The organism is gamma proteobacterium SS-5 (assembly GCA_009497875.2).
GTDB classification, from domain to species: domain Bacteria; phylum Pseudomonadota; class Gammaproteobacteria; order Chromatiales; family Chromatiaceae; genus Magnetovirga; species Magnetovirga frankeli.
On sequence record CP032508.2, the window covers coordinates 1,842,469 to 1,900,139 of the forward strand.

49 protein-coding genes (1 of these 49 running past the window's edge) are annotated in these 57,671 nt (G+C 63.1%); 36 read left to right on the plus strand and 13 right to left on the minus strand.

Features of this window, described 5'->3' with window-relative positions; all coding sequences use genetic code 11:
- The 3 genes from D5125_13750 to D5125_13760 all read right to left on the minus strand — a co-directional run.
- Window positions 1–181 carry the beginning of a YhcG family protein gene (locus D5125_13750; GenBank protein ID QFY90459.1) on the minus strand. 551 nt of this gene lie to the left of the window's left edge, so the window shows 181 of its 732 coding nt (coding positions 1–181); the start codon lies at window positions 179–181; the stop codon falls past the left edge of the window.
- A 225-nt stretch (window positions 182–406) separates the two neighbouring features.
- Entirely contained in the window at window positions 407–2,191 is a 1,785-nt protein-coding gene (locus D5125_13755) for a cation acetate symporter (GenBank protein QFY90460.1), read from the minus strand.
- An 11-nt stretch (window positions 2,192–2,202) separates the two neighbouring features.
- Window positions 2,203–2,460, minus strand: a complete 258-nt coding sequence (locus D5125_13760; GenBank protein ID QFY90461.1) for a DUF4212 domain-containing protein — start codon at window positions 2,458–2,460, stop codon at window positions 2,203–2,205.
- 386 nt (window positions 2,461–2,846) lie between these two features.
- Here D5125_13760 and D5125_13765 point away from each other — a divergent pair, with 386 nt between their 5' ends.
- Together D5125_13765 and D5125_13770 are read left to right on the plus strand one after the other, a co-directional pair.
- The gene (locus D5125_13765) at window positions 2,847–3,230 is read left to right on the plus strand and encodes a hypothetical protein (protein QFY90462.1); all 384 of its coding nucleotides are present in this window, start codon (window positions 2,847–2,849) and stop codon (window positions 3,228–3,230) included.
- 15 nt (window positions 3,231–3,245) lie between these two features.
- Window positions 3,246–4,895, plus strand: coding sequence for an NAD-binding protein (locus tag D5125_13770; GenBank protein QFY90463.1), 1,650 nt, complete (start codon window positions 3,246–3,248; stop codon window positions 4,893–4,895).
- Window positions 4,896–4,944: 49 nt separating this feature from the next.
- Here the strand turns inward: D5125_13770 and D5125_13775 are convergent, their stop codons facing one another.
- The gene (locus D5125_13775) at window positions 4,945–8,052 is read right to left on the minus strand and encodes an efflux RND transporter permease subunit (GenBank protein ID QFY90464.1); all 3,108 of its coding nucleotides are present in this window, start codon (window positions 8,050–8,052) and stop codon (window positions 4,945–4,947) included.
- Complete coding sequence (locus D5125_13780; protein ID QFY90465.1) at window positions 8,049–9,419, minus strand: efflux transporter periplasmic adaptor subunit; 1,371 nt, start codon at window positions 9,417–9,419, stop codon at window positions 8,049–8,051. The genes D5125_13775 and D5125_13780 overlap by 4 nt, the downstream gene beginning before the upstream one ends.
- Before the next feature lie 211 nt (window positions 9,420–9,630).
- Between D5125_13780 and D5125_13785 the strand changes: the two genes are divergently transcribed.
- The 3 genes from D5125_13785 to D5125_13795 all read left to right on the plus strand — a co-directional run bounded on the left by D5125_13785 (window position 9,631) and on the right by D5125_13795 (window position 12,113).
- Window positions 9,631–10,566, plus strand: coding sequence for an exopolyphosphatase (locus D5125_13785; protein QFY90466.1), 936 nt, complete (start codon window positions 9,631–9,633; stop codon window positions 10,564–10,566).
- Window positions 10,567–10,915: 349 nt separating this feature from the next.
- Window positions 10,916–11,263 carry a CidA/LrgA family protein gene (locus D5125_13790; protein ID QFY91166.1) on the plus strand — a complete coding sequence of 116 codons (348 nt, stop codon included), beginning with the start codon at window positions 10,916–10,918 and terminating at the stop codon, window positions 11,261–11,263.
- 115 nt (window positions 11,264–11,378) lie between these two features.
- Entirely contained in the window at window positions 11,379–12,113 is a 735-nt protein-coding gene (locus D5125_13795; protein QFY90467.1) for an LrgB family protein, read from the plus strand.
- A 318-nt stretch (window positions 12,114–12,431) separates the two neighbouring features.
- On the opposite strand, the gene D5125_13800 is transcribed toward D5125_13795, so the two are convergent.
- Entirely contained in the window at window positions 12,432–15,734 is a 3,303-nt protein-coding gene (locus D5125_13800) for a response regulator (protein ID QFY90468.1), read from the minus strand.
- 28 nt (window positions 15,735–15,762) lie between these two features.
- Entirely contained in the window at window positions 15,763–16,605 is an 843-nt protein-coding gene (locus D5125_13805; protein ID QFY90469.1) for a phosphate/phosphite/phosphonate ABC transporter substrate-binding protein, read from the minus strand.
- Between the two features lie 141 nt (window positions 16,606–16,746).
- Between D5125_13805 and D5125_13810 the strand changes: the two genes are divergently transcribed.
- The 16 genes from D5125_13810 (at window position 16,747) to hemN (ending at window position 33,312) form a co-directional block, all read left to right on the plus strand.
- Entirely contained in the window at window positions 16,747–17,745 is a 999-nt protein-coding gene (locus D5125_13810; protein QFY90470.1) for a substrate-binding domain-containing protein, read from the plus strand.
- Between the two features lie 15 nt (window positions 17,746–17,760).
- Window positions 17,761–20,238 carry an EAL domain-containing protein gene (locus D5125_13815; protein QFY90471.1) on the plus strand — a complete coding sequence of 826 codons (2,478 nt, stop codon included), beginning with the start codon at window positions 17,761–17,763 and terminating at the stop codon, window positions 20,236–20,238.
- A gap of 130 nt (window positions 20,239–20,368) precedes the next feature.
- Window positions 20,369–20,593, plus strand: coding sequence for a hypothetical protein (locus D5125_17150; protein ID QPB72258.1), 225 nt, complete (start codon window positions 20,369–20,371; stop codon window positions 20,591–20,593).
- A gap of 120 nt (window positions 20,594–20,713) precedes the next feature.
- Complete coding sequence (locus tag D5125_13820; GenBank protein ID QFY90472.2) at window positions 20,714–21,331, plus strand: MotA/TolQ/ExbB proton channel family protein; 618 nt, start codon at window positions 20,714–20,716, stop codon at window positions 21,329–21,331.
- A 1-nt stretch (window position 21,332) separates the two neighbouring features.
- The gene (locus tag D5125_13825; GenBank protein QFY90473.1) at window positions 21,333–21,755 is read left to right on the plus strand and encodes a biopolymer transporter ExbD; all 423 of its coding nucleotides are present in this window, start codon (window positions 21,333–21,335) and stop codon (window positions 21,753–21,755) included.
- A gap of 4 nt (window positions 21,756–21,759) precedes the next feature.
- Window positions 21,760–22,752 (plus strand): tetraacyldisaccharide 4'-kinase, encoded by a 993-nt coding sequence (locus D5125_13830; GenBank protein ID QFY90474.1) that lies wholly within the window; start codon window positions 21,760–21,762, stop codon window positions 22,750–22,752.
- The gene (locus D5125_13835) at window positions 22,745–22,930 is read left to right on the plus strand and encodes a Trm112 family protein (GenBank protein ID QFY90475.1); all 186 of its coding nucleotides are present in this window, start codon (window positions 22,745–22,747) and stop codon (window positions 22,928–22,930) included. The genes D5125_13830 and D5125_13835 overlap by 8 nt, the downstream gene beginning before the upstream one ends.
- Window position 22,931: 1 nt before the next feature.
- Window positions 22,932–23,696 carry a 3-deoxy-manno-octulosonate cytidylyltransferase gene (gene kdsB, locus D5125_13840; protein QFY90476.1) on the plus strand — a complete coding sequence of 255 codons (765 nt, stop codon included), beginning with the start codon at window positions 22,932–22,934 and terminating at the stop codon, window positions 23,694–23,696.
- 279 nt (window positions 23,697–23,975) lie between these two features.
- Complete coding sequence (locus D5125_13845) at window positions 23,976–25,085, plus strand: PstS family phosphate ABC transporter substrate-binding protein (GenBank protein QFY90477.1); 1,110 nt, start codon at window positions 23,976–23,978, stop codon at window positions 25,083–25,085.
- A 115-nt stretch (window positions 25,086–25,200) separates the two neighbouring features.
- Window positions 25,201–26,589, plus strand: a complete 1,389-nt coding sequence (gene pstC, locus D5125_13850) for a phosphate ABC transporter permease subunit PstC (protein QFY90478.1) — start codon at window positions 25,201–25,203, stop codon at window positions 26,587–26,589.
- A gap of 12 nt (window positions 26,590–26,601) precedes the next feature.
- On the plus strand, window positions 26,602–28,425 hold the full coding sequence (pstA, locus tag D5125_13855) for a phosphate ABC transporter permease PstA (protein ID QFY90479.1): 1,824 nt from the start codon (window positions 26,602–26,604) through the stop codon (window positions 28,423–28,425).
- 145 nt (window positions 28,426–28,570) lie between these two features.
- Window positions 28,571–29,422: a phosphate ABC transporter ATP-binding protein gene (locus tag D5125_13860; GenBank protein ID QFY91167.1), complete on the plus strand. Its 852-nt coding sequence runs from the start codon at window positions 28,571–28,573 to the stop codon at window positions 29,420–29,422.
- Window positions 29,419–30,177, plus strand: a complete 759-nt coding sequence (gene phoU / locus D5125_13865; protein ID QFY90480.1) for a phosphate signaling complex protein PhoU — start codon at window positions 29,419–29,421, stop codon at window positions 30,175–30,177. Before D5125_13860 ends, phoU begins: the two co-directional genes overlap by 4 nt.
- A gap of 493 nt (window positions 30,178–30,670) precedes the next feature.
- Complete coding sequence (prmB, locus tag D5125_13870) at window positions 30,671–31,573, plus strand: 50S ribosomal protein L3 N(5)-glutamine methyltransferase (protein QFY90481.1); 903 nt, start codon at window positions 30,671–30,673, stop codon at window positions 31,571–31,573.
- A 27-nt stretch (window positions 31,574–31,600) separates the two neighbouring features.
- Window positions 31,601–31,924, plus strand: coding sequence for a general secretion pathway protein GspF (locus D5125_13875; protein QFY90482.1), 324 nt, complete (start codon window positions 31,601–31,603; stop codon window positions 31,922–31,924).
- A gap of 5 nt (window positions 31,925–31,929) precedes the next feature.
- The gene (gene hemN / locus D5125_13880) at window positions 31,930–33,312 is read left to right on the plus strand and encodes an oxygen-independent coproporphyrinogen III oxidase (GenBank protein ID QFY90483.1); all 1,383 of its coding nucleotides are present in this window, start codon (window positions 31,930–31,932) and stop codon (window positions 33,310–33,312) included.
- Window positions 33,313–33,592: 280 nt separating this feature from the next.
- Here the strand turns inward: hemN and nosD are convergent, their stop codons facing one another.
- From nosD to nadB, 3 genes are all read right to left on the minus strand, one after another.
- Entirely contained in the window at window positions 33,593–34,765 is a 1,173-nt protein-coding gene (nosD, locus tag D5125_13885; GenBank protein QFY90484.2) for a nitrous oxide reductase family maturation protein NosD, read from the minus strand.
- 82 nt (window positions 34,766–34,847) lie between these two features.
- The gene (locus D5125_13890) at window positions 34,848–35,921 is read right to left on the minus strand and encodes a cyclic nucleotide-binding domain-containing protein (protein ID QFY90485.1); all 1,074 of its coding nucleotides are present in this window, start codon (window positions 35,919–35,921) and stop codon (window positions 34,848–34,850) included.
- 153 nt (window positions 35,922–36,074) lie between these two features.
- Window positions 36,075–37,700 (minus strand): L-aspartate oxidase, encoded by a 1,626-nt coding sequence (nadB, locus tag D5125_13895; GenBank protein ID QFY91168.1) that lies wholly within the window; start codon window positions 37,698–37,700, stop codon window positions 36,075–36,077.
- A 192-nt stretch (window positions 37,701–37,892) separates the two neighbouring features.
- Here nadB and rpoE point away from each other — a divergent pair, with 192 nt between their 5' ends.
- The 13 genes from rpoE to D5125_13960 all read left to right on the plus strand — a co-directional run bounded on the left by rpoE (window position 37,893) and on the right by D5125_13960 (window position 50,344).
- Window positions 37,893–38,477, plus strand: a complete 585-nt coding sequence (gene rpoE / locus D5125_13900; GenBank protein ID QFY90486.1) for an RNA polymerase sigma factor RpoE — start codon at window positions 37,893–37,895, stop codon at window positions 38,475–38,477.
- A gap of 25 nt (window positions 38,478–38,502) precedes the next feature.
- Window positions 38,503–39,150 carry a sigma-E factor negative regulatory protein gene (locus tag D5125_13905; protein ID QFY90487.2) on the plus strand — a complete coding sequence of 216 codons (648 nt, stop codon included), beginning with the start codon at window positions 38,503–38,505 and terminating at the stop codon, window positions 39,148–39,150.
- Entirely contained in the window at window positions 39,134–40,126 is a 993-nt protein-coding gene (locus tag D5125_13910; protein QFY90488.1) for a MucB/RseB C-terminal domain-containing protein, read from the plus strand. The genes D5125_13905 and D5125_13910 overlap by 17 nt, the downstream gene beginning before the upstream one ends.
- A complete protein-coding gene (locus D5125_13915; GenBank protein ID QFY90489.1) occupies window positions 40,123–40,614 on the plus strand; it encodes a SoxR reducing system RseC family protein in 492 nt (163 codons plus the stop codon). Before D5125_13910 ends, D5125_13915 begins: the two co-directional genes overlap by 4 nt.
- Window positions 40,605–42,050: a DegQ family serine endoprotease gene (locus D5125_13920; protein ID QFY90490.1), complete on the plus strand. Its 1,446-nt coding sequence runs from the start codon at window positions 40,605–40,607 to the stop codon at window positions 42,048–42,050. The genes D5125_13915 and D5125_13920 overlap by 10 nt, the downstream gene beginning before the upstream one ends.
- Before the next feature lie 308 nt (window positions 42,051–42,358).
- On the plus strand, window positions 42,359–44,167 hold the full coding sequence (lepA, locus tag D5125_13925) for an elongation factor 4 (GenBank protein ID QFY90491.1): 1,809 nt from the start codon (window positions 42,359–42,361) through the stop codon (window positions 44,165–44,167).
- A 312-nt stretch (window positions 44,168–44,479) separates the two neighbouring features.
- Window positions 44,480–45,286 (plus strand): signal peptidase I, encoded by an 807-nt coding sequence (gene lepB / locus D5125_13930; GenBank protein QFY90492.1) that lies wholly within the window; start codon window positions 44,480–44,482, stop codon window positions 45,284–45,286.
- Window positions 45,287–45,513: 227 nt separating this feature from the next.
- Window positions 45,514–45,885 (plus strand): DUF4845 domain-containing protein, encoded by a 372-nt coding sequence (locus D5125_13935; protein QFY90493.1) that lies wholly within the window; start codon window positions 45,514–45,516, stop codon window positions 45,883–45,885.
- Window positions 45,882–46,556, plus strand: coding sequence for a ribonuclease III (rnc, locus tag D5125_13940; protein ID QFY90494.1), 675 nt, complete (start codon window positions 45,882–45,884; stop codon window positions 46,554–46,556). The genes D5125_13935 and rnc overlap by 4 nt, the downstream gene beginning before the upstream one ends.
- 242 nt (window positions 46,557–46,798) lie before the next feature.
- Entirely contained in the window at window positions 46,799–47,722 is a 924-nt protein-coding gene (era, locus tag D5125_13945) for a GTPase Era (protein QFY90495.1), read from the plus strand.
- A gap of 490 nt (window positions 47,723–48,212) precedes the next feature.
- Window positions 48,213–48,947: a DNA repair protein RecO gene (gene recO / locus D5125_13950; GenBank protein QFY90496.1), complete on the plus strand. Its 735-nt coding sequence runs from the start codon at window positions 48,213–48,215 to the stop codon at window positions 48,945–48,947.
- The gene (gene pdxJ, locus D5125_13955; protein QFY90497.1) at window positions 48,944–49,723 is read left to right on the plus strand and encodes a pyridoxine 5'-phosphate synthase; all 780 of its coding nucleotides are present in this window, start codon (window positions 48,944–48,946) and stop codon (window positions 49,721–49,723) included. The genes recO and pdxJ overlap by 4 nt, the downstream gene beginning before the upstream one ends.
- A gap of 153 nt (window positions 49,724–49,876) precedes the next feature.
- Window positions 49,877–50,344 (plus strand): hypothetical protein, encoded by a 468-nt coding sequence (locus tag D5125_13960; protein QFY91169.1) that lies wholly within the window; start codon window positions 49,877–49,879, stop codon window positions 50,342–50,344.
- Between the two features lie 156 nt (window positions 50,345–50,500).
- On the opposite strand, the gene D5125_13965 is transcribed toward D5125_13960, so the two are convergent.
- The 3 genes from D5125_13965 to epmB form a co-directional block, all read right to left on the minus strand.
- Entirely contained in the window at window positions 50,501–52,684 is a 2,184-nt protein-coding gene (locus D5125_13965) for an EAL domain-containing protein (protein ID QFY90498.1), read from the minus strand.
- A complete protein-coding gene (locus D5125_13970) occupies window positions 52,684–54,462 on the minus strand; it encodes a hypothetical protein (protein QFY90499.1) in 1,779 nt (592 codons plus the stop codon). Before D5125_13970 ends, D5125_13965 begins: the two co-directional genes overlap by 1 nt.
- A gap of 99 nt (window positions 54,463–54,561) precedes the next feature.
- Window positions 54,562–55,542, minus strand: coding sequence for an EF-P beta-lysylation protein EpmB (gene epmB, locus D5125_13975; protein QFY91170.1), 981 nt, complete (start codon window positions 55,540–55,542; stop codon window positions 54,562–54,564).
- A gap of 376 nt (window positions 55,543–55,918) precedes the next feature.
- Between epmB and efp the strand changes: the two genes are divergently transcribed.
- Window positions 55,919–56,482 carry an elongation factor P gene (efp, locus tag D5125_13980; protein ID QFY90500.1) on the plus strand — a complete coding sequence of 188 codons (564 nt, stop codon included), beginning with the start codon at window positions 55,919–55,921 and terminating at the stop codon, window positions 56,480–56,482.
- 20 nt (window positions 56,483–56,502) lie between these two features.
- The gene (gene genX, locus D5125_13985) at window positions 56,503–57,462 is read left to right on the plus strand and encodes an EF-P lysine aminoacylase GenX (protein QFY91171.1); all 960 of its coding nucleotides are present in this window, start codon (window positions 56,503–56,505) and stop codon (window positions 57,460–57,462) included.
- Window positions 57,463–57,671 lie beyond the last annotated feature (209 nt).

A 57,671-nucleotide genomic window follows, 5' to 3' on the forward strand; every position in this document is an offset into this window, starting at 1 on the left:
TCCAGCTCAGGTTGGGCGAAAACCCCTTCAGCTTTTCCGCTTCGCCTAGCGAGGCTAAAAGATCGTCCAGCACGGAGGTCTGGTCGATGTCGCCCAATTCGTCACGAGCCTCGTGACGAATTTCCGGGGTGCGTTGTGCGAGCGAATGTAGGAATAGGCAGTAGCCATGGCGTAACTCCAGGAAAAGATTGAACTATCGTGGAGTATAGGCCAGACTCTTATAATTGACCCCTACAGGAAACGCAAAGAACGCAAAGAGTTACAAGTCTTGTGCATCCGGGTTGCCGTTGGGCTCGGCCTCCCTGGATTCCGCTTCGCTGCATCCAGGCCACGGGGCTGCCGAGTCCCGAAAAAAAAGCCCCGCGGGTGCGGGGCTTTTATTCTAACTCAATTCAGGGAATCGAGATCAGTGGTCGGTGGCAACTCCGGCACCCTTGGGTACGCGGATGTCTTCCACCAGGTGCTGGATGTGCTCCGGCGGTGGCGCGGTTACCTTGGCAACCGCAAAGGCCACGGCGAAGTTCACCAGGGCCCCAACAGAGCCGAAGGCATTGGGCGAGATACCCAGGAACCAGTTTTCTGGCATATCACCCAGGAAGGCCGTGCCGGGGATGAACAGAATCCCCTTGTGCTGGAACACATAGAGCATGGTGACGCCGATACCGGCGATCATGCCGGCCACGGCACCCTGCTTGTTCATGCGCTTGTTGAAGATACCCATCATCAGCACCGGGAAGATCGAGGATGCCGCCAGACCAAAGGCGATGGCCACGGTGCCCGCAGCAAAGCCCGGCGGATGCAAGCCCAGATAACCCGCCACGACGATGGCACCGGCCATGGCGAAGCGGCTAGCCAGCAGTTCGGATTTCTCCGTCATATTGGGGGTGAAGGTACTCTTCAGCAGGTCATGGGAGATGGCCGAGGCAATCGCCAACAAGAGCCCGGCAGCGGTGGACAGGGCGGCGGCCAGGCCACCGGCGGCCACCAGGGCTATGACCCAGTTGGGCAGCTTGGCGATCTCTGGGTTGGCCAGCACCATGATGTCGCGGTCCACCTTGACCATCTCGTTGCCCTTCCAGCCGGCCGGTTCGGCAACATTTTTGACGAAGTCCTCATTCTTGTCGTTGTAGTACTGGATGCGGCCATCGCCGTTCTTGTCTTCAAACTTGAGCAGACCCGTGGTCTCCCAGCGTTTGAACCATTCCGGGCGTTGTTCGTACACCATGTTGCCTTCCGCCGAGCCGACTTCACCAATCTGGATGGTGTTCATCAGGTTTAGACGGGCCATGGCACCCACGGCCGGGGCCACGGTGTAGAGCAGGGCGATGAACACCAGGGCCCAGCCAGCGGAAGAACGGGCATCCTTGACCTTGGGCACGGTGAAGAAGCGGATGATGACGTGGGGCAGACCGGCGGTGCCGATCATCAGCGACAGGGTGTAGGCAAACATGTTCAGCGTACTGCCCATCTTCGAGGTGGTGTACTCCTTGAAGCCCAGGTCGGTAACGATCAGGTCCAGCTTGTCCAGCAGGGTCATGCCGCTGGCCAGGTGCTCGCCACCCAGACCCAGCTGGGGCAGGGGGTTACCGGTGAGGTTCAGGGAGATGAACACGGCGGGTACGGTGTAGGCGAAGATGAGCACCACGTACTGGGCAATCTGGGTGTAGGTGATGCCCTTCATGCCGCCGAGTACCGCATAGATGAAGACTATGCCCATGCCGGAATAGAGGCCGACCTCATAGCTGGTCTCCAGGAAGCGGGAGAAGGCCACGCCTATGCCCTTCATCTGGCCGATGACGTAGGTGATGGAGGCCAGGATCAGGCAGACCACGGCGACCAGACGGGCGGTGCTGGAGTAGAAGCGGTCACCGATAAACTCAGGTACGGTGAACTTGCCGAACTTGCGCAGGTAGGGTGCCAGGAGCATGGCCAGCAGCACATAGCCGCCGGTCCAGCCCATCAGGAACACGGAGCCGCCGTAGCCGGTGAAGGCGATCAGGCCGGCCATGGAGATGAAGGACGCAGCGGACATCCAGTCGGCCGCTGTGGCCATGCCGTTGAGTACCGGGTGAACGCCCTTGCCGGCAACGTAGAATTCGCCCGTGGTGGCCGCGCGCGACCAGATGGCGATGCCTATGTAGAGGGCGAAGGTCGCCCCTACTACGATGTATGTCAGTGTTTGCAGATCCATGATTCCCCCGATCAGTCTTCTTGAACGCCGTGCTTTTTATCAAGCGCGTTCATTTTGATTACATAGATGAGTATCAGCACCAGGAAGGTGTAGATAGCGCCCTGTTGGGCAAACCAGAAGCCCAGTTTGTAGCCGCCCAGTTCGATGGCGTTGAGGGGTTCAAACAGCAGTATGCCGAAACCGTAGGAAACGACAAACCAGACGACGAGGAGGATCATTACCAGGCGTACATTCGCCTGCCAATAATCCGATCGGTTGGTATCACTCATTATCACTCTCCGGATAGGTTATTGATTTATATGACCGGGAAAGGGCAGTGGTGCCCCCTTGCGCCCCTGCCCGGTCCGCGTGACGGGATAGACGGGATTAAGCCGTGCCGCATAGCCAGCACAGGGGTGCAATTTTGTTGTCATAATCTTGTTCTGTCAACGAGTTATGCAGATTTTCCTGAATACGGCCGGAATTGCCGCCGATTCAACGGCCTGGCGAGAGGGTCAGGGCGGCTGGCAATTGTCCTCTGGCTGTACGAGAATGCCCGGCGGTCGCTTCGGCTTCGGCTTCGCTCGGCGAGCGGGCGGCTCCCACCGGCCAGCCCGCTTCAGCCAGCGAACCGGCTGGCCCAGCAAAAGGTGTCAACAATCAGAGGATAGGTGCAATGAATCCGGAGAAGGTGGTTTTTGGCTTTTTCATCGTGCTCGCGTTGACGCTGAATTTTGGCTTCTATATCGGTGAGATAGAAGACCCCGAGCACCATCATGCCTTCGAGCTGTTTGCGGTGATCCTGGTGAACCTGATCGCCACCGTGCTCAAGTTCGGTGATCGTACCCAGATGGGGGCGGTGATGCTGGCCACCAGCCTGGTGGCCCTGCTGCAGTTGGCCGCAGCGGCGGCGGTCTGGGCCTATGGTGCCCATATCAATGAGGCCGGTCTGACCTCGGCGGTGATGGTCTCCGTGGTCTCCCTGGCCGGTGGGGCCATGCTGGCCAATGTCATCTCGGTGATCCTGCTGATCATCGAAACGGTGATGCTGCGCCGCTGAGCCCGGCAGCCCGCCATGCTGGATAACATCTTTTTCATGATCCTGCGGCGTATGCGCACGCCGCTGCTCTCCCTGGTGGTGGTGTTCAGCATCGCCCTGCTCGGCCTGGTGCTGATCCCCGGCATCGACGGCAAGCCGCTGAGCTTCTTCCACGGCCTGTATTTCGTCAGCTACATGGCCACCACCATAGGCTTTGGCGAGATCCCTTTGGAATTCAGCAACGCCCAGCGGCTGTGGGTGATCTTTGCCATCTATGCCACGGTGATCGTCTGGCTCTACGCCATCGGCTCGGTGATCACCCTGCTGCAGGATCGGGCCCTGCAGCAGGCCTTTGTGCAGCGCCGCTTCGCCCGCCAGGTCGGCCGCCAGCGCGCGCCCTTCTATATCGTCTGCGGCTATGGCGATACCGGCGAGGTGCTGGTGCGGGAGTTGCTTGAGCGCGGCCAGCACGCGGTGGTGATGGATGCCGCTCAGGAGCGCATCAATAGCCTGCGTCTGCAGGGCCTGCCGGAGTTTGTCCCGGCCCTGCTGGGGGATTCCGCGCGCCCGGCCAATCTGCTCAAGGCCGGCCTGCGCCACCCGCTGTGCGCCGGGGTGGCGGCACTGACCTCAGACAGCGAGGTCAACCTCAAGGTGGCCATCTCCAGCAAGCTGCTGCACCCCAGGATCAAGGTGCTGTGCCGTGCCGATTCCCATGAGATCGAGGCCAACATGGCCTCCTTCGGCACCGATCACATCATCGACCCCTACGATACCTTTGCCCTGCACCTGGCCACGGCGATGCAGTCACCGGGCCTGTACCTGCTGCGCGACTGGCTCACCGGGGTGGTCTATTCGCCGCTGAACGACCCCATCTACCCGCCCAAGCAGGGGCGCTGGGTGCTGTGCGGCTTTGGCCGCTTCGGCAAGGTGGTGTATCGCCGTCTGAGGGATGAGGGGGTGGAAATCACCGTGATCGAGGCCACCCCGGACAAGACCGGCCTGCCCCAGGGCAGTCACGTTACCGGCTGGGGCACGGAGGCGGGCACCCTGCAACAGGCGGGCATAGAGACAGCGGTGGGGCTGGTGGCCGGTACCGATAATGACGTCAATAACCTGTCCATCATCATGACGGCGCGGGAGTTGAACCCGGAGCTGTTTATCATTGCTCGGCAGAATCGGCAGGAGAATGCGGAGCTGTTTGATGCGGTCAATGCCGACATCCTCATGCGTCCCAGCCAGATCATCGCCAACCGCATCCGCATGTTGCTGGCCACGCCCATGCTGCACCAGTTCGAGAGCCTGGCGCTGTATCAAGACGACGAATGGGCCTGCGAGCTGATCAGCCGCATAACCGCCCTGGTGCAGCAGCAGGTGCCCTTTGTCTGGGACCTGACCCTGGACGAGGAGGCGGCCTACGCCGTCTATCATCACCTGCACCGGGGCGGCCTGATGACCCTGGAAGACCTGTTGCGCAACCCCAGAAACCGCGACAAGCCACTGGCTTGCATCCCTCTGATGCTGCGCTCACGGGGCGACCAGGTGCTCCTGCCGGAACTCAAGACCCGCCTGCACCTGGGCGACAGGCTGCTGTTCTGCGCCGCCGAAGGGGTAAAAGACGCCCTGCAGTGGACCCTGCAAAACGGTCATGCGCTGAGTTACGTGGTACAGAAGTCAGGGGACTGAGGACAGAAGTCTGATGACTCAAGCGGCTTCTGTTCTCAGCCTTCAGCCTTCAGTCTTCAGCCCCCTGTCCCCTGTCCCCTGTCTTCTGATTCGTCCAACCCCAGTCGTCCATCAGCACATAGAGCGCCGGCAGGGCGATGAGCACCAGGACAGTAGCCACCAGGAGGCCGAATACCACCGAGATCACCAGGGGTTTGATCGCCGCCGCCTGGGTGCTGCTCTCAGCCAGCAATGGGGCCAGGCCGAGGATGGTGGTGCTGGAGGAGATGACGATGGCGCGCAGGCGGTCGCGGCTGGCCTGACCTGCCGCTTCGATTATCGGCAGGCCACGATCACGGTGCTGCTTGATGAACTGGATCAGCAGGATGGCGTTGTTCACCACGATCCCGGCCAGAGAGGCCGCGCCGATCAGCGAGGGCATGGACAGGTAATAGCCCATGATCAGATGCCCCCAGAGGGCGCCCACCAGGGCGAAGGGGATGGACAGCATGACGGCGATGGGTTCCAGGTAGCTGCGGAACTGGAAGGAGAGGATCAGAAACACCCCGATCAGGCCCATGATCAGGCCGCGCTTGATGGAGGCGCCGGTCTCGCCGGAGCGGGCCACCTGGCCTTCAATGCCTAAGCGGACGCCAGGGAAGTCCTGGGCTAGCGCCTTCTGCCAGTGCTGCTGGATGGCCGCCACCACCTGCTGCGCGTTGGCGATCTTGGGGTCCAGGTTGGCCTCCAGGGTGAGGGTGCGGCGGTCGTCGATACGGGTGATGCTGGCCCAGCCCTGGGTCTGTTCGATCCGCGCCACCTCGGACAGGGGCACGCGCTGGCCGTTGGCCAGTTTCAGGCTGAGATGGGCCAGATCGGCCAGGCTGTCGCGGTCCTCCAGGGCATGACGCACGCGCAGTTCGATGTCCCAATCACCCACCCGATAGGTCTCCACCTCCTCGCCCAGGATAGCGGCGCGTAGCTGGCCGGCCAGCTCCTCGGCATCCAGCCCCAGGGCGTGGGCACCGGGGGACAGGCTGAGGCGGTACTCGGGGCGGCTGGGGCGCAGGTCGTCGATCTGGTTATAGACGCCCACATAGCTGGCCACGTGGGTGCCCAGGGCATCGGCGGCGCCTCTGAGCTGGTCCAGATCCTCGCCCTGCAGGCGCAGTTCGATGGGGATGCCGGCCGGGCCGAAGCCGGGCTCCTGGATGATCAGGCTGCGCACCCCCGGCAGGGGGCCAATGGCCTCGCGCCAGGCGCTGCTCAGCTGGTCCAGGCTGATGCTGCGCTGCTCGGCGGAGAGCAGGTCGGCGATCAGGGTCACGACGTGGGGACCGGCCTCGCGGGCGCTGAGGTTCTGGTTGAAACGCACCTGCACCGCCTTCACCAGGGCCTGACCCTGGGGCTGCTGCGGCGAGAGTTCCTGGTTGAGCCGCTGCAGGGCCTGCTCGATCTGCCGCGCCACCGCCTCGGTTCGGGCCAGGGGGGTGCCCTGGGGCAGCAGCACCCGTGCCTCCAGCACATCGCCGTCGATGTCTGGCATGGCCTCCTGGCCGATATGGCCTCCGGCCAGCAGGCTCACCGAGCCGAGCAGGAAGGCCAGCATCAGCCCCAGCACCAGATGACGCTGGCGGATGGCCGCATCGGTGAAGCGGCCCACACGCCCCTTGAAGCCCTCGAAGCCACGCTCAAAGGCCAGCCGGAAGCGGCTGGGCTGGCCGGATTGCAGGCTGCCCTTGAGGTGATGGGGCAGGATCCAGAAGGCCTCGATCAGGCTGGCGGCCAGGGCGGCAATCAGCACCACCGGCAGCACCTGCAGCACAGCGCCCAGTTCACCGGCGAGAAAGGACAGGGGCAGGAATACGGCTGCCGTGGTCAAAAAAGATGACAGTACGCCGGGGAATACCTGCTGGGCACCCTGGGTCACGGCTTCGAGGGGGCTGGGCTGTTCATCGCCATGGGCGGCGATGTTGTCGGTAATCACCACCGCATCGTCCATGACTATGCCTATGGCCATGAGCAGGGCCACCAGGGTGATCATGTTCAGCGACAGCCCGGTCAGGGCCATCACCGCAAAGGCGCCAAAGAAGGCGGCGGGCAGGCCAAACACCGCCCAAAGCGCCAGCCGGGGGCGGAAGAACAGGCTCATCACCGCCACCACCAGCAATAGCCCCTGAAAGCCATTGGATACCAGCATTTGCAGGCGATCACGCACGATGCCGGTCATGTCCTGGGTGATCTGCAGGCGCAGGCCGTCGGGCTGGCGTCGGCTTTCGCTGGCGACAAAACCCTGTAGCAGTTCCATCACCGTCAGGGCATCGGCCTGCAGCCCCTTGCTTACCTCCAGCACCAGGGCCGGGCGGCCGTTGAACCAGATCTGCTCCTCCGGCAGGCTGCTGACCTCACTGAGCCGGGCGATCTGGCCCAGGGTCAGCTCGCCGCCGTCCGGGCTGGAGTGCACCACGCGCCTGGCCAGTTCATCCAGGCTGCGGCTCTGGTCGGTAAAGCGCAGCAGCAGCTCGCCCTCGGGCCGCTCCAAGATCCCCAGCGGCAGATCAAGGTTCTGGCGGCGCAGGCGCAGGGCCAGATCCCGTGGCGAGAGGCCGTGCTGGGCCAGCTGCTCGCGCTGCACGGCAATCTGCCACTGGCGCTCGGCCAGGCCGCGGATGACCACCTCGCTCACCCCCGGCAGGCGTTGCAGCCGGTCTTGCAGGCGCAGACCCTGATTCTCCAGCTGGCGCAGGGGCAGGTCACCGCTGAGGGCCACCGCCGCCACCAGGTCGTTGCGGTGCAGTTGGCGCAGGATCGGTTCTTCCACCCGTGCGGGCAGGTCGCGCAGGGCCTTGACCTCGGTGTCCAGATCGGCGCGAAAGCGCAGTACATCACCGCCGGGTCGCATCTTGGCCACGGCGCTGGCCAGGTTGTCCTGGGCGGTGCAGCGCAGTTCCTTGAGGTTTTCAACCCCCTGCAGGGCGTCCTGCAGGCGGCGGCACAGGCTGTCCTCTACATCGGCGGCGCTGGCACCGGGATAGCGCAGCTCGATGCTGAACTCGGTGGGCCGATAATCCGGAAAGGTCTCACGGCGCAGCTGCGGCGCGGAGAACAGGCCAATGGCCAACAGCAGCAACAGCAGCAGGTTGGCGGCGGTGGGGTGGCTGGCAAACCAGCGGATCATGGTTTCTTATCCACTGACGCAGCCTGAGCTTGACGGACTAGCCGCCGTTGCGCCGCTTCATCCCGTATCGGCTGCAGGGCCATGCCCTGGGGCGCGGGCTGGGGTTCGTCCAACAGCAACCGCTCGCCGGGGTTGAGGCCTGACTTGATCACCGCCAGGTCCTGCTGCACAAAATCCAGATCGACCGGTCGGCGCAGCAGGCGGTCTTCGGCATCGGCCAGCAGTACCTGGTTTGCCTTCAGCGCGGTGCGCGGGATCACCAGCCGCGCCTCGGGGCTGGGGACGGAAAGCCTGACCTGCAGGTACATGCCCGGCTGCAGGGCGGGCCGCTGCGGTGGGTTGAGATCGGCATAGGGCCGCTCCACGCTGAGCACCACCCGGGCGCTGCGGGTGGCCGGGTCCAGGCCACTGCCAATGCGGCTGACCTGGGCCTGCCAGCGTACCTCGGGAAAGCCGGCCAGGCTGACCTCGGCCCGGATCTGCTCCAGATGCAGGCGCTGATCCAGGGACAGCAGCCCCTGCTCGGGGTGGGCTCCCTTGGTGGTGGCCGACATCAACCGCATCAGTTGGTCCAGCGGGATCTGCGCCTCGATCTCGGCCCGCTCGATGCTGTCGGCGCGAAACAGACGCTGGCCCACGGCGGCCTGCTGGTGCAGGCCGATCTCCACCTGGCTCAGGCGCAGGTCATAGGGGGCGACGAAGCGGGTGTCTTGCAGGTCGCGCTGGGCTTGGCCTCGGCGGCTGTCGGCGGCATCCACTGCCGCCTGCAGGGCCTGCAACCGGCTCGGCAGCAGACGCAGCTGGTTCTCCAGCGCCAGCACCGCCTGACGCTGGGCCAGGGTGGCGCGGGTCTGTTCATCCCGGTTGGTGCGCGAGGCCGCGCCGCTCTGCGCCAGCTCCTCGATGCGCGCAAGCTCCTGCTCGGCCAGGGTCAGGCGTTCTTGCTCCAGGGCCAGCAGGCGGCGGCTGTTGTCTTCTTCCACCTGCAGTTGCCGCTTCTCGGCCTCCAGCTTGGCCAGCTCCGCCTCGGCCGCCGCCAGGGCCAGCTCATGGCGGCTGGGGTCGAGCCTGAGCAGTTCGGTACCGGCGGGCAGCAGCTTGCCGTCATCCAGGTCGTCGTGCTGCCAGATCACCCGCCCGGCGACAGTGGCGCTGGCCTGCCAGGTCTCGGCGGCGCGTGACAGGCCATGGCCCTGGGCCTGATAGACGAAGGCCAGGGGCTGCACCTCGATCACCCGCACCGCCAGCGGCGGGCTGGGGGTCTGGCTTTGCTGGGGCGCCTTGCTATTGATGATGGACAGGGCAAACAGGCCAACGCCTGCCAGCAGGCCAAGGGGGATCAGTAACCAGGGTTTGCGTAGGCTCATGGGCGTTGGATCGATTTCTGGGGCGAGGGGGCGCAGTCTGGGCCTGGCGGAGCGGATTTGCCTTGATTTGGGTCAGTCTTGAGGGATGCGTCCAAGGTCCTTTGGCGCAGGCCGGGTCAGCCGACAATTTACTCGGCAGGGCAGGGGTGCTATGTTCTCTCCTTTCGATGCCCTCACCATTTTTTCAAGCACGTTCAAGCAAGGGGATAGCATGTCCTATGAAACCTACAAGTTCCGCCTGGTAACACGCAGCGATTTCGATGGGCTGGTGTGCGCAGTGCTGATGAAAGAGCTGGGTCTGATCAACGACATCAAGTTTGTCCATCCCAAGGACATGCAGGATGGCAAGATCGAGATTAACGAGTATGACATCACCACCAATCTGCCCTATGTCAAAGGGGTGCACCTGGCTTTTGACCACCATTTGAGCGAGACCCTGCGCAACGAAAGGCAGGGCAACCACATCATCGACCCCAATGCCCCTTCGGCGGCCAGGGTGGTGTATGAGTTCTATGGCGGCGAAAGGCGCTTCCCCGAGCGCTGGAACGCCATGATGGAGGCGGTGGACAAGGGTGACGCGGCCCAGTTCAGCCGCGAGGAGATCCTCCATCCCGAAGGCTGGGTGCTGATGAATTTCCTGATGGACGCCCGCACCGGCCTGGGCCGCTTCCGCGAGTTCCGCGTCTCCAACTATCAGTTGATGATGGACCTGATCGAGTATTGCGCCGATCACCAGATCGACGAGATCATGCAGCTGCCCGATGTGCAGGAGCGGGTGCAGCTGTACTTCGAGCACGAGGAAAAGGCCAAGGAGCAGATCCAGCGTTGCAGCACTGTACACAACAACCTGGTGGTACTGGACCTGCGTAACGAAGAGACCATCTACGCCGTCAACCGCTTCATGATCTACGCCCTGTACCCGCAGACCAATATCTCTATCCACGTGATGTGGGGCCTGAAGCAGCAGAACACGGTGTTTGCCATCGGCAAGTCGATCCTGGATCGCAGCTCCAAGACCAATGTCGGCGAGCTGTGCCTGAAATACGACGGCGGCGGTCACCAGGCTGCTGGCACCTGTCAGGTGGGCAACGATGAGGCCGAGGAGCGGCTGCAGGAGATCATCGCCCAGATCAACGCCGACGGCTGAGTCGGTATTGCGCCCGCAGTGAGTGGAATGCCAAGGGTCTTAGGACGCAGAGGGCACAGAGAAGCGCAGAGCACGCAGAGTCTGTATGTTCTGTCTTTAAGCTATGACCTGTTGTCAACTCTGCGTCTTTTTTTGGGGTTCTGGGTGCGCGAGGTGAGGGTGAAGCCGCCTTGCCCATCCCCAGCATCCTGGGAGCTCCGAGCGCTGGCTCGGAGGTGCAAAGCTCAGGCCAGCGGCATAGGGCTGGCCCTGCCCGCCGCCAAGCCAGCTAGCTGTGATGGGGTTGCGCCCCGCCACAGGGCACGGCGGCCACGGGCCGCCCTATGAGCTGACGGCTGGCCGCCCCCTCATGCCCTTCCTGCACGGTATCACCCTGTTGCTGGTGTTTCAGCTCGTCGGCGAGGTGCTGGTGCACCTGGCGCGGCTGCCGCTGCCCGGCCCGGTGCTGGGCATGGCCCTGCTGTTTGTCGCCCTGATCCTGCGCCGGGGCCTGCCCGATGCCCTCAACGGCGCGGCCTCCAACCTGCTTGGCCACCTCTCCCTGCTGTTCGTCCCCGCCGGTGTCGGCGTCATGCTGCACTTTGACAAGTTGGCCGATGACTGGCTGGCCATAGGCCTGGCCCTGCTGCTGGGCAGCCTGATCACCCTGGGCCTGACGGCACTGCTGATGCAGTGGCTGTTGCGGTGGCAGAGGTGAATGGGTCAGCCGCCAGCCACCAGCGGCCAGCTGTCAGCGATAACCCCGGATTCCGCTGCGCTGCATCCGGGCTACAGCCAACTGAAGGCTGGCGGCTGGCGGCTGGTGGCTGAACATGGAACAGATCTGGGTCTATCTCGCCGCCTCGCCCCTGTTTGGTCTCACCGCCACCCTGGTCGCCTACAGCCTGGGGCACTGGCTCTATGTGCGCTGCGGCAGCACGCCCCTGTTGCATCCGGTACTCACGGCGGTGGCCCTGCTGATCTTGCTGCTGAAACTGGGTGATATCTCCTACAACAGCTATTTCGACGGTGCCCAATTCGTCCATTTTCTCCTTGGCCCGGCCACGGTCGCTCTGGCCGTGCCCCTGTATCTGCAACTGGAGCGCCTGCGTAAGCTCTGGCTGCCGATCCTCATCAGCCTGATATTCGGCGTGTTACTGGGTGCGCTGAGCGCCCTGGGCATTGCCCGTTGGCTGGGTGCCGGGCTGGAGACCCAGCTGTCCCTGGCACCCAAATCGGTGACCACGCCGGTGGCCATGGGCATAGCCGAGGCCATCGGCGGCCTGCCTTCGCTCACCGCCGTGCTGGTGGTGACCACCGGCATCATCGGCGCGGTGCTGGGCAACGGCCTGTTTCGCCTGCTGCGCATCCGGGATGATAGCGTCAAGGGCGTCGCCATGGGGGTTGCCGCCCATGGCATAGGCACGGCGCGGGCGTTTCAGTTGAGCCAGCAGATGGGGGCCTTCTCCGGCCTGGCCATGGCCCTGTCGGCCCTGGCCTCGGCGTTGATCCTGCCCGGCCTGATCGATCTCCTCTACGCTTTTTTGGTTCCGGCCTCGCCGGGTTAGGACTCAACATACCAGTCGCGCAGCAAGCTGCCATCCCAACCACCCTGTCACAGGCCGACCTAGGAGCCTGTCGGATTTAGGATGCACCTACTGCGCCGGAGGGAAGAACGGCCCAGAATTGTTTTGAACATTGGCCCCGATTTTTCATTGCGTAGGGAAACTCAGCGCCTCAAAATCGTGAAAATTTGTTCTCGTTCTCCCACCTTGCTCGCTACGGGCACCTAAACCCGACAGGCTCCTAGAAGGTGTTGAATGGGTGCTTTCCAACATATTGATTTTTCTCTGTGCGCTCTGTGGCTCTGTGGCCAGATGCTCTTTTTAGGGTAATGCTTCAGGTGCTTTTCCATCACTGAAAGGTGCCGGGATTATTCGGTTCAGGCACTCCTTGGCCTGGTCAAATTCAAACTGCTCCAGGTCCGGACCCAGTTGTGCCAGGTTTTGGCGCAGGGTGCCCGCAGCGAGATGGGCAAGAATTTCCGCCAGCTTGTCCTTGCTCTCCACCTGGTAGTCATCGACCATCTCCCTGAGTAGCTGAAGTTGCTGGTCCAGCTCTGCATCGCTGTAGGGGGCCTGAGGCTGTTGGGGTTGCTCGGATGTTTTTTCTGCCAGGGGTGCCAGTTCGGCGCGGATTTGTTCGAGCAGGGCCTCCATCTGCTCCAGCCGTTTGGGGTCGATCTCCTGTCCCTGCTTGATGTCCTGCTCCAGGGCCTGGCTCTGTTGCTGTAGCCCTGTGGCACCTATGCTGCCGGCGGTGCCCTTGAGGCTGTGCGCGGCGCGCGCCGCCGTGGCTTTGTCATCGACCGCGAGGGCCTGGCGGATAAGGGGGATGCTGTCGGCCTGATTGCGCTGGAACATCCTGAGCAGGTTGATGTATAGCTCTTCGTCTCCTTCCAGCATCGCCAGGGCCTTCTGGCTGTCGATGTGCGCGAACAGCGGTAGTTTGCTTGGGGCTTGGGGCTGGCCCTGATCCTGGACTGGCGTTGGCAAAGAGGCGTCCGCTTGCTGTCTGGGCTTGATCCACTTGGCCAGGGTGCTGAACATCTGGTATAGATTGATGGGCTTGGCGATGTGGTCGTTCATGCCCGCATCCAGGGCCTTGGTCACGTCCTCCACCATGGCGTTGGCGGTCATGGCAATGATGGGCAGGTCGTGGTATTCCCCTTGCTGGCGGATCAGGCGGGTGGCGGTGTAGCCGTCCATCACCGGCATCTGGCAGTCCATCAACACCCCATCGAAGCGGCCCAGTCTGAGCCGGTCCAGGGCCGCCTGACCGTTCTGTGCCAGCTCCACGCCGATGCCATTCCTGCTTAGCAGCTCCATGGCCAGATCCTGATTGAATACATTGTCCTCCACCAGCAGCAGATGGGCACCGGCCAGCCGGGCGGCAATCTTCCGGTAATCGGCCTGATCCTGGCTGTTGTGCCGTTGCAGCCCGGTCCGACCCAGCGCCTGTAGCAGGCTATTGAGCAGGCTGGAGGGGGTCACCGGCTTGTGCAGCAGGGCGGCCAGGGGTAGGTCGTCCTGTTCTGCCTTCTGCAGCAGCACCTCCTGGCCGTGGGCGGTAACCATGATGATCTTGGGTGGCGGGTTGATGCTGTGCTGGATCTTCTGCGCGCACTCGTAGCCATCCATGCCCGGCATCTGCCAGTCCAAGAGGATGAAATCATAGGGTTTTCCCTGGGTCACGCCCTGGAATAGCTGCTCCAGGGCCTCCTTGCCTGAGGTGGCGCTGGCCGGATTCAGGCCAAGCCCGGCGGCCAGGTGGGCGAGGATCTCCCGCGCCGCCGGGTTGTCGTCCACCAGCAGCAGGCGCGACTGGGCCAGGGACCGATCCGGCCGGGGTAGGCCGGGCTGGGTCTCGGCGGGGCGGCATTTGAGGGTGAAGTGGAAGCAGCTGCCCTGGCCGGGGGCGCTTTCCACCCAGATGCGCCCGCCCATCATCTGGGTGAGACGCTTGCAGATAGCCAGGCCCAGGCCGGTGCCGCCGTAGTTGCGGGTGATGCTGCCGTCGGCCTGGCTGAAGGGCTGGAACAACCGGGCCTGCTGCTCCTGGCTCATGCCTATGCCGGTATCCCGGACCTGAAAGTGCAGCAGCAGGTTGGTGCCGGATTGGGCCTCATCCTGCGCCTCTTCCGCTGGCAGTTGATCCTGCCGCGCATGGACGATGATATTGCCCTGGTTGGTGAATTTAATGGCGTTGTTCACCAGATTGACCAGGATCTGGTTCAGGCGCAGGGCATCGCCCAGCAGCCGGGGCGGCAGCTCGGGATCGATATCAAACAACAGCTCCAGGCCCTTTTCATCGGCCTTGAAGCCAAGCAGAACATCCAGCTTGTGGAACACCTGATTCAGCTCGAAGGGCCGCTGTTCCAGGTGCAGCTTATCGGCCTCGATCTTGGAGAAGTCGAGGATATCGTCAATGATCCCCAGCAGGGACTCGGCGGCCTGGCTAACCCGGCTGACATAGCCCTGGGCACGGCCCTCCAGACCGCTATCCAGGGCCAGCTGGGACATGCCGATGATGGTATTCATCGGGGTGCGGATCTCATGGCTCATGTTGGCCAGAAATTCGCTTTTCATGCGGTTGGCGGCATCGGCCGCCTCGCGGGCGGCACGCATGGCCAGCTCCGCCTGCTTTTGCGGGGTGATGTCGGTGCATATCCCCAGATAGCGTTCCGGTCGGCCCTGTTTATCCGGCAGTGGGGTGATGCTGGTACTGACCCAGAAACGCTCGCCCGTTCGCTTGTGGTTGCAGAACTCGCCATACCAGGTGTCGCCTTGCTGGATGGTGCGCCACAGCGCCTGATAGAAGGCCTTGTCGTGCAGGTCGGACTTGATCAGGCGATGGGTCTGGCCGATCAACTCCTCGGCGCTGTAGCCGCTGATCTGCGCAAAGCGGTCATTGACCCGCAGGATGCGCCCCTGGGCATCGGTCAGGCAGACCACGGCATGGTCGTTGAGTGCCTTCTCCCGGCATTGCAGCTCCAGGGCCATCTTGGCAAAGTGCTCGCTGAGCTGGCCGATCTCATCCGCGCCGCCGGGGGGTAGCTGCAGGTCCCAGGACCCCTCGGCGATGCGCTGGGTGGCCCGTTCCAACACCCGCAGCGGGTAAATAATCAGCCGATAACTGGCCAGCAAGACGATCAGCGTCACCACCAGGATGAGCAGGAAGATGAAATTGCGGATGCCCTCCACCTTCTTGGCCACCTGCCGCAGAGGCTCGGCCCAGTTCAGGTCCAGGCGCAGATAGCCCAGCTGGGTACCGGACAGTTCCAAGGGATGGCGCTGCTCGATGAACTCCTCGCCCAGCTGTGGCGCCCGACGCTGGCCAAACAGGGGGTAGAGGCGTTTGCCTTGGTCGTCGTACAGCTCCAGATTAAACCAGCGCCCGGCAAGCTCCGCCTGCAGCACATCCAGGCTGCTAACCACCGCTGCCAGGTCTCGCGCCAGCAGCTGGTTGATCAGGGCCGGCTCGGCAGCCCGCAGCTGGGCCGATGTCTGCGCTTGAAACGCCTGCCGTGCCTGTTCCACCTGTTGCGGCGCCCAATAAAAATGCAACACAGCCAGGGTCAGCAATAAACCCGCCAGGGGCGGCAATGCCAGTTTCAGGGGGAGTTTCATGCTTCGGAGCTCAGGATTTGGCGGGCGCTCAAGGCCCCTGGTAAAACCGCTGCAGGTCCATCTTCAACAGGGGCTGGTAATCGGCCAGCTCGGCCTTGCCGATGCGGGCCATGGGGATACGCGCCAGCAGGGCCTGATCCGGCGGGCTCTGGCCCATCTCCAGCAGGGCCTGGGTTACCCGCTGGCGTACCTCCTCGGGCACCCTGGGCAGGGCCGCCAGGGGATGGGGCGCCACCTTTTCTGTTTGATGAATGATACGCAGATTATCCCGGTACTCGGGCCTTTGTTGATTCAGGGTCTTCTGCACCCCGCCACCGGCCGCCGCCTTGCCCAGCAGTACATTGAGATAGACCGAATCATGGGTCTTGACGTAACTGGGGATGACGGTGGTGCCAAAGCGATCAGCCAGCTCCTGGCGCATCTGCAGGGAGGCACCCAGGGCATTGGGCGCGGGAAAGGCCACCACCTGCCCGTCCAGCTCGGCCGGGGATTGGATGGCGCTGTCCTGGCGCACCACCAGTACGCCAAACAGCTGGCGGCCCTGATCCCGCGCCAGGGGGATGTAGCCGGCCTTCTGGTTGGCCACCACCAGGTGATAGGGGTTCATGTAGGCAAAGTCGAAGCGGCCCTGAATAAATTCTTGCTCAAACTCAGGGATGCTGGCCGAACCGCGCAGGGCAAAGCGGTAGCCGGTCTTCTCCTGCAGCCGGTCGAGGATGGGGCGCCAGATGGCGTGCAGCTTGCGTACCTCGAACTGGGGCACCACCCCGAAGACGAAGGCCTGCTCCCCGTCACCCGGCTGCTGCCCTGCTGCGTACAGTGGTGAGACCAGGAGAGAGAGACCAAACAGCAGCAGGCAAGCGAGTTTCATGGCATGGACCGAGGGAATGGAGATAAAACCGCCCAGGCAAGCTATTGGACCCAGGCTTGCCGGAATGACAATTCTGTGGCCGCAAGATGACTAAGCTGGCTATAATCCTAACATCCTTATGGAGATCAGGAATACCCGAACATGCAGACACGCTGTATCCCACGCCTGCGCCCTCGTCTTTTCCCGCTCATTCTGCTGCTTTTGGCGCTCCATGGCTTGGCGTTGCAGGCCGCTGAGGCCACTCCCGCATCGAGCAAGTCCCTGGCCTATCTGGTCTCGGACATCCGCATCCCGTTCTGGGACATCATGGCCCGGGGCATCCGCCAGCAGGCCCAGGCCCTGGGCTATGAACTGCGGGTGCTCAGCGCCGACAACCAGGCCCGCCAGGAGCTGGAGAACGCCATCAGCGCCATCCGCCAGCCGGTGGACGGCATCATCCTCTCCCCCACCAACTCCTCCGCCGCCGTGACCCTGCTCAAGCTGGCCGAGGATGGCGGCATTCCGGTGGTGATCTCGGACATAGGCGCGGACAGCGACAACTACGTTTCATTCATCTCCTCAGACAACCAGCAGGGCGCCTATGAAATCGGCCGGGTGCTGGTGGAGCGGATGCAGGAGCTGGACTGGCAGCAGGGCCGCGTCGGCATCATCGCCATCCCGCAGAAGCGGGCCAACGGTCAGGCCCGCACCCAAGGTTTCCTGCGCGCCCTGGAGGAGGCCGGCATCCAAAGCGCCGACATCCGCCAGCAGCGGGATTTTTCCCACCAGGAGACCTACGACTTCAGCCGCGAGCTGATCGCCGCCCACCCGGACCTGCGCGCCATCTGGCTGCAAGGCTCGGACCGCTATCAGGCGGCGCTCGACGCCATCCGCGACAGCGGGCGGACCGGCGAGGTGCTGCTCATTTGCTTTGACGCCGAACCGGCGTTTATCGACCTCATCCCCCAGGGCGTGCTGGTGGGGGCGGCCATGCAGCAGCCCTTTCTGATGGGGGAGATGGCCCTGCAGACCCTGCACGATCAGCTGCAAGGCAAGCCGGTAAAAAAACAACGGCAACTGCCCATTCTGGCCATCTCAGCACGCAACATCGCCGCGCAACTGCCCATCATCCGGCGCAACGTGCTGGGGCAGGCGCCCTAGCCCCCGCCTCTGCCGATGGCCAAGAAAGCCGCCTCCCTGTTCGCCATTCTGGTGACCCTGACAATCAGCATTGTCGGCCTGATCATGGCCCTGCACGGCCTGCACAGCTACGACAACACCAAACAGCGGCTGCAACAACAGCTGATCTGGCAGGTGCAACGGGACCTGCAGGTGATGGCGGAGAACATCAGCGCGCCGATGGAGGCCTACGCCGTCAACGAATACCAGAAGCTGGTGGCCAACAAGCTCAGGCTCAGCAGCGGCCTGGCCATACTGGTGGATGACCTGAAGATGGGCCAGATCATGGGCCAGAGCAGCTACCGCAGCGGCTATGTGCGTACGCCAGGGGGCGAACTGAGGGAATTCAAGCCGAACCATCCAGAGCACCAGGCCCTGCTGGATGCCAGCTTCTATTCCCAGCGCCAGGGCATCAGCGATGCCGAGGGCAAGCTGATCGGCTGGATCAGCCTCTATGCCTCCGGCGAGGAGCTGCAAGCGCGGCTGGATCAACTCCTGCTGGAGCGGCTGATTGATTCCCTGGCCTTGAGCGGCCTGCTCATCATCGCCCTGTTTCTGGCCATTCGTATGCTGCTGGTACGCCCCCTGCTGGATATGGTGCGGGGCATCAATGACGCCGATGCCGATGGCATCCCGCGCCAGCCGGTAGGCGAGGACGGGCCGATGGAGATCCAACAGCTGGCGCAGACCATCAACCACATGCTCGGCGCCATCGACCGCTCCCGGCGCGAGCTGCGTCTGGAGCATCAGGCCCTGGAACGGGAGCGCGAGCGCTTTCAGTTGGCGGTGGAGGGCAGCCACGACGGCACCTGGGATTGGGATATGCGCACCAACCGCCTGTATAAATCCTCCCGCTTCACCCAGATGCTGGGCTATCAGCCGGAGGACCTGCCCGATACCATTGAGGCCTGGTCCAGCTTGATTCACCCCGAGGATCAGGAGCAGGCCCACCAGCGAGTCAAGGACTACCTGGCCACCCGTGGCCAGGGGGTCTATGAGAGCACCTTCCGCATGCGCACCCAGGATGGCCAATGGCGCTGGATCACCGGCCGCGGCAAGGCCGTCTTCGCCGAGGATGGCACCCCGCTGCGCTTTGTCGGCTTCAATACCGATGTCACCCGGCAGATCCGCCAGCAGCAGGAATTACAGGAGCAAAAACAGTTACTACAGTATCAGGCCAATCACGACGCTCTCACCGGCCTGGCCAACCGCAGCCTGTTCAGCGAGCGCCTGGAGCAGGCCATCGCCCGCGCCCGGCGCGGCAACCTCAAGCTGGCCCTGCTGTTCATCGACCTGGATCATTTCAAGGAGGTCAACGACAGCCTCGGCCATCGTACCGGCGACAAGGTACTGAGCAGCGTCAGCCAGCGTCTGCAGCAGAGCATCCGCGCCGAGGATACCCTGGGCCGCCTGGGCGGCGACGAATTCGCCATCCTGATGGAGGACATCACCCAGGAGCAGGACGCCTCCATCAGGGCCGAGGCCATACTGGAGGCCATCGCCCGCCCCTTCCGCATCGATGAGCATGAATTCTATCTGGGCAGCAGCATCGGCATCAGCATCTTCCCAGACAACGGCCTGAACGCCCGCGACCTGCTGAAAAACGCCGATGCAGCGCTGTTCAAGGCCAAAAACGAAGGGCGTAACAACTTCCAATACTACAGCGCCGAGATGACCACCCTGGCGTTTGAGCGCCTGCAGCTGGAGACCGCTCTGCGCCTGGCGGTGGCCAATGAGGAATTCGTGGTCTATTACCAGCCGCAGATCGATATGGCGCAAAACCGCATCGTCGGCGCCGAGGCCCTGGTACGCTGGCAACACCCGAGCATGGGCCTGGTCTCGCCGGCCCGCTTCATCCCCATCGCGGAAAGCTCCGGGCTGATCGTGGACATAGACCGCCTGGTCATGCGCATGGCCATGCGCCAGCTGGTGGACTGGCATCGGCAGGGTCTGGCCCACGGCAGCCTGGCGCTCAATCTCAGCGTCAAACACGTACACCGCAAGGACTTCATCTCCTCTGTGGTGGAGGCCCTGGTGGAAAGCTATTGCGACCCGGCCTGGCTGGAGTTCGAGGTCACCGAGACCCAGGTGATGGACAACCCGGAAGAGGCCATCTCCATGCTCTACCGGCTAAACAATCTGGGCATCCGCCTGGCCCTGGACGACTTCGGCACCGGCCATTCCTCCCTGGCCTATCTCAAGCGGATGCCCATCAGCAAGCTCAAAATCGACCAGTCCTTCGTCCGCGACCTGCCCGATGACGCCGAGGACGCGGCCATCAGCAAGGCCGTCATCGCTCTGGCTCAGAGCCTCAACCTGGACCTGCTGGCCGAGGGCATAGAGAATCAGCAACAGATCGACTTCATGCTCCAACAGGGCTGCCACAAGGCCCAGGGCTATTTCTATGCCAGGCCCCTGCCCGCCGAGGAGATGACCGCCTTCTACACCAACTGGCCACGCCGGGCACAGAGTTGACAGGGGTTGAGTAGGCCGTGCTTAACCGATGATAAGATTGTCGCTGGCCATGCAGTCGTTTCCCCGGAAGGGAGAGAGAATGGAGGCCTAGGCAGTTACCTCTGCTCAGCGCTCAGCAGGAGAGAAAACCATGCAAGCGCAACGAGTTGTCGGTCGTGTGGTCAATGGCAATATCTCCATTCGGCTTACGGAGAGTTTCAATCAGCATAGGGTCGAGGTCAGCATTCTGACGCTGGATGAGGATGAAAAACCATCCTCGCAACGCCGGCCACACCCCGATATCCTTGGCCAGGTGCGGATCAAAGGCGATATTTTTACATCAACTTCGGAACAGGATTGGGGCTTGTGTCTATGATTGTGCTGGATACGGCATCCACCTCGGGGCTTGGTCAGAATGCTTTTCGGTCCCTTTCGTCTGTGCGCCATCCACCGTCCCCTGTATAATCGGCCCTTTGTGCAACCTGGGGATGCCCGCGTGTTGGAACTGGTCAAATCCGGCGGTTGGTTGATGCTGCCCATTCTTGCCTGCTCGGTGGTGGCGCTGGCGATTGTCATCGAGCGGCTGTGGACCCTGCGGCCCGGCTATGTGATCCCGAAGAACCTGGTGGCGGACATCTGGCAGGTACACAAACAGGGCCAACTGAACGAGCGTGCCATCGGCATCATCCGCGAGGGCTCGCCCCTGGGGCGGGTATTGGCCGCCGGGCTGGTCAACTTCAACAACTCCCGCGAGGTGATGAAGGAATCCATCGAGGAGGTTGGCCGTCAGGTGGTGCACGAGATGGAGCGCTTCCTCAACACCCTGGGCACCATTGCCGCCATCTCGCCTCTGCTTGGCCTGCTCGGCACCGTGATCGGCATGATCAAGGTGTTCAGCGCCATCACCCAGGCCGGGGTGGGCAATCCGGCGATTCTCGCCGGGGGTATCTCCGAGGCCCTGATCACCACTGCCGCCGGTATCTCGGTGGCCATCCCCACGCTGATGTTTCATCGCTACCTCAACGGCCTGGTAGAGCGCTATGCAGTGCAGATGGAGGAGGAGGCGCTGAAGATGATCGAGGTCATGCACGGCGAGCGGACCGGGAAGCAATGAGATGAACCTGCGCCCGCACAAGGCCCGCTCGGTGGATATCAACATGACGCCGCTGATTGACGTGGTGTTTCTCATGCTGATCTTCTTCATGGTCTCCACCACCTTTGATCGCAGCAGCCGCATCCAGCTGGAGTTGCCCGAGGCCGGTCAGGCCCGGCAGGAGCAAAAGGAGGAACGGCAGATCAGCATCGTCATCGATGCCGAGGGCAACTTCTATCTGGATGACGAACAGCTGGTGAACAACGGCTTTGCCACCCTCAAGCGCGCCCTGGAAAAGCGCGTTCAGGGCCTGCAATCCCTGCCACCCCTGGCCATAGTGGCCGATGCCAGGACCAGCCATCAGAGGGTAATGACGGCGATGGATGCCGCCAGCCAGGTGGGCCTGGTGAACATGAGCTTTCCCGCCCGCCAGCGCGAGCCCTGAGGCCGTGCGCCAGCTGGATACCTACTGGCAAGACCTGAACCCTGTCGCCCTGAGCCTGCTGCCCCTGGCCGGGCTGTTCTTTCTGCTGCTCAAGCTGCGTCGCGGGCTCTATCGGCGCGGCTGGCTGAACTCGGTACGCCTGCCTGTGCCGGTGCTGGTGGTGGGCAATATCCGCGTCGGCGGCAGCGGCAAATCCCCCTTGGTGGCGGCCCTGGCCCTGGCCCTCAAGGCCCGTGGCTGGCGGCCCGGCATCATCGCCCGGGGCTATGGCGGCCGCGCCCGGCAGTGGCCGCAAGCGGTCCATGCCGGGTCCGACCCCGGGCTGCTGGGCGACGAGCCGGTGATGCTGGCCCAACTCACCGGCTGCCCCCTGTGGGTGGGACCGGATCGGGTGGCCGCCGCCCAGGCCCTGCTGGCCGAAAACGACTGTGACCTGATCCTGTCCGATGACGGCCTGCAGCACTACCGCCTGCGGCGCGACCTGGAGATCGCCCTGATCGATGGCCAGCGCCGCCACGGCAACGGCCTGCTGCTGCCGGCCGGTCCCCTGCGTGAGCCGCTCTCGCGCCTGGATCAGGTGGATTGGCGCTTGACCAAGGGACGGGCCGGGCCGGGCGAGATGGCCCTTGAGCTGGGGCTGGGCGATGCGGTCGGCCTGAGCGATCCCCAACGGCGGCGACCCCTGGGGCAATGGGTTGGCCAGTCGGTCCATGCCCTGGCCGGCATCGCCCACCCCGAGTCCTTCTTTGGCCTGTTGCGCCGGCAGGGGCTGCGGCCGATAACCCACCCCTTTGCCGATCATCATGCCTTTAAGGCCGCGGATATCCGTTTTGATGACGACAAACCGGTGCTCATGACCCACAAGGATGCCGTAAAATGCCAGGGCCTGGCCGACCAACGCCACTGGTATGTGCCCCTGCAGGCGCGACTGCCTGCCGCCTTTATTCATCAAGTCGATCTGGCTTTGCAGACAATAACGGGAAAAATCAATGGATAAGTATCTGCTGGAAATATTGGTCTGTCCCCTGTGCAAGGGGCCGCTGTATTACGACAAAAAGGCCGAGGAGTTGATCTGTCGGCCCGACCGCCTGGCCTATCCGGTACGCGATGGCATCCCGGTGATGCTGGAGGACGAGGCGCGGGAGCTGGACCCGGAGGAAGGGGTTCCGGCCTGAGATGGCGGGTTTCAAGGTCGTCATCCCTGCCCGTTACGGCTCCACCCGGCTGCCGGGCAAGCCGTTGCGTCTGATTGCCGGTCGGCCCATGCTGCTGCACGTATTGGATCGCGCCCGCGAGAGCAGCGCCGAACAGGTGGTGGTGGCAACCGATGACGAGCGCATTGCCCGCCTGGCGGAGGCGGCGGATGCCGAGGTCTGCCTGACCTCGACGGCGCACAACAGCGGTACCGAACGGCTGGCCGAGGTGGTGCAACGGCTGGCCTGGCCGGATGATGTGATAGTGGTCAACCTGCAAGGGGATGAGCCGACCATGCCGGGTTGCCTGCTGAATCAGGTGGCCGAGGATATGGTCCTGCACCCCGAGGCGGTGATGACCACCCTGGCCTGCCCGCTGCGCCAGCGCGCCGAGCTGTTCAATCCGAATCTGGTGAAGGTGGTACTGGACCACTTCGGCTATGCCCTCTACTTCAGCCGCGCACCCATCCCCTGGCACCGGGACGAATTTACCGAGCAGGCCGACGCCCTGCCGGAACCCACCCCTTTCCAGCGCCACATCGGCCTCTATGCCTACCGCGCCGGGTTTCTCCAACGCTACCTCAACTGGCCCGCCTCGCCCCTGGAGCAGGCCGAATCCCTGGAACAGCTACGCGTCCTCTGGCACGGCGGACGCATCCACGTCAGCAGCACCGCCGTCCCCCCCGGCCAGGGGGTGGATACCCAAGAAGACCTGGAGCGGGCCTCGGCCTGGTTTGGGCAGGGCTAAATCGTCCCGGCGCGAAGCGGGAGGGGCCTGATTGAAGGAGACTGGCTTGGTCCTACAGTGCCTTTTACTGTGAAGGGCGCGCAGCGCTCGTTTGCTTCCCCCTCGCCTTGGGGGTTGGGGGAGGGAAGGATCGGCCAAGCTGTCCCATCCCGCGTCAAACTTCATCCAGGGGACATCCGGCTGTCACATTGCTTTCACATTGCCCCCGCAGAATGCGCAGCAATCATCGGGTTGGCCGATGTTTGTTTGTGAACCTACCTTCCCCTGGAGGCTATTGTGATGAAAAAAATCCTCGCCAGTGCTGTATTGGCCGCGCTTGTTTCTGGCAACGCCGCTGCCGCCGCTCGTGATCATATCGAAATCGTCGGCTCTTCCACTGTCTATCCCTTCGCTACCGTAGTGGCCGAGCAGTTCGGCAAGAGCACCAAGTTCAAGACCCCGAAGATCGAATCCACCGGCTCCGGTGGCGGTCTGAAGCTGTTCTGCAAGGGTGTTGGCGTTGAGTACGCCGATATCACCAACGCCTCGCGCCGGATCAAGGGCTCGGAAGTGGAGAACTGCGCCAAGAGCGGCGTCAAGGAAATCATCGAGGTCAAGGTCGGCTATGACGGTATCGCCATGGCCAATTCCAAGAAGTCACCCCAGTTTGAACTGACCACCAAGGATATCTTCCTGGCCCTGGCCAAGCTGGTCCCCGGCCCGGACGGCAAGCTGATCGAAAACCCCTACAAGACCTGGAAGGACGTCAACCCCGCCCTGCCAGCCATGAAGATCGAAGTGCTCGGCCCGCCGCCCACCTCCGGTACCCGTGACGCCTTCGTCGAACTGGCGATGGAAGGCGGTGCCAAGGCCTTTGATGACCTGAAGAAGCTGCGTGGTTCCAAGGACGAGGCGGAAATCAAATCCCTGATGGCCAAGCTGGGCCTGCCCGAATCCGCCTTCAACAAGAAGGGCAAGAAGGTGTTCCAGGCCGTGGCCCACGGTATTCGTGAAGACGGTGCCTTCATCGAGGCCGGCGAGAACGACAACCTGATCGTGCAGAAGCTGGAATCCAACCCCAACGCCCTGGGCGTGTTCGGTTTCTCCTTCCTCGACCAGAACGCCGACAAGGTGCAGGGCTCCAAGATCAACGGCAAGGCCCCGACCTTCGATACCATCTCCGATGGCTCCTACGCCGTGTCCCGTCCGCTCTACGTCTATGTGAAAAAGGCCCACATCGGCAGCATCCCCGGCATCGCCGAGTTCATGGCCGAATTCACCAGCGACAAGGCCTGGGGTGATGAGGGCTATCTGGCCGACAAAGGCATGATCCCCATGCCCAAGGCCGAGCGCGCCAAGTTTGCCGACGCGGTGAAGAACCAGACCCCGCTGGTATTCAAGGCCGAATAAGATCGGGCCGGATCGCCCCTGGGGCCGCGGGAGCGCGGCCCTGTAGTACCTGTAAACGACCGGAGGCCCTGTCCTCCGGTCGTTTTTATCTCGCCAGCGCCATTGGGTGAAGCCTATGCAGCCTCCCATTCTGATTATCATCCTTGTTGCCATTATGGCGATTGCCTACCAGTTGGGCCTTAAACGCTCCGTTGCCAGCGCCGGTGGCCGTGCCGATATCCGCCATCTGCACAGCCTGCCCAGCTATTACGGTGCCTACGCCGCCCTCTGGTGTGGTCTGCCGGCCCTGTTGATGCTGGGTTTCTGGACCGCCTTTGAGAACAACATAGTCACCAACCTACTGATTTCCTCGCTTCCCGAGGCGGTGCAGCAGACCGACCCGCAGCGCCTCAATCTGATGCTCAATGACATCAAGAACCTGGCCGATGGCAATATCGTCTCCGCCGATATCGATCCGGCAATGCGGCAGGCCGCTGACAGTTACCAGCAACTGCAAGGCATCAGCGCGGCGGCCAAGACGGTGGTGGTGCTGGCCCTGGGGATCTTAGGCACCCTCTGGGCCTGGCGTCGCATCAACCCGCAGTTGCGCGCCCGCAATGCGGTGGAGAAGACGGTCAATATACTGCTCATCATAAGCTCCAGTATCGCTATTCTCACCACCATCGGCATCGTACTGTCGGTGCTGTTTGAGTCCATCCGCTTCTTTGGCAAGGTCCCCTTCATGGACTTTGTCTTTGGCCTGGAATGGAGTCCACAAACCTCGATCCGCGCCGACCAGGTGGGCTCCACCGGGGCCTTCGGTGCCATCCCCCTGTTTGCCGGCACCCTGTTGATCGCCTTGATCGCGATGACCGTGGCGGTGCCCATCGGTCTGATGTCGGCCATTTTCATGGCCGAATACGCCGGGCCGAAATTCCGCGCCGCGGCCAAGCCGGTGCTGGAGGTGCTGGCCGGGGTGCCGACCGTGGTCTATGGCTTCTTTGCCGCCCTGACGGTGGCACCCCTGTTCCGTGACCTGGGCGAGGCCATGGGCCTGGCGGTGTCCTCGGAGAGCGCCCTGGCCGCCGGTGCCGTGATGGGCATCATGATCATCCCCTTCATCTCATCGCTATCGGACGATGTGATCAACGCCGTGCCCCAGTCCATGCGCGATGGCTCCTACGCCCTGGGCGCGACCAAGTCAGAGACGGTGCTGCGGGTGATCATTCCGGCGGCATTGCCCGGTATTGTTGGCGGCATACTGCTGGCGGTGTCGCGGGCCATCGGTGAGACCATGATCGTGGTCATGGCGGCCGGCCTGTCCGCCAATCTTACCGCCAATCCGCTGGAGGCGGTGACCACGGTGACGGTGCAGATTGTCACCCTGCTGGTGGGCGACCAGGAGTTCGACAGCCCCAAGACCCTGGCTGCCTTTGCCCTGGGTTTGATGCTGTTTGTCGTTACCCTGGCGCTGAACATCATCGCCCTGCACGTGGTACGCAAGTACCGCGAACAATACGAGTAAGAGGATTGCCCAATGGCTGCTTCAACCGAAAAAATGCGCACCATAGATATCGTTCAAAAGAACCTGGACAAACGCTATCGGGCAGAGCGGCGTTTTCGTCTCTTTGGCCTGCTCGCGGTGGTCACTGGCCTGCTGTTTGTCTCGGCCCTGTTCATCGACATCATCTCCAAGGGCCACGGCGCCTTCATGCAGACCTTCATCCAGCTGGATGTGGAGCTGAGCGCCAAGGAGATTGACCCCAAGGGCAGCCGTGACCCCGAGGTGCTGCGCCAGGCCAATTACCTGGGTCTGGTGAAGAGGTCCATGCGTGAGATGTACCCCGAGGTCACCGGCCGCGGCGACAAGCGTGATCTCTATGCCATCCCCAGCACTGGGGCCAACATGGTCCTGCGTGATCTGGTACTGAACAACCCGGATCTGGTGGGGTCGCGGCAGCAGATCTGGGTGCCGGCCGATGACGATATCGACGTGTTCAACAAGGGCGGCAGCACGGACATAGAGAGCGAGGTTGGCCGCGGCATCGCCTCGCCTAGCGGGGTGGAGGGTGAGATCAGTATCATGACCACCACCAACAGCTTCACCCCCATCCTGGCCGAGGTAAAGGAGAACCTGGTCGAGCAGGCGCGGGAGATGAAGCGTGATGTGGCGCGGCTGAAGTCCAGCCTGAGTTCGCTGGATGCCTCCATCGCCGAACTGGATCAACAGATCCAGCAGGCCCAGGACGGCAACCCGGCCCATCTGCACGACCTGCAGGGTGAGCGTGAGGATCAGGTCAATCAGCGTACCCTGAACGCCGCCGAGGCCGAGCGCCTGGCGGCCGAGGCGATTGAACTGCAACGGCGCGCCGATACCCCAGGGGGCGAAGAGGCCCTGAATGGCGACCTGCCCAGCTATCTGCTGAAGATCAACGGTGGTCTGGTCAAGGTGGATCGGGTGAGCAATGTGGGCATTGTCGGGCGCGTGCTGCTGCCGTTGGAGTCGGCCAGGGAGGCCGGTGATGGCAGCTGGAGCCTGCTGACCCTTCAGACCCCGGAGAACAACCGCCGGCTGAAGGACAAGATGATCGCCTGGACCCTCAAGCTGCGCGATCAGGGGCGCATGGAAAAGCGCTTCAACACCACCTTCTTCACCGCCGGTGACTCCCGCGAGCCGGAGCTGGCCGGTATCGGCGGCGCCTTCATCGGCTCCATGCTGACCCTGGCGGTGACCCTGCTGCTGTCCTTCCCCATCGGCGTGGCGGCGGCGGTCTATCTGGAGGAGTTTGCGCCAAAGAACCGCTGGACCGACCTGATCGAGGTGAACATCAACAACCTGGCGGCGGTGCCTTCGATCGTCTTCGGCCTGCTGGGCCTGGCGGTGTTCATCAACTTCTTCGGCATGCCGCGCTCGGCCCCCCTGGTGGGCGGCGTGGTGCTGACCCTGATGACCCTGCCGACCATCATCATCGCCAGCCGGGCGGCGCTCAAGTCGGTGCCGCCGTCGATCCGCGAGGCGGCCCTGGGGGTAGGGGCCTCACCCCTGCAGACGGTGACCCATCACGTCCTGCCCCTGGCCATGCCGGGCATGCTTACCGGCACCATCATCGGCATGGCCCAGGCCCTGGGCGAGACCGCGCCCCTGTTGATGATCGGTATGGTAGCCTTTGTGGTGGACCTGCCCGGCGGGGTGTTCGACCCCTCTACCGTATTGCCGGTGCAGATCTTCCTCTGGGCCGATAGCCCGGAGCGGGCCTTCGTCGAGCGCACCTCGGCCGCCATCATGGTGCTGCTGGCCTTCCTTATCACCATGAACGCCCTGGCGGTCTATCTGCGCAAGAAGTTCGAGCGGCGCTGGTAGGGATGACTTATTGAATTTCGGGGTTTGAAATGAACGCCAATGCACGCAAATCGAGGCCTATTTTCAACTCTGCGATCTCTGCGCTCCTTTGCGTACTCTGCGTCCGTATTTAACGAGGTAACAATCTATGGATCAAACCATGAACATGAGTAGCACGGCGGCCGAGCCCGCCTTTGACGTCAATTCCAGTGCCCTGGCCGACCGTGAGGTACTGGGCACCGTGGGCAAGATCCGGGTGGACAATCCGCGCATGAGTACCACCGAGGTCAATGTCTTCTACGGTGACAAGCATGCCATCCAGAATGTCAGCCTGGACATTGGCCAGAACGAGGTGGTGGCCATGATCGGCCCCTCCGGCTGTGGCAAGTCCACCTTCCTGCGCTGCCTGAACCGGATGAACGACACCGTGCCCGGTTGCCGCGTCACCGGCAAGCTGCTGCTGGACAAGGAAGACATCTACGACCCCAAGATCGATGTGGTACCCCTGCGGGTGCGGGTGGGCATGGTGTTCCAGAAGCCCAATCCCTTCCCCAAGTCGATCTATGAGAACGTCGCCTACGGCCCACGCATCCACGGCCTGATCACCAGCAAGGCCGATCTGGACGAGATCGTCGAGACCAGTCTGAAAAAGGCCGGCCTCTGGGAGGAGGTCAAGGATCGCATGGATCAGCCCGGTACCGGTCTCTCCGGTGGTCAGCAGCAGCGCCTGTGCATCGCCCGCACCATCGCCGTGTCGCCCGAGGTGATCCTGATGGACGAGCCCTGCTCGGCCCTGGATCCCATAGCCACGGCCAAGGTGGAGGAGTTGATCGACGAGTTGCGCGAACACTACACCATCGCTATTGTGACCCACTCCATGCAGCAGGCGGCGCGGGTGTCGCAGCGTACCGCCTATTTCCACCTGGGCAAGCTGGTGGAGGTGGGCGAGACCAACCAGATCTTCACCGCCCCCAAGCACAAACTGACAGAAGACTACATTACAGGACGCTTCGGATGACCAACAGCAATACCCCCAAACGCCCCCTGGGTCAGGGCCACACGGTGCATCGCTACGATGAAGGCATCAAACAACTGCGCGATATGGTGCTGGAGCTGGGTACCAGCGCCCGCAAGGAACTCAAGCTGGTGTCCGAGGCACTGACCGATTGCGACAGCAACAAGGCGCACAAGGTGGTAACCCAGGTCAACGACCTGCGTAACCTGATCCTGCAGGCCGATGAAGACTGCATGGAGTTGATTGCCATGCACAACCCGGTGGCCGGCGACCTGCGCCTGATCCTCGCCCTGTCGAAGTGCATCTGCGAGTTTGAGCGCATCAGCAACCAGGCCAACAAGATCGCCCGCATCGCGGTGAAGAGTATTGGCAATGGCAGCGGCAGCGGCAGCGCCAACAACAACAGCAGGGGCCTGCTCTATGATGTCAGCCGCATCTCCGCCCAGGCACTGAAAATGATGGATCTGTCGCTGGATATACTGAGTAGCGAGAGCGTCGATCTGGCGGTGGAACTGGTGCAGAGCGACGATGACCTGGACGACCTGTTCGCCGCCGCGATACGCCACCTGAGCACCTACATCATGGAAGACCCGCGCATGATCGGGCAGGTGATCGAGACCGTGCTGGTGTTGAAGTCATTTGAAAAGATCGGCGATCATGCGTCTAACGTCGGCGAACGGGTGATCTTTGCCGTTACCGGCAAGGATGTGCGCTTTATCAACAACGAGCAGTTGGACCAGGGTTATCTGGACGACTGAACCCGACCAGGTCCGCCAGCCCTTCGCGCAGCGCTCGTTCCGGACGGCCCATGGGTGTAGGAGCGGCCTTGGCCGCGAAGGGCGCTTGATAAAGTTAGAAGTTTGAAGGGTAAAGTTTGAAGGAATGAGCCTTTCGGGCGTTTTTTAGAATCGCGGGCAAGCCCGCTCCCACAAGGTAAGCCCGTTCCCACTGGGCCTAGGAGCCTATCGGATTTAGGATGCACCTACTGCGCCGGTGGGAAGAACGGCCCAAATTTCCCCGATTTTTCGTTGCGTAGGCCAACTATGCGCCTCAAAATCGTGAAAATTTGTTCTCGCTCTCCCACCTTGCTCGCTACGGGCACCTAAACCCGACAGGCTCCTAGCCTATCGATGTGGCTGGAACAATGGGGTAATGCTCCCGGAGCGACGACTCCAGGGTCACCGATGATCCCATGATCGTTAGGGCAGACTGGGGTATGATCCCGCTTCGATCACCAGCAAGCCCTGAATCATGCACTTTCCCCTCAATGAACTGAACAGCCTGCGCGACTGGGTGCGCTGGGGCGCGAGCCGCTTCAATGCCGCCGACCTGAGCTTTGGCCAGGGCACGGACAATGCCCTGGACGAGGCCCTGGCCCTGGTGCTGCACGCCCTGCACCTGGATCATTCCCTGCCGGAGACCTATCTGGACTGCCGGGTGAGCGCCGAGGAGGCGCGGCAGATCCTCAGCCTGCTGCTGCGGCGTGAGCAGGAGCGCCTGCCGGCGGCCTATCTCATCGGCCGGACCGGGTTTGCCGGACTGGAATTCGAGGTCAGCCCCCAGGTACTGATACCACGCTCGCCCCTGGCCGAGCTGATCGAGCAGGGCCTGGCCCCCTGGCTGGAGCCGGAGGCGATCGAACGCGGGCTGGATCTATGCACCGGCAGCGGTTGCATCGCCCTGGCCCTGGCCCATTACCTGCCCCAGGCGCGGATCGACGCCGTGGAGCTGTCTGCCGAGGCCCTGGCGGTGGCCGAGCGCAATCGCCAGCGGCTGGGGCTGGAGGATCAGGTGCAGTTCTACCAGGGTGATCTGTTCCAGCCCCTGCCAGAGGATGCCCGCTATCAGGTCATCCTCAGCAACCCGCCCTATGTCCATCCCAGGGAGTACGCCGCCCTGCCCGAGGAATACCGGCATGAGCCGCGCCTGGGTCTGGAGGCGGCGGACGAGGGCCTGGCCATTGTGATTAGCATCCTGCGTAACGCGGGTAAATTCCTTACCCCAGATGGTATCCTCGTCGTTGAGGTGGGCAGTAGCGCCGAGACCCTGCAGCAACGCTACCCCGAGGCCCCTTTCCTCTGGCTGGAGTTCGAGCGTGGTGGCGATGGCGTGTTCCTGCTCAGTGCCGAGCAACTGCAACAACAGCAATTTTGATACGCGAAGTGAATCGAGGGTGAATCTATGGCGGTAAGACGGGCGCGCAGTGCGCAAGAATATGGCGAAATGGTGAAGCAGGCGGTGTTTGAGATCGCGGACCTGCGTGACTGCCTGGAGTATGAGATGGAGGACCTGCAGCGCTTGCCGGACTTCCTCGACCCCTTGCAGGAGGGCATTCAACAGGTATATGACGCCATGTGCGCGGGCAGCTACCACTTTGGTCGCGAGGACCTGGCCTTCATGGACCTGGCCCTGGAGCACGCCGACGACATCCCCTTTCTGTTTCTGCTCAAACGCATCAACGAAACCCACCGCCGTGGCATAGACGTGGACGGTGAAGACGAGTGAGGCCCATGCAACAAAGCATTGAATTCGACCTGGAGCTGATCCGCAAATACGACCGCTCCGGCCCGCGCTACACCTCCTATCCCACGGCAGTGCAGTTCACCGACAGCTTCAGCGCGGCTGACTACCGCGCCGCCATGGCGCGGGGTAACGCCGCCGGGCGGCCGCTGTCGCTGTACTTTCATATCCCTTTCTGCGACACCATCTGCTTCTATTGCGCCTGCAACAAGGTGGCCACCAAGGACCGCGGCAAGGCCCAGCCCTATCTGGATCAGGTCTATCGCGAGCTGGAGCTGCAAGCGGCCCTGGTGGAGGGCGAGCGCGTGGTCGAGCAGCTGCACTGGGGCGGCGGCACCCCCACCTTCATCAGTCATGATCAAATGCGCGAGTTGATGGCCAAGACACGCCAGCACTTTGCCTTTGCCGATGACGAACAGGGCGAGTATTCCATCGAGATCGACCCGCGCGAGGCCGATGCCGCCACCATCGCCATGCTCCGGGAGATCGGCTTCAACCGCATCAGCATGGGGGTGCAGGACTTCGATGATCAGGTGCAAAAGGCGGTCAACCGCATCCAGACCGAGCGGGAGACCCTGGAGGTGCTGGAAGCCGCCCGCGCCCAGGGTTTTCGCTCCGTCAGCCTGGACCTGATCTACGGACTGCCGCACCAGACGGTGGAAAGCTTCGGCCGCACCCTGGATCGGGTCATCGAGGTGGGGCCGGATCGGCTCTCGGTGTTCAACTACGCCCACCTGCCCAAGCTGTTCAGCCCGCAGCGGCGCATCAACGAGGCGGACCTGCCCCTGCCTCAGGTCAAGCTCGACATACTCCAGGCCACCCTGCACAAGCTCACCGCCGCCGGTTATGTGTATATCGGCATGGACCACTTCGCCCGCCCCGAGGACGAGCTGGCGGTGGCCCAGCGCGAGCGCACCCTCTATCGCAATTTCCAGGGCTACTCCACCCACGCCAACTGCGACCTCATCGGTCTGGGCATCACCTCCATCGGCATGGTGGATAATACCTACAGCCAGAACGTCAAAACCCTGGACGAATACTGCGACCGCATCAGTGCCGACCGGCTGCCCCTGTTCCGCGGCCTCAGCCTGACCCGCGACGACGAGCTGCGCCGGGATGTGATCACCAAGCTGATCTGCCACTTCGAGCTGAACTTTGCCGAGATCGAAACCGCCTGGCAGATTGACTTTGCCAGCTACTTCAGCCGCGAGCTGGGCGAGCTGCGCGACATGGAACAGGACGGTCTGCTCAGCCTGGACCCCCAAGGCATCCGCGTCCTGCCCGCCGGCCGCTTCCTGATCCGCAACATCTGCATGAGCTTCGACGCCTATCTGCAGCAAAAGCCAGGGCAGAGTTTTTCCAAGGTGATTTAGTCCAAAAATGGGACGCAGAGGACGGAGAGAAGAATGGGGCAGGAAAGCCCTCGCCCCTTACTGTGAAGCAACCTAGCTGTAGCTACTCATCCTGGGAGCTCCGAGCGCTGGCTCGGAGGTATTGAGTTGTAGCCCGGATGGAGTGTAACGGAATCCGGGGTTACCGCAGGGCCTGGCCTCCCCGGATTCCGCCCTTCGACTGGCTTCCTGTGCTGAGCATCGTCGAAGCAAGGACATCGCTTCGCTGCATCCGGGCTACGGGGCTGACGAGGCTGGATTTTCAAGGCAGCCTCGGCCTGGGGTCACGCAGGATCAGCTCGGGCTCGCTGTAGGCCGATAGGCGCTCCAGAAAATCCAGGGTCTCCAGCACCGGAGAGCCGCGAAAGAAGCGGGTCATGGGTCGGTCCAGCCAGAGCTGATCCGAGTGCAGATAGACATCGTGGGGCTGGTCGCCAAAGCCATCGCCGTCCAGATCAAAGCCCTGATACTCGTCCCACTGATTGCCCCGCCAATCGTGCAGCAGGGCGCTGGTGGGGGCGCTGACGGCGACGCTGAGCAGGTTCTGCTCAAAGCGGTTGTCGTGGATCTGGTGGCCGCCCTTCTCGCCGTAGAAATAGAGCGCTATGTCATTGTAGGCAAAGTGGTTGCCCTTCAGACTCAGGGTGTTCTCCGGGTGGATCGGGGAGTTGGCCCTCAGGCCCAGGGCGCAGTGCAGGATGTGATTGCCCTCGATGCTTACCTGAGAGCTTTCCTTGACCGAAATGGCGGCCCCGGCGAAGTCCCGCAGGTGGCTGATCTGGTTATTGAGGATATGCAGCTCATCGGAATAGACCACCACAATGCCGCGCCCGCTGGCCTGGATACTGTTGTTCTCAATCCGGTTACCCGGCGAGAACACCAACTCCATGGCCACTCGGCTGTTGCTGATGCGGTTGCCGCTGAACAGATTATCCGGCGCATTGGTGAAATAGATATCGCGCACCTGCTCGAACTGGTTGTTTTCAAATCGGTTATCGCTGCTGTTCCAGACCCGCAGGCCCTCGCCGCGCAGGCTGGGGGCGACATCGAAGGAGCTGATCCGGTTGTTGCGGATCAGGTTGTCATAGGCCTTCTGCAGCTGGATGCCAAACAGCACCTGATCGATGCGGTTATTCTCGATCAAGGCCCCGTTGGCCTCCAGGGAGATGCCGGCATCCACCTGATCGTGGGAGTTGCCCGAATGGGTCAGGTGCAGACCGCGCAGCACCACCCCATCGGCGGTGACGCGCACCACGCTGCCGCTGCCGCCGCCATCCAGGGTCACCCGCCCCTCGCCCTCGATGGTGATGGGCTTGTCCACCACCACCGGGCCAGAATAGACCCCAGGGGCCGGGCGCAGCACGCCACCGGCCGGGGTCAGGGCGATATAGAGCTGCAACGGCGGGTAGGCCTGGGCTGAGGGCAGATAGAGCAACAGGCAGAAACAGAAAACAGAAGACAGAGGACTGAGAACAGAACACGGGGGACAGAAGATAGAGGATGGCATTTTGCGTGCGCTACCGGGTCTTGGCCGGGATCTCCTCGAAGGCCCGTTCCCTGTCTTCCAGCAGATAGCTCTTGAAGCCCTTTTGCGCCATGATGAAACAGCCGGCGGCGCTGCGGATACCGCTGTCGCAATAGACGATGTAGCTGCGGTTGTGGTCCAGCTTGCGCAGGCGGCGGCGCAGCATGAACAGGGGCAGGTTGATGGAGCGCACCAGTCGGCGCTGGGCGAACTCGTCCGGTGAGCGCACGTCCACCAGGATGGCGCCGTCCTTGAGCATGCGCTTGGCGCTGTCGAGGGAGACGCGGTTGATCAGGTTGGGTGCCAGCAGTTCCAGGAAATCCTCCTTGGACAGGCGCATCAGCAGACCATCGGTGATCATCTCGACGCTGGCGTTGCGCGGTGCCCCCGAGGCCAGCGCCTGCTCGCCAAAGGCGGCCAGGGGCTCCAGTTCGGCCACGGTCACCTCATTGATCAGCACCCGGGCGCGGCCCTCGCGGATCACATAGTAGTAATCCCCCATCTCACCCTGCTGAATCACCCGCTGGCCGGCCTTGACCGGCTGCGGCTCCATGCGCTGGCCGATCTTCTGTACGTTCTCCGGTGGCAGGTCATAGAAGCTGGGGCTGCAAAGCAGGGCCATGACCCAGTCGTTGTCAATCGGGAACTCGCTGTCGCTGAGCATCTCCGAAACCACCAGGCCATCGCTGGCAAAGCTTGAGGCAGGCCCGGCCAGCTGGTCCCGCCAGGTGATCAGGGTCTCCAGCTTGGTGTTGTCAAAGCGCAGTACCCTGGCCTTGGGCGAGATCACGCGGGCGTTGGCCGGCCGGGGCTTGAGGTTGCCGAAGGCGAAACGGGCCTGTTGGCTGTCCGCCGACAGGCGCGCCTCGCGGCCGTTGCGGTCGATCATCACGATCTCGCCCTCCAGCAGGTAATAGACGTAGCTGTCCTTGCTGTCCACGGCATAGATCTGCTGGTTGCGCCGGAGATCCAGCGGTTGGGCGATCTCGGCCACACGCTCCAGCCCAACCCGGTCCAGGTCCGTCAGGGGGACCAGTCGGCGCAGTTGGCTGGGGTCGGTGGGCATGCTGTTCGGTACCTTGCAGTGGGGGAGTTCAGGAGACACAGGCAACCGCCGGGCCTGTGTCTATTGCTTCGTACTTGGAGTTTTCTAACTTATTAGCCTATAAGTATAGATTCTAAAGGATTTTATCGCGATATTGCGAGTTTTGTCGGGTTTTCATCGGTCTGGCCCCGGTCGGTAGCTGTCGGGGTAGAGGATGGTGGGCTGGTTTTGCTGCTGGTCATCGCGGAAGGGGAAGTCCAGGTTGTAGTGCAGGCCGCGGCTTTCGTGTCGGCGGCGGGCGGAGCGGATGATCAGGTCGGCCACATCCACCAGGTTGCGTAGCTCCAGCAGGTCGTTGCTGACGCGGAAGTTGCCGTAGTATTCGCGGATCTCCCGGCGCAGCATGTCGATGCGGTGCAGGGCCCGCTCCAGACGCCGGTTGGAGCGGACTATGCCGACGTAGTCCCACATGAAGCGGCGCAGCTCATCCCAGTTGTGCGCCACCATGACCTCCTCGTTGGGGTCGCTGACACGGCTTTCGTCCCAGATCGGCAGGTCTTCGGGCATCTGGGTGCGCGCGCTCTGGCGGCCGATATCCTCAGCCGCCAGCTGGCCGAATACCAGGCATTCCAGCAGGGAGTTGCTGGCCATGCGGTTGGCCCCGTGCAGGCCGGTATAGGCCGCCTCGCCGATGCAGTAGAGGCCGGGCAGGTCGGTACGCGCCCGCTCATCGCAGACCACGCCGCCGCAGGTGTAGTGGGCCGCCGGCACTACCGGGATGGGGGCCTGGGTGATGTCGATGCCAAACTCCAGGCATTTGCCGTGGATGGTGGGAAAGTGCTCGCGGATGAAGGCGGCCGGCTTGTGGCTGATGTCCAGCCACAGGTGGTCGGCCCCGGTGCGTTTCATCTCGTGGTCGATGGCGCGGGCGACTATGTCGCGCGGGGCCAGTTCGGCGCGGCCATCGAAGCGGTGCATGAAGCGTTCGCCATCGGCCAGCAGCAGGTGGCCGCCCTCGCCGCGTACCGCCTCGGTGATAAGAAAGGACTTGGCCTGCGGGTGATAGAGGCAGGTGGGGTGGAACTGGATGAATTCCATGTTGGCCACGCGGCAGCCGGCGCGCCAGGCCATGGCGATGCCGTCGCCGGTGGCCAGGTCCGGGTTGGATGTGTACAGATAGACCTTGCCGGCACCGCCGGTGGCGATGACCACAAAGCGGGCGGCGAAGGTCTGCACCCGGTCGTTGGCGATGTCATACACATAGGCCCCGAGCACCCGGTTGCCTGGGCGCTCCAGCTTGTTTTCGGTGATCAGGTCCAGCGCCAGGTGGTTTTCCTGAATTCGGATGTTGGGCCTGAGCCGGGCCATGCGGTCGAGCCGTTGCTGCATCTCCCTGCCGGTGTGGTCGGCGGCGTGGATCACGCGCCGGTGCGAATGCCCGCCTTCGCGGGTCAGGTGGTACTCGGGGCCGGTGGCCGGGTTGGGAAAGCGGGTGAACTCCACCCCCAGGTTGTCCAGCCAGTCGATATTCCCCGGGCCACGCTCCACCACCAGGCGTACCCGACCCTCGTCACAGAGGCCGGCCCCGGCGTTGAGGGTATCCAGCACATGGGACTCCAGGGAGTCTCGCGCATGACGCACCGCCGAGATGCCGCCCTGGGCATAAAAGGTGTTGGATTCCTCCAGGCTGCCCTTGGCCAGCAGGGCGATACTGAGCCGCTGCGGCAGGCGCAGGGCCAGGCTGAGGCCTGCGGCACCGCTGCCGATAATGAGGACGTCCTGCTGGACTATGGGTTCGATACGGGATTCGGGACTGGTCTGGGGCAAGGGGGCTACCTTTGGCAAAGGGTGATGCGGTTTGCCGATCTGTGGCTTTGTCGGGATAATCGAATATCACCGTCAGGAGACTAAGCCGAGCCATGCCGTTCGATCAAGAAAAATCAGTCAAGATCGATCTCGCCGTCGGGCCGATTGCCGTCCGGGTCTGGCTGCATGACTGAACAACAGCCATTGGATACGGAGTTGGTGGCGCGGGCGCAGCAGGGCGACAAGCGTGCCTTCGATCTGTTGGTGATCCGCTATCAGCAGCGCGTGGTCAGCCTCATCATGCGCTATGTCAAAGACCCCGACGAGGCCCTGGATGTGGCCCAGGAGGCCTTCGTCAAGGCCTATCGGGCCCTGCCCCGGTTCCGTGGCGACAGCGCCTTTTTCACCTGGCTGTTCCGCATTGCGGTGAACGCGGCGAAGAATTACCTGTCATCCGCTGCCGGGCGGCGTAACAATGCCCCGGATATCGACCGGGAATTGGCCGAGCGAGTGGATGATTCCGGCCGCCTGCGGGAACTCTCTACCCCTGAAGACTATCTATGTGAGGAAGAATTGGTGCAGGTGCTGCACAAGGCCATCCAGGACCTGCCCGAGGATCTGCGCTCGGCCCTCACCCTGCGTGAAATGGAAGGCCTGAGCTACGAAGAGATCGCCCAGGTGATGGACTGTCCCATAGGCACGGTGCGTTCGCGCATCTTCCGCGCCCGCGAGGCGGTGGACGCCCGGATCAAACCCCTGCTGGGGCACTGAGTAAACGCAACAGCGAGTCATGAACATGCAACAGAACACAGCGCAGCAACTCTCCGCCCTGAGTGATGATGAACTCACCGAGTTTGAGCGTAGGCGTCTGCTGGATGACCTGCTGGACGAGCCGGAAAACCGCGCTACCCTGGCCCGTTACCGGCTGATCGGTGAGGCCATGCGTCACGACCAGAGCGAGGCCCTGGTGGGCGTGGGCTTCTATCGCGGCGTCTCCCGAGCCCTCCGGGTGGCTGCCGACCAAGCGGTGGAAACGGATTTGCGCCGGGGGCAGACAGGCCTGCCGGTTCCCGCAGCCGCCCCGGTCCGCTTCTGGGGCAGACCCCTGGCCGGCCTGGCCCTGGCCGCCTCCCTCAGCCTGATCAGCCTGTGGCTGGCACCGCAGTGGTTCCCTGATCGGGCCCTCCTGAACGGCCATGTCGAACTGGCCAGCGCGGCCGAGCCGACAGGGCGTGATGCGGACAGCACAAAGCCGGATCAGACCGTGCTGGCGGTGGCCGAGCCCACCGTCGGGGATGACCCCGAGCAATGGCGGCGACTGCCGCCGGAGATGGAGCAGCGGCTCAACCGCTATCTGATGGATCACGCCGAATTCGCCGCCGGGCGGGGCATGGACCGCATGTTGCCCTACGCCAGCTTCGTCAGCTATGAGCCGGGTCTTTAGTATGCCCCGGCATGGGTTGACGTCTGGGCTGCTGATCCTGGGCCTTGTTCTGATCCCCATGCCGCTCTGGGCCGAGGACGCTGCGGAGGCCTGGCTGGAGCAGATGTCCAAGGCCATGGCCGGGCTCAACTACGAGGGCGAGCTGGTCTATCAGCACGGCGATCAGATCAAGGTGCTGCAGCTGATCCACACCGTGCGCCAGGGGCGCGAGCGGGAGCGCCTGATCTCTCTCAACGGCGTGCCCCGTGAGGTGATCCGCGACCAGGACGCGGTGCGCTGCGTGCGTCCCAGCAGCCAGGCGGTATCCGTGGATCGGCGCGGCGGCAGCGGCTACGGCTTTCCCTCCCTGCAGCCCCTGACGGCCCATGAGCTGGGCCGGGTCTATCGTATGCGGCTGGCCGGGCAGGGTGGCCAGGCACGGGTGGCCGGGCGGCTGGCGCGGCGTCTCGACATCCAGCCGCTGGATGGCTACCGCTACGGCCACAGGCTCTACCTGGACGAGGAATACCGCCTGCCGCTGAAGCAGGAGGTGCTGGACCACCAGGGCCAGCGCGTCAGCCTGATCATGTACAGCCGCATTAAGGTGGACCCAGGGCTGCCCTTCGAGGCATCCCAGGCCAGCCCCCTGAGCAAGGACTTCAGCCTGATCGAATACCGCCCGCGGCAAAAGGTCGATGGCGAGCAGCCAGAGGCCTGGGGCCTGAGCCGTCTGCCGCCGGGCTTTCACATCAGCCATCGCGATTTTCGCCAGGATGAGGGCGGCATCAGCATGGAGCATCTGGTGCTCAGCGATGGCCTGGCCTCGGTATCCCTCTACCTGGAACCGGCGCGGCCGGACAACCACTTTGATGGCCCCTCACGGCTGGGGGCGGTGAGCATCCATGGCCGTCGGCTGCAAGACCGTCAGATCCTGGTCATTGGCGAGGTACCCCAGGTCACCACCCGCTTTATCGCCGAGGCGGTGGAACTGCGATGATCGAGACCCAGGCCCGGGTGGTGGCGGTGCAGGGCGGGCGCACCTGGGTGCAGGCCGCTCGGCGCTCCTCCTGCGGCCAGTGCAGCGCGGCGGGCTCCTGTGGTGGCTCCCTGTTCGCCCAGCTGTTCGGCAACCGGCCGGTGCGGGTAGAGGTGGACAACCCGCTGCAGGCGCAGCCGGGGCAGGGGGTCGTCGTCGGTGTGCCGGAGCGGCTCATGCTCAGCGGCTCCCTGCATCTCTACCTGCTGCCCCTGCTCGGCCTGATCCTGGGTGCCTTGCTGGGGCAGGGCCTGTTTTCTGGGCAGGCCGGTGAATTACCCGCCATACTGGGGGCCTTGCTGGGCCTTTTTGCCTTTCCCGCCCTTTGGCGGTGGTTGAAACCCGTCTTGGCAGCAACCACATCCCTACCCATCATCATGCGTATCCAAACGGAGGGCCTGCCGGTGGCCCCTCCGGGATCAAACGAGGAGAAAAAACCATGCCTGTAAGCACGACACACCTGAAAAACTATCGGAACAGGGTCCTGGCCCGCCTTGCTCTGCTCATGGCGCTGTTTGGGCTGACAGGGCTGGCGCTGGCCAATAACCTGCCCAATTTCACCGAGCTGGCCAAGCAGACCGGCCCGGCGGTGGTCAATATCAGTACCCAGAAGACCCTGGCCAGGCGCGCCGTGCCGCACAATTTCCAGATGCCTGATCTGCCCGAGGACAGCCCCTTCAACGAGCTGTTCAAGCACTTCTTCCAGATGCCCAAGGGCTTGGAGAAGGAGGGCGGCAAGTCCGAACGCAGCTCCCTGGGCTCGGGCTTCATCATCTCCGAGGACGGCTATATAGTCACCAACCATCATGTGGTGGAGGGGGCCGATGAGATCATCATCCGCCTCACCGACCGGCGCGAGTTCGAGGCCAAGGTGATCGGCTCGGATCAGCGCAGCGACGTTGCCCTGCTCAAGATCGAGGCTGCGGGCCTGCCCACCCTGAAGACCGCCCAGACCGACGAGGTGCAGGTGGGTGAATGGGTGCTGGCCATAGGCTCGCCGTTTGGCTTTGACCACTCGGTCACCGCCGGCATCGTCAGCGCCAAGGGCCGCAGCCTGCCGGATGACACCTATGTGCCCTTCATCCAGACCGACGTGGCGATCAACCCAGGTAACTCCGGCGGTCCGCTAATCAATCTCAAGGGCGAGGTGATCGGCGTCAATTCCCAGATCTACAGCCGCACCGGCGGTTATATGGGCCTGGCCTTCTCCATCCCCATCGACGTCGCCATGGATGTGGTGGAACAGTTGCGCGACAAGGGCAAGGTCACCCGTGGTTGGCTCGGGGTCTATATCCAGGATGTTACCCGCGAGCTGGCCGAATCCTTCGGCCTGGACAGCCCGCGCGGTGCCCTGGTGGCCCAGGTCATAGAGGATAGCCCGGCGGCCAAGGCCGGTATCCAGGTGGGTGACGTGATCCTGGAGTACAACGGCAAACAGGTGGACAGCTCCTCGGTGCTGCCGCACCTGGTGGGCCGCAGCCTGGTGGACGAGGACGCCAAACTGAGCCTGCTGCGCAAGGGCGAGCAACTGGAGCTGAGCGTACGCATCGGTGAGCTGAGCGGCGACGGCAAGCAGGCCGATGGCCGGGTGGACGACAGTGATCGCCTGGGTCTGGGGGTGCGCGACCTGACCGCTGCCGAGCGCGACCAGCTGGAGATCAAGAAGGAACTCGGCGTGTTGGTGACCCGGATCGAATCCGGCCCCGCCAGCCGCGCCGGGGTAATGGTGGATGATGTCATACTCATGCTGGACAACCAAGCGATCAAATCCGCCAGCCAGTTCGCCAAGCTGGTGACCGAGCTGCCGGCGGAAAAATCCATCGCCGTGCTGGTACAACGCAAGAGCGGCACCCTGTTCCTGGCCATGCGTCTGCCAAAAAAATAAGCTTGTCGGGACTCGGGACTCGGGACTCGGGACTCGGGACTCGGGACTCGGAAGGGAAGGGCAGCATGGCATGGCTGCCCGATCAAGGCGCGAAGTGAGACCAATGGTTCTTCTATGAAATCTTTGCGTCCTTTGCGATCCGGTTTTTTGCTACTGATCTGGCCCAGGCCTCAAACTTCACCCTTCAACCTTCAAACTTCCCAAGGTGTGGGGCTGGTGGCGCAGCCCCCCCTCGGGTATCATCCACCGGCCGCGCAGCCCGAGACGATTTCGGGCGCGCGGCCTCCTTTTTTCTGCTCCGGAAGCCCATGGCCGATCTCGATCACATCCGCAACTTCTCCATCATTGCCCACATCGACCACGGCAAGTCCACCATTGCCGATCGCTTCATCCAGGTCTGTGGCGGACTGACCAACCGCGAGATGTCCGAGCAGGTGCTCGATTCCATGGACCTGGAGCGCGAGCGCGGCATCACCATCAAGGCGCAGAGCGTCACCCTCAACTATCAGGCCGTCAATGGCGAGACCTATCAGCTGAACTTCATCGACACCCCAGGGCATGTGGACTTCTCCTATGAGGTATCCCGCTCCCTGGCCGCCTGCGAGGGCGCTCTGCTGGTGGTGGATGCCGCCCAGGGGGTCGAGGCGCAGAGCGTGGCCAACTGCTATACCGCCATAGACCTGGGCCTGGAGGTGGTGCCGGTACTGAACAAGATCGACCTGCCGGCCGCCGAGCCGGAAAAGGTCATCCGCGAGATCGAAGAGATCATCGGCATCGAGGCCCATGACGCGATCAAGGTCAGCGCCAAGACCGGCGTCGGCATCCCCGATCTGCTGGAACAGCTGGTGGCGCGCATCCCGCCGCCCCAGGGCGATGCCAGTGCGCCGTTGCAGGCGCTGATCATCGACTCCTGGTTCGACCCCTACGTTGGCGTCATCTCCCTGGTGCGGGTGGTCAACGGCGTGTTGAAAAGGCGCGACAAGGTGCTGGTGATGTCCACCGGTCGGGTGCATCAGGCCGATGAGGTAGGGGTGTTCACCCCCAAGCGCACGGCCCGACCCCATGGTCTGCATCCCGGTGAGGTGGGCTATCTCATCGCCGGCATCAAGGAGATCGACGGTGCCCCGGTGGGCGATACCCTGAGCCTGGCGGACAACCCGGCGGATAAGGCCCTGCCGGGCTTTGCCGAAACCCGGCCACGGGTGTTCGCCGGTCTCTATCCGGTCAGTACCGACGACTACGAAGACCTGCGCGAGGCCCTGCGCAAGCTCAAGCTGAACGACGCCGCGCTGCACTTCGAGCCCGAGACCTCCCAGGCCCTGGGGTTTGGCTTCCGCTGCGGCTTTCTTGGCATGCTGCACATGGAAATTGTGCAGGAGCGGCTGGAACGGGAGTATGATCTGGACTTGATCACCACCGCCCCCACGGTGGTCTATGAGGTGCTGAAGAATGATGGCGAGGTGCTCAAGCTGGAGAACCCGGCGGAGCTGCCCGACCCCAGCGCCATCGAAGAGGTCCGCGAGCCCATCATCGACGCCCACATCCTGGTGCCTCAGGACTACCTGGGCAACGTCATCACCCTGTGCGTGGAAAAGCGCGGCGTGCAGAAGAACATGCAGTATGTCGGCGGGCAGGTGCAGCTGCACTATGAACTGCCGATGAACGAGGTGGTGCTGGATTTCTTCGATCGGCTCAAGTCGTGCAGCCGGGGCTTTGCCTCCTTTGAATACGAATTCAAACGCTTCGATGCCGCGCCCCTGGTCAAGCTGGACATCCTCATCAACGGCGAGCGGGTGGATGCCCTGTCGCTGATCGTCCATCGTACCTTCGCCGAAGGCCGTGGCCGCGAACTGACGGAGAAGATGAAGGAGCTGATCCCCCGGCAGATGTTCGAGGTGGCGATCCAGGCGGCCATAGGCAGCAAGATCATCGCCCGCTCCTCGGTCAAGGCCCTGCGCAAGAACGTGCTGGCCAAGTGCTATGGCGGCGACGTCACCCGCAAGCGCAAGCTGTTGGAAAAGCAGAAGGCCGGCAAGAAGCGGATGAAATCCGTCGGCAGGGTGGATATCCCCCAGGAGGCCTTCCTGGCGGTGCTCAAGGTGGGGCAGGACAGTTAAAGTTTGAAGTTGGAAGTTTGAAGTTTGAAAGGGGGGTCAAGGAGATGCGAAGACAAGGAGGTAGAATCTTAGAATCTTAGAATTTTAGTAGGGGCGCTAAACCACTAAGACGCTAATCACTAAGATACTAATAAGGAGATAGAGTCTTAGAGTCTTAGAATTTTAGTAGGGGCGCTAAACCACTAAGACGCTAATCACTAAGATACTAATAAGGAGATAGAGTCTTAGTGTCTTAGAATTTAGTAGAGACACTAAACCGCTAAGACACTAATCACTAAGATACTAACTACTAAGACACTAAGATACTAAACAATGCATTTTGACTTTCCCACCATTCTCGTTGCCCTGACCCTGGGCAGTGGCCTGATCTGGCTGCTGGACGTGCTGCTTTGGCGGCCCAAGCGGCGTGCCTCTGCCCCTGAAGTCAAAGAACCCTGGCTGGTGGATATCTCACGCAGCTTCTTCCCGGTGTTCCTGGTGGTGGTGCTGCTGCGCTCCTTCGTCGTCGAGCCCTTCCGCATCCCCTCGGGCTCGATGATGCCGACCCTGCTGATCGGTGATTTCATCCTGGTCAACAAATTCGCCTACGGCCTGCGCTTGCCGGTGCTGGAGACCAAGATCCTCGATCTGGGTGAGCCCCAGCGTGGCGATGTGGCCGTGTTCCGCTTCCCGGAAAACCCGCGCATGGACTACATCAAGCGCGTCGTGGCACTGCCGGGGGACCGGGTGGATTACCGGCACAAGACCATCCTGGTCAACGGTCAGATCTATCGCCAGCAGCCCACCGGGCCTTATCAAGGCGTGGGTGCCGGTGAGCGCTTCAGCGGCTATCTGACCGGGCTGGAGCAGATCGGCGAGGCGCAGCATCCCTTTATGGTGCATCCCATGGCACCGGACCTGGTGCCCGGTTGCCAGGTGCTGCAAGAAGGCCCGGTGGAGGTGCCTGCCGGGCACTACTTCGTCATGGGCGATAACCGTGATAACAGCAACGACAGCCGCTGCTGGGGCTTCGTTCCCGAGAGCCACCTGCGCGGCCGCGCCATGGTCATCTGGATGAACTGGGACAGCCAGCGCTCGGGCATCATCGACTGGGGCCGCATCGGGCAGATGATCGACTAGCCCCAACCGGCCTGGGCATGGCGGCCAGGGACCGCCCTATGCATCGCGGCAAGCCAATGTCAGACGTGGGCTGAGATACCTGGGTAATCAGGAACCATTTAACTTAACGCTCTGCGTACTCCGCGCTTCTTTGCGACCTCTGCGTCCTTGCTTTTGGGTTCCGCCCTCGCTGGGATGGGTTTATAGTTTGCAGCTGATTCAAAAACCTTCAAATACAGGAGCCTGATATGACAAACGTGCTACACAGACAACGGGGCATGACCGGCATGGGCTGGATCATAGTCATCTCCCTGATCATCGGCGGTGCCCTGTTGCTGATGAAGATCGCGCCCATCTACATGCGCCACTCCTCGGTGGTCGATGCCCTGAACTTTACCGCGCAAAAAACCGATGCCGAGGCCGCCAACCTGCGCAAGGTGCGCCAACTGATGGAACAGCAGCTGAATATCAACAGCGTCTATGAATTCGACATAGATACCCTGACCCTGGAAAAGACCCGCGAAGGCACCAAGCTGCTGCTCGACTACGAGGTGCGTGAGGCCCTGGTGGGCAACCTGTCGGTAGTGGTGACCTTCAGCGAGGTGGCAGAGGTCCCGTGACCCCGGCGCAGCAACTGAGCCGCAAGCTGGGTCACGGCTTTGCCGATCCCCGGCTGCTGCAGCTGGCCCTGACCCACCGCAGCGCCGGTGGCGAGCACAATGAGCGGTTGGAGTTTCTGGGTGACGCCATCCTCGGCTTTGCCATTGCCGAGGCCCTGTACCGGCGTTTTCCCCGTGCCGATGAGGGCCAGCTCAGTCGCCTGCGCGCCAGCCTGGTGCGGCGCGAGACCCTGGCGGAGATTGCCCAGGAGCTGCAACTCTCGGACTGCCTGCACATGGGGGCAGGGGAGCTCAACAGCGGCGGTCAGCATCGCACCTCGACCCTGGCCGATGCCACCGAGGCCCTGCTCGGCGCGGTCTATCTGGATGGCGGCATGGCAGCGGCGCAGGGCCTGATCGAGCGACTGTTTCAGCGGCGCCTGGACGGGCTCAACCCCAAGCGCCTGGGCAAGGACCCCAAAACCCGGCTGCAGGAATGGCTACAGGCCCGCGCCGAGGAGCTGCCCAGCTACGAGGTAACCCAGGTGATTGGCGAGCAACACAATCAGCAATTTCACGTCAGCTGTCAGCTGCCCGATGGCGGCCGCCACAGCCAGGGACGGGGCAGCAGCCGCCGCCGCGCCGAGCAGGCCGCCGCCAGCGCCATGTTGGAGCAGTTGGGTGTCGAGTAGGCCGCAAATGCCTAATGCGCTGCAGCTGTAACCCAAAGAGGGACGCAGAGGGCGCAAAGAAGCGCAGAGATCGCAGAGTTGTTAACCTAACGGGCATGAAGTGAGTGGCGATACACACAAACACACTGAAAAATCTGTGTAAATCGGTGAAATCTGCGGTTCAACTGCTCTCTTTAGGATGAAACATCTCTTGGCATCTCCGGGGCTCGACAAGTGGCAAAGGCCATGGGATCAATCATGCGATGCAAGAAAATGAGGCTGCCTCTATGGACCTGAATCATTGCGGTTATGTCGCCCTGGTTGGTCGGCCCAATGTGGGCAAGTCCAGCTTGCTTAATCGCCTGATCGGGCAAAAGCTGGCCATCACCTCGCATAAGCCGCAGACCACGCGCCACACCATCCTCGGCATACACACCCGCCCCGGCGGTCAGCTGCTCTATGTGGATACCCCCGGCATTCACCAGCGCGTCGATAGCAAGCGCCGCGCCCTGGGCCATTATCTTAACCGCGCCGCCAAGGCCATGCTGGCGGATGTGGACCTGATCGTGCTGCTGGTGGAGGCCCTGCGCTGGACCGAGGAAGACGAACAGGTGATCAAGGCCCTGGCGGAGACCCAGCGGCCGGTGGTGCTGGCGGTGAACAAGGTCGATCGCCTGGCGGACAAGGCGCAGCTGCTGCCCTTCTTGCAGCAAATGGCGAGCCGTTACGCCTTTACCGAGATCATCCCGGTCTCCGCCACCAAGGGCATCAATACCGACAAGCTGGAGGATCTGCTGCTGGGCCTGCTGCCGGAGTCGGACAACCTGTTTGGCGAGGATGAACTGACCGATCGCAGCGAGCGCTTCTTTGCCGCCGAGCTGTTGCGTGAACAGCTCACCCGCCGCTACGCCCAGGAGATCCCCTACGCCCTGACGGTGGAGATCGAAAAGTTCGAAGACGAAGGAGAGCGCTACCGGATCAACGCCCTGGTCTGGGTGGAGCGCGAGAGTCAGCGCAAGATCCTGCTGGGCAAGCAGGGCGAGGCGATGAAGCAATCCGCCAGCGAGGCGCGTATGGCGATGATGGCGTTCTTCGACAAGCGCGTGCACCTGGAGGTCTGGGTCAAGGTCAAGCAAAGCTGGGCGGTGGACGAGGCCAACCTGGCCCGGCTGGGGTATGCGGAGTAGGCAGATGTCAGCTGCCAGCGGTCAGCTATCAGCGGCCAGCCTTAGCCAACCCTGTTACTGTGAAACTCGTGGCAGCGTGCGGCATAGGGCGGGCCGCGCCCGCCGCCAAGCCACAGCAATGAGGCTGGCCCCTAGCGCGGGCTGCCGAGTCCCCAGTCCCGAGTTCCGGGGCCGCCAAGAGATGTTTCATGTTCCGGGGTGGAGCTGTCCGCTCCATGAGCCTTACTGTGAAACAACATTGCCGCCTGTCAATCTTGGAGCTCCGAGCCCCAGAAATTTCGAAAGGGCGCTCGGAGGTGCAAAGGGTAGGTGTGGCCCTGCCCAGCGGCAACCCCGGATTCTCCGCACTTCATCCGTGCTACTTATGCCTCATTTTTCTCTGCGTCCTTTGCGCTCCTTTGCGTCCTCTGCGTCCCATCGATTAGGAGATGTTTCATGTTCCGGGGTGGAGCTGTCCGCTCCATGAGCCTTAGGTTCAAACCTCCCAATCATGGCCGCTGAATCCCCCCTTGAACCCGCCTTTGTCCTCTCCCGCAGGCCCTATTCCAACAGCAGCCTGCTGCTTGAGCTGTTTGCGGCCAACTCGGGGCGGCTGGCCCTGATCGCGCGCGGGGCGCGGGCCCAGGCGGGTAAGCACGGTGGGCATTTGCAGCCCTTTGTGCCGCTGGAACTGGCCTGGAGCGGCAGGGGCGAAGTCAAGACCCTGATCCGGCACGAGGCCAGCAGCGCGGCCCTGCTGCAGCAGGGGGAGCGGCTGTTCTACGGCTATTACCTCAACGAATTGCTGCTGCGCCTGCTGCCCCGGCAGGATGCCAGCCCCGAGCTGTTCGCCCTCTATGCCCGCAGCCTGGCACAACTGGCCGGGCAGTCAGGACAGGACGGGCAGGACAATGCCGAGGCGGTGCTGCGACGCTTTGAGGTGGGGCTGCTGGCCGGGCTGGGCTATGACCTGAATCTGACCCAGACCGTTGAGGGCGCGCCGGTGCGGGGGGATTTGCGTTACCATTACGCCGTGCAGACTGGGGTGTTACCCGCTGGGGCCAGCGCCGGGCCAGGTGTTTCAGGCCAGTTGCTGCTGGCCCTGGCGGGAGAGCTGGCCCTGGATGACGAACTGCTGACCGAGGCCCGGCCCTTTATGCGCGGCATCCTGCGCCATTACCTGGGCAGCCGCCCGCTGAAGAGCCGCGAACTGTTTCGCGCCCTGTACAAGAGGAAACAGCCATGACCCCTTTCGAGCCCATCCTGCTGGGCGTCAATATCGATCACATTGCCACCCTGCGCCAGGCGCGGGGCACGCGCTATCCCGAGCCCCTGCAGGCTGCCCTGTTGGCGGAGCAGAGCGGGGCCGATTCCATTACCCTGCACCTGCGCGAGGACCGGCGCCATATCCAGGAGCGGGACGTGGAGCTGCTGCGGCAGATGCTGCTCACGCGCATGAACCTGGAGATGGCCGCCACCACCGAGATGCTGGAGCTGGCGCGGCGCTATGGGCCCGAGGATTGCTGTCTGGTGCCAGAGAAGCGCCAGGAGCTGACCACCGAGGGTGGCCTGGACGTGGCCGCTAATCTGGCCTATTTGCGTGATTACTGCGCGGCCCTGGCCGAGGCGGGCATCCGCGTTTCCCTGTTCATCGACGCCGAGCCCGAGCAGCTGGAGGCGGCGCGGGCGTGTCAGGTCCCGGTCGTGGAGATCCACACCGGCCAGTATGCCGAGGCCAGGGGCGCGGCGCGCCAGCGTGAATGGCGGCGCATCGCCGAGGCGGTGGAGCTTGGCCGCTCCCTCGGCCTGCAGGTCAACGCCGGGCACGGTCTGGACTACCACAACGTGCAGGCGGTGGCGGCCATCACCGACATTACCGAGCTGAACATCGGTCACGCCATCATGGCCCGTGCCCTGTTTTGCGGCCTGGGCGAGGCGGTAGCCGAGATGAAGCGGCTGATGCGCGAGGCCAGAGTGGGGGCAATCGCCGGCACCAAGCAGGGGTCTATCCCTTTGGGGTGATTTATTATTTCCAATAACCCAGGTAATTTGGGCCTATAATCTATTTCTGATATGCAGGTCAAAGCCAATGGCCTGTTCCTGAACCCTGGGGGCCTACCGGAGATTGCCATGTCCGCACAAGAGCACAGCGAGAAACCGATTGGCGAGAAGCCGATCATTGAGCGACGCCAGCAGGACTTTGTCTCTGCCCAGTCCTTCGACCGGCTCTCTGCCGCCTTTGAAAACAGCGCCAGGCGCTGGGAGCTGATCGTCTATCCCTCCCTGTTCGCCTTCATTCTATTGGCCGGATATGGCTTTTATCTGGTCTATAGCCTGGCCAAGGATGTGCATTATCTGGCCATCAGCGTGGATACCAACATGACGGTACTGGCCGGCAACATGCAATCGGTGTCGGAGAATATGGGGCAGTTGACGCGCAACGTGCGGGAAATGAACCAGACCATGGTCTCCATCGACCGCAGCGTGGATAATCTCGACCCCATGCTGACCAACATGCAGCAGATGGGCCGCTCCATGGAGTCCATGTCCTGGGCTACCAACAACATGCGCGGTGACATGTCGGTGCTGAATCAGAACATCGGCCGCCCCATGTCCTTCATGAATAACGTCATGCCTTGGTAGGGCTGGCTTTGGCCCCGCTCAGATAACCCCAGCGATCATGGGGCGAGTGCTGGGGCCGGAGCCGAGTACGCAGTGGGTTGAATTTTTTTGTAAGAAGCCTGACAACTCTGCGATCTCCGCGCTGCTTTGCGTCCTCTGCGTCCTTTTTTGTTCCAGCTACTGGATTGAAGCCATCGGCTGCTCGATGGGGTCCGAGCTGATCGACTCGACCGGTTCCTGCAGCAGATAGCCCTGCACATAGTGCACATCGGCCTCCCACAGAACCTTCAGACAGTCCTCTTCTTCCACTTCACCGGCAATCACCTGGGCCTGATTGGCCTTGGCCAGTTGGCAGATGTCCCTGAGCCTGCGCTGGCGCTGTCCGTCGCTGGCCAGTTGCTTGAGGTAGGAGGCATCCAGCTTGATGTAATCCAGCGGCAGGTGCCTAAGCAGGCTCTCGTACTTGGCCAGTACGCCAAACTGGCTGATGGCCAAGCGGCAGCCGATGCGCTTGAGGCCCTTGATCAGCTCCCGGCTGCGGCTGGGATTGCCGCGCACGTCCCGGTCGGCGATCTGAAAGCTAAGCCAAGGGCCCTTGGCGTCGTATTGTTGCAGGCAGTCGCACAGCCACAGCAGCAGGTCTTGGTCACGAATACTCTCCGCCGAGAGCTGGATGAACAGGCCGACCCGGTGCCTCTGTTGGCGCTGTCGGCCCAGCTCGGCGATGGCGTGTTTGATCACCCAGCGGTCGATGGCGGCCATGCGGTCGTGGTCCTTGGCGTAGTCGAGAAAGCGCTCCGGCAGCAGGGTCTGGTTGTCGCTGGAGAGCATGCGCACCAGTACCGAATAGTGTTCGCGGGAGTCGCCGTTGAGGCTCACCAGGGGCTGGTAGAACAGGCGGAAGCGGTCGCAGGCCAGGGCGTCGTCGATCAGTTCCACCACCTCGGCGTCGGTCTGTTCGCCCCGGCCCGCGTCGTCCCCATGGCGGCGGCTGTCGTACCAGACCGGCGTGCCGGTGCCGCGCTGGCGGGCCTCCTCGCAGGCGTGAAAGGCCTGTTCCAGAAACTGCTCACCGCTTTGCGTGTTGCCGTTGCCCTCGGCCAGGCCCAGGCTGAAGCGTGGTCGAACCCCCTCGGGCAGCGGCGTGGCGTAGCTGCGCTGGTGCAGTTGCTGGCTCAGGGCATCGGCCAGGTGCGCGCTGGCCCCCTTGTCCTGATACTGACAGAAGAGGGCAAAGCTGTGGTCGCCCAGGCGGGCGAACAGCCCGGCCTGCTTGCCCATGCGGGTCAGTTCGGCACCGATCTCGCTCAACAGCCGGCTGCTGGCCCGCTCGCCGGCGTGTACGCGGATGCTGGCCATGTTGTGGATGCTCAGGTAGATCAGGCTGCCGGGTTTGCCGCGCTGTAGCTCAGGGATGCGTTCGTCAAGCTGGTTGACGAAGCGGCGGCGGTTGATCAGGCCGGTCTCGCTGTCGCGGTCGGAGAGCAGCTGGATGCGCTGCTCGATCAGCCGCGCCCGGCTCAGGTTGCGGATGCTGATCAGGGTGCAGGGGTGGTTCTCATACTGCGCCGGGGCGAAGCGGAGCAGGCCGTCGAACTGGCGATATTCCTGGCTGCGCAGGCCCAGTTCCACCTCGCCGCTGGCCTGGTGCTCGGCAATCCGGTCGAGCAGCAGCTCCAGGGTCGGCCGATCCCTCTGGGTCACCAGCGCGGCCAGGGGCAGGCCGATCAGTTCGGCACCGTCGATGAAGCCAAACAGGTCCTGATAGGCGCGGTTGACCTGCAGGTGACGGCCCTGGTCGAGATAGGCGATGGCCTCGGTGGAGTGGTCGATGAGCTGGTCGAACTGGGCCTGGGTCTGGTCCAGCTGCTGGCGCAGGGCCTCGGCCCGGCGCTGCTGATTGAGGCTGTCCAGCTCGCGGCGGAAGACGCGGCAGAGCAGGGGCAGGTCATCCCTGGGGATGAGGTCGCGGGCACCCAGGGCAAGGACCTCGCCGAGGCGCTGGGCCTCGCGCTCGGGGCCGATCAGCAGCACCGGCAGCTGCGGTCGCAGCCTGGCCACCGCCTGCAGCACCTGGTTGCCGTCAAAGCTGCCTTCGTTGCAGATGAGGATGTCGATCTGCTGCCGCAGCAGGGCCTTTTCCAACCGATCAGGGTTGGTCAGTATGCGTGGATGCAGGTGAAAACCGGCCTGGCGTAGCGCCGCCGTTTGCTGCTTGGGGGCGGCTATGTCCCTGTCCAGCAACAACAGGTGCAAGGGCTGGGCCTGCCCTTCCGCTGCTTGGTCAATGCCCTTGTCAACGCTAGTGTCCGGGGTCTTGCCCTGGTCTTTACCGCTGGTGCTGTCGGCATCCGCAGGCATCAGGGGTCGGTCCGCTGGTCGGCCAGGGGCTGGGTCAGGTCATGCCCGTCGCCGTACGTCAGGCCGGATTCCTCATAGCTGAACAGATTAAAGGCGGCGCTGCCCTCGATCAGGTCGAGCAGGCGTATCTGGGTCTGGCTCAGGCTGTCAAACAGGCTCACCTCCTGTCCCGCGCGGAAGGCCAGTGGTGGCGCGGCCAGGCGGGGTGTGTCTTCGCCCTCGGCCGGGTCGAGCAGGAGGCAGGGGTGGATCGGGCTGTTGTCGTTGTGCGCCAGGCGCGCCTGAATCGGCTGGCAGTCCCGGGCGATGAGGGCGATGCCGAGCAGGCTGTATTCATTCTCGTACTTCATCCAGCGGCTGATACCCAGGCCGAAGCGCTGTGGATTGTCGTCGTCGCGGATGCCCAACAGCTCGCCCAGCTTGATCGCCGGGGCATTCTGCGTGTTCCAGCGGATGCAGTAGCCACGGCTGCTTTGGTTGACCAGGCTGTAGTTTTGCAGACTGGCCTTGCGTTCTTCCTGCCAGCCACAGGCATGAAAGCTGCTGTCCTGGGCCAGGTAGATCTGCTCGTCGATCTGGCCCAGGTCCATGCCCAGGTAGGGCTGGGATCTGGGTTCCTCGGCCAGGCCAACCTCGGGCTCCGCCACCCAATTATCCGGGCTGGCGCTGCGCTGACTGATATCGGCCAGCACGCCCATGGGGGGGCGGGGCTGTTCCAGCTGGATGCTCTGCAACAGGCTACAGATCTGGCCCAGCCCTACTACCATGGTCAGTTCGAAGTGCAGGTCGGTGCGCGAGTCGCTGCGCGGTGGCACGGTGCGCCAGACCAGGCCAAGGTGGTCGAGGGTCTTGCCGGTCAGGCCCTGGCTTTCGTACTGGCCGGTGAGGTTGTTCCATTGGGCCTGGTTGCGCAGTTCGCGCAGGCGTTGCAGCAGGGGCCGGGCGTCGAGCAACAACTGGGGTTGGGCGGCCTGATTGGCGGCCAGCAGGGACAGGTGCAGGGGCGGCCGGTTGCGTTGCAGATCAAGGCTGAACAGGCCGTCGCAGTCACCGTTGGCGGGGCCGGTTTCGGTCAGTTCCGTGGCCTCGGCCCAGCTTGGCAGATGGTTCAGTATGGTCAGTATGTCCTGCTGACGCAGGCGATAGTGATCACTCAGGCCTAGGAGCAGGATCTGCTTGTACAGGTTCTCCGCATGCAGTCGCTGGGGCTGGCTCGACAGACCGTTGCGCGCGCTCTTCTGGGCCAGTCCAGCGGCACGGGCCAGGGCGAAGACGGGCTGGGTTTCGCCCCAGAAGTTCTTCGGGTAGCCGTGGTAGGTCAGGGCCGCCTGGCGCAGACCGGCCAGTTGCAGCTGCAGGGTCTGCTGCAGGCTGAGCAGCAGATCGGCCTGACGACCGCCCTGGTGCAGCTGGTCGCGCAGCAGGGTCTTGCAGGCCAGCGCCATTTCGTGCAACAGGGCGCGGTCCAGTTGCGCCAGCTTGTGGTCCATCTCGCTGAGGGGAAAGCTCAGGCTGAGAAAATATTTCTCCAGGCGTTGGCTGTTGTGCAGCAGGGGTAAGGCCAACAGGCTGCTGACCTGGTGCCGGTCGGCTAGCGGCAGGGTGCTGCGGTTGAGGGTGCGCAGGGCCTTGTAGCCCTGGTGGGCGATACGCGCCAGGGGCATCTTGGCAAGGCCCTTGAGCCACTGCTGGGTACGCCTGGGGGTGTTGAGGAAAGAGTCCGGCGCAAGGGGGGTCTGGGCAGGAAAACTGATGCCGCTGAGAGAGAGGTCACCCATGGCAAAGAGGCTCCGAGATGGCTGCTGGTTCCGAGGGGGCAGTTTAGCAGAGGGCGCAAGCGGGGGGATAGCGGATATCCGCGGATATCCCAGGCCCCCCTACAGAGGCGTTTTGCTCATCTCGCCGGGGATTTCACGCACCAGGCGGGGGACCAGGTAACCGGGCAGGCGGCCGAGCAGCTGGCGTTGCAGCCGACGCGCCTGCTCATCGCTGAGGGCGAAGTGGGCCGCGCCCTGAACCGGGTCGAGCTGGTGCAGGTAATAGGGCTGCACGCCCAGATCGAACAGCCGCTCGCTCAGCTCGGCCAGGGTCGCGGCACTGTCGTTGACCCCGCGCAGCAGCACGCTCTGGTTATACAGCACCCAGCCGGCCCGCTGCAGCCGCTGCAGGGCCGACCGGGCCGCCTCGCCCAGCTCCTGGGGGTGGTTGCAATGGATCACCAGGATCGGCCGACCGGGCATAAGCCCACCCAGCTCGATAAATTCGCTGTCGATACGCTCCGGCAGGACCAGCGGCAGACGGCTGTGCAGGCGCAGCCGACGCAGGTCGGGCAGCCCTTGCAGGGCCAACAGCAGGTCACGCAGACGGGCATTGGACAGGGTCAGGGGGTCACCGCCGCTGAGTACCAGCTCGGCGGTGGCATCCTGGCGCAGCTGCTCCAGACTGGAGCGCCACCGGTCCGCCAGGCCCTGCTGCGTTTGATAGGGAAAGTGGCGGCGAAAACAATAGCGGCAGTGGATGGCGCAGGCCCCGGTGGTGATCAGCAAGGCCCGTCCGGGGTATTTCTGCAACAGGCCCTGGGCGCGCAGGGCAGGGCCATCGCCCACCGGGTCGCTGACAAAGCCCGCCCTGTGCAGCTTTTCGGCCTGCAGGGGCAGGACCTGACGCAGCAGGGGGTCATCCGGGTCGGCCGGGCGCATCAGCGCGGCATAGCCTCGGGGCACGCGCAGGGGAAAGGCCGAGTCCGTCCAGACCCGATCGCGCAGCAGTTGTTGCGGTAAGCGCAGCAGATGCAATAGCTCAGAGGGGCAGGTGATGGCCTCGGCCAGGGCCTGTTGCCAGGGGCTCTGGCCGGAGATGCAGTGGGCTAGGGGGCTGCTCAATCGAGTATTTCCTGATCCGGCCAGGCCGGAGGCAAAAGGGACGCAGGGGAAGCTGCCGGATGGAGCGCCACGCCGTCCTGAGCGCTGTCCTGAGCCTGCCGAAGGGCCTGTCGAAGGGCGGAATCCGGGGTAAAGGGGCGGCACGGCGCGCTACACGGCCCTTTCTGGCAGACAATCCGGCATGGCCAGCTTCGGGGCGCAAAGGTACCCCAAAGCGTCGGATGGCGAAAGCTGGGAACTTGTCGCCCGTGCCGGGCCGGGGTCTGTCTGTTATCGACCGTTATCGGCTGGAAAGCCAGGCCCGGCTCCATTAGAATCGCCAGCTTTTTACCCCAGCGAGGAAATAACTGTCATGGCCAGCTACAGCACCAACGAATTCAAGGGCGGATTGAAGATCCTGCTGGACGGCGACCCCTACAACATTGTCGAAAACGAGTTCGTCAAGCCCGGCAAGGGGCAGGCCTTCAACCGGGTCAAGGTGCGCAATCTGCGTACCGGTCGGGTGTTGGAGAAGACCTTCAAGTCCGGCGAGAGCGTGGAGGCGGCCGATGTCATGGAGACCGATATGCAGTTTCTCTACAACGACGGCGAGTATTGGCACTTCATGCACCCGGACAGCTTCGAGCAGTACCAGGCCGGTGCCGGGGCCCTGGGCGACAACGCTAAGTGGATCAAGGAGCAGGACAGCTGCGTGGTGACCCTGTGGAACGGCGAACCGATCTCGGTGGAGCCGCCAAACTTCGTTGAACTGGAGATCACCGAGACCGATCCGGGTCTCAAGGGCGATACCTCCGGCAGCGGCGGCAAGCCCGCCACCCTGGAGACCGGGGCCGTGGTGCGCGTGCCCCTGTTCGTGCAGATCGGCGAGCGCATCAAGGTGGATACCCGCAAGGGCGAATACGTCAGCCGGGCCTAGTGACCCACACCCAGCCGTTGGTGGCTGAGTCCTGGCGTCCCTCGGCCAGCCTGGCCATGCTGCGGGCCCGGGCCGAGCTGTTGGCCCGGCTGCGGGCCTTTTTTCACCAGCGTGGGGTGATGGAGGTGGAGACCCCGCTGCTCTCGGCCCATGCCAACCCGGACCCGGCCATCGATAGCATGGCCCTGTTCCACGCCGGTCGGCGGCATTGGCTGCACAGCTCCCCCGAGTTTGCCATGAAGCGCCTACTGGCCGCGGGAAGTGGCCCCATCTATCAGATCTGCAAGGTATTTCGCGCCGGCGAGTCCGGTCGGCTGCATAACCCCGAATTCAGCCTGCTGGAGTGGTATCGGCCTGGCCTTGATCACCTGCAACTGATGGACGAGGTGGCCGAGCTGATCGCCTTTGTCAGCGGGCAGCAGTGGCCGCTGGAGCGTATCGGCTACGCCGAGCTGTTTGCCCGGCATCTGGCCATGGACCCGCATAGCGCCAGTACCGAGCAGCTGCAACGCCTGGCCGAGCAACAGGGGCTGGACGTGCGGGCCAGCGACGGGCTGGAGCGGGATGCCTGGCTGGACCTGCTCATGAGCCACCTGATCGAGCCCCGGCTGGGCCAGGACAGGCTCAGTTTCGTTTATGCCTACCCGGCCTCGCAGGCCGCCCTGGCGCGCCTGGAGCAGGGCCCGAGCGGCCCGCAGGCCTGCCGCTTCGAGCTGTATCTGCAAGGCATTGAACTGGCCAACGGTTTTTATGAGCTGAGTGATGGTGTCGAGCAACGGCGGCGTTTCGAGCAGGACAATGCCCGTCGCCGCCAGCGGGGCCAGGAGCCCATGCCCCTGGACCCACACCTGCTTGCCGCCCTGGAGCAGGGCCTGCCCGACTGCGCCGGCGTGGCCCTGGGGCTGGATCGCCTGCTGCTGCTGCTGCAAGGTGGCGATTGCCTGCAACAGGTGCTGGCCTTTCCCTTCGACCGGGCCTGATCCTGCCGAATGCCGAATGTCGCGGCTGGGGTAACGCCCATGGAGCGCCCCCACACCTGTCTGCGCCCTGTGTGGGGCAGCCCGGGACATGAAACGGCTCTTGGCGGCTCTGGGGTTTGGGACTGGGAACTCGGGACTTGATGGCTAAATCAGAAAAAATTAAATAACCATAATGAGTTAGAGTAACAATGTTATTTTAATTCTGAGCT

Coding starts and splice junctions, on each gene's coding strand:
- D5125_13785 (QFY90466.1), top strand. CDS start 9,631: ATGTCCTATGAAACCTACAAGTTCCGCCTGGTAACACGCAGCGATTTC.
- D5125_13905 (QFY90487.2), top strand. CDS start 38,503: ATGCAACAGAACACAGCGCAGCAACTCTCCGCCCTGAGTGATGATGAA.
- D5125_13875 (QFY90482.1), top strand. CDS start 31,601: ATGGCGGTAAGACGGGCGCGCAGTGCGCAAGAATATGGCGAAATGGTG.
- hemN (QFY90483.1), top strand. CDS start 31,930: ATGCAACAAAGCATTGAATTCGACCTGGAGCTGATCCGCAAATACGAC.
- pdxJ (QFY90497.1), top strand. CDS start 48,944: ATGACCCCTTTCGAGCCCATCCTGCTGGGCGTCAATATCGATCACATT.
- D5125_13915 (QFY90489.1), top strand. CDS start 40,123: ATGATCGAGACCCAGGCCCGGGTGGTGGCGGTGCAGGGCGGGCGCACC.
- prmB (QFY90481.1), top strand. CDS start 30,671: ATGCACTTTCCCCTCAATGAACTGAACAGCCTGCGCGACTGGGTGCGC.
- D5125_13910 (QFY90488.1), top strand. CDS start 39,134: ATGAGCCGGGTCTTTAGTATGCCCCGGCATGGGTTGACGTCTGGGCTG.
- rpoE (QFY90486.1), top strand. CDS start 37,893: ATGACTGAACAACAGCCATTGGATACGGAGTTGGTGGCGCGGGCGCAG.
- D5125_17150 (QPB72258.1), top strand. CDS start 20,369: ATGCAAGCGCAACGAGTTGTCGGTCGTGTGGTCAATGGCAATATCTCC.
- D5125_13835 (QFY90475.1), top strand. CDS start 22,745: ATGGATAAGTATCTGCTGGAAATATTGGTCTGTCCCCTGTGCAAGGGG.
- lepA (QFY90491.1), top strand. CDS start 42,359: ATGGCCGATCTCGATCACATCCGCAACTTCTCCATCATTGCCCACATC.
- D5125_13810 (QFY90470.1), top strand. CDS start 16,747: ATGCAGACACGCTGTATCCCACGCCTGCGCCCTCGTCTTTTCCCGCTC.
- D5125_13800 (QFY90468.1), bottom strand. CDS start 15,734: ATGAAACTCCCCCTGAAACTGGCATTGCCGCCCCTGGCGGGTTTATTG.
- D5125_13760 (QFY90461.1), bottom strand. CDS start 2,460: ATGAGTGATACCAACCGATCGGATTATTGGCAGGCGAATGTACGCCTG.
- D5125_13920 (QFY90490.1), top strand. CDS start 40,605: ATGCCTGTAAGCACGACACACCTGAAAAACTATCGGAACAGGGTCCTG.
- D5125_13825 (QFY90473.1), top strand. CDS start 21,333: ATGAACCTGCGCCCGCACAAGGCCCGCTCGGTGGATATCAACATGACG.
- pstA (QFY90479.1), top strand. CDS start 26,602: ATGGCTGCTTCAACCGAAAAAATGCGCACCATAGATATCGTTCAAAAG.
- D5125_13775 (QFY90464.1), bottom strand. CDS start 8,052: ATGATCCGCTGGTTTGCCAGCCACCCCACCGCCGCCAACCTGCTGCTG.
- D5125_13755 (QFY90460.1), bottom strand. CDS start 2,191: ATGGATCTGCAAACACTGACATACATCGTAGTAGGGGCGACCTTCGCC.
- D5125_13815 (QFY90471.1), top strand. CDS start 17,761: ATGGCCAAGAAAGCCGCCTCCCTGTTCGCCATTCTGGTGACCCTGACA.
- pstC (QFY90478.1), top strand. CDS start 25,201: ATGCAGCCTCCCATTCTGATTATCATCCTTGTTGCCATTATGGCGATT.
- D5125_13765 (QFY90462.1), top strand. CDS start 2,847: ATGAATCCGGAGAAGGTGGTTTTTGGCTTTTTCATCGTGCTCGCGTTG.
- D5125_13845 (QFY90477.1), top strand. CDS start 23,976: ATGAAAAAAATCCTCGCCAGTGCTGTATTGGCCGCGCTTGTTTCTGGC.
- D5125_13795 (QFY90467.1), top strand. CDS start 11,379: ATGGAACAGATCTGGGTCTATCTCGCCGCCTCGCCCCTGTTTGGTCTC.
- era (QFY90495.1), top strand. CDS start 46,799: ATGCAAGAAAATGAGGCTGCCTCTATGGACCTGAATCATTGCGGTTAT.
- kdsB (QFY90476.1), top strand. CDS start 22,932: ATGGCGGGTTTCAAGGTCGTCATCCCTGCCCGTTACGGCTCCACCCGG.
- D5125_13935 (QFY90493.1), top strand. CDS start 45,514: ATGACAAACGTGCTACACAGACAACGGGGCATGACCGGCATGGGCTGG.
- D5125_13965 (QFY90498.1), bottom strand. CDS start 52,684: ATGCCTGCGGATGCCGACAGCACCAGCGGTAAAGACCAGGGCAAGACC.
- efp (QFY90500.1), top strand. CDS start 55,919: ATGGCCAGCTACAGCACCAACGAATTCAAGGGCGGATTGAAGATCCTG.
- phoU (QFY90480.1), top strand. CDS start 29,419: ATGACCAACAGCAATACCCCCAAACGCCCCCTGGGTCAGGGCCACACG.
- recO (QFY90496.1), top strand. CDS start 48,213: ATGGCCGCTGAATCCCCCCTTGAACCCGCCTTTGTCCTCTCCCGCAGG.
- D5125_13790 (QFY91166.1), top strand. CDS start 10,916: ATGCCCTTCCTGCACGGTATCACCCTGTTGCTGGTGTTTCAGCTCGTC.
- D5125_13890 (QFY90485.1), bottom strand. CDS start 35,921: ATGCCCACCGACCCCAGCCAACTGCGCCGACTGGTCCCCCTGACGGAC.
- D5125_13860 (QFY91167.1), top strand. CDS start 28,571: ATGAGTAGCACGGCGGCCGAGCCCGCCTTTGACGTCAATTCCAGTGCC.
- lepB (QFY90492.1), top strand. CDS start 44,480: ATGCATTTTGACTTTCCCACCATTCTCGTTGCCCTGACCCTGGGCAGT.
- D5125_13770 (QFY90463.1), top strand. CDS start 3,246: ATGCTGGATAACATCTTTTTCATGATCCTGCGGCGTATGCGCACGCCG.
- D5125_13970 (QFY90499.1), bottom strand. CDS start 54,462: ATGGGTGACCTCTCTCTCAGCGGCATCAGTTTTCCTGCCCAGACCCCC.
- D5125_13805 (QFY90469.1), bottom strand. CDS start 16,605: ATGAAACTCGCTTGCCTGCTGCTGTTTGGTCTCTCTCTCCTGGTCTCA.
- D5125_13780 (QFY90465.1), bottom strand. CDS start 9,419: ATGAGCCTACGCAAACCCTGGTTACTGATCCCCCTTGGCCTGCTGGCA.